The organism is Nostoc sp. 106C, from assembly GCF_002154725.1.
GTDB lineage: Bacteria > Cyanobacteriota > Cyanobacteriia > Cyanobacteriales > Nostocaceae > Aulosira.
This window is the reverse complement of the sequence record NZ_MTAW01000202.1, coordinates 1-57671: the sequence shown is the minus strand read 5'-3', so window position 1 is coordinate 57671 and position 57671 is coordinate 1. Positions and strand designations below refer to the sequence as shown.

Below are 57671 nucleotides of genomic sequence, written 5' to 3'. Positions count from 1 at the left end.
GCGGAGTCTCTCCTCATATATCCTGTGGCGTTCTTGATAAATTAGATCAGCACCTAGCTTGGAAGCAACAATGACTATGTATTGAGATATAGTTGACTGATAGCTAATTTATCGCTGACTTTGAGTTGCTCTCAAAAGAGTTAAAATATAAACAAGTTTTCATTAGGAGTAATGGCGCGATCGCTTCGAGTAGCCCCAGAGTATATTGAAAAAGTGAAGCTAGCACTTCAGCGTAATGGCTATCCTAGCCAGAAATCGTTAGCTAATGAAGTAGGAATTTCTTTATCGACCGTTAAAAACTTTCTTAGTGGAAAACCTGTTGATTACCTCAATTTTGTAGAACTTAGCGGCAAATTGGGATTAGACTGGCAAGCAATTTCATCCAAAGAAGCGGAAACTCAACCGCCTCAACCCCAGCCACACAACGGCGAAGCCTCACCCTTCATCACTGGTCCACCCATTACACAACCGCGTTACTTTTTTGGACGAGAGAAAGAACTAAAACGCCTCTTCAATCTACTCAAACGCCATCCCCTGCAAAACGCCGCTATCATCGGTAAAAAGCGCAGCGGTAAAACATCTCTGCTATACTACCTGAAAAACATTACCACCACCCCAACAGAACAGCTGCGTCCCAATCAAAAATCTGATTGGCTACCACAGCCAGAAAATTACCAGTGGATTTTCATAGACTTGCAAGACGCACGAATGCAGAATCGAGAGGGGTTGCTAAAGTGCATCCTAGAAGCCTTGAAAATGCAAGTACCGACACCTTGTGATTTAGATTATTTCATGGATGTAGTCAGCGACAACTTGCATACACCCACAGTCATCTTATTAGATGAAATTGGCGTGGGATTACAACGCTGCCCAGAATTAGATGATGGATTTTGGGAAAGTTTGCGTTCCTTGGCGACTAATTCTACAGGTGGAAATCTGGCGTTTATTTTAGCTACCCCCGAATCACCAATTGAACTAGCGCACAATACAGGACATAGTTCGCCTTTCTTCAATATTTTCGGCTACACCGCATATTTAGAAGCGTTGACAGAAAAAGAAGCGCGGGAATTAATAGCCAGCTCCCCAATTTCTTTTGATGATGACGATGTAGAGTGGATTTTAACTCAAAGTCAGTGTTTGCCAATTTTGTTGCAAATTCTATGTCGGGAAAGATTATTTACTCTAGAAGAAGGAGAAGATGATGAGAATTGGCGCGAAGAAGCTATAAGACAGATAAAGCCGTTTTCTTATTGATTTGGATAGAGAAAGCGAGGGCTGAAAATGTCTTTTAGCAATTAGTGTTAGAATTTGAGCTTTAAAGGCGGCTAAAAATCCTCGACAATTAATTCTTCTGCAACCTCTTTTCTCTGTGTCTATATATTTAAATCAATTACTTTTAAACTTGTACAATATAAAATTCTGCAAAGCCCTGGTCTTGGATGTTATCATCTACAGTCCACCACCCATCTTTTGAGAAAACTACTATTTCACAATAGTAAGTTTCTCCAGGAGACAGTTGATTGAGAGTAACTGTGTGATTATTTGTCAGTATGGTTATATTCTGCTGCCCAAGATGCTTGCCAAGAGTTAGCTTGCCTGGTTCAGTATGAAAGCGTATAATTGCTGTGGTCAGCATGTCAGTTTGCCAAGAAAGTGTTGCTCCGCTGATTTGTACATTGCTAATTTTCGGAAACATAAAATTACTGGCACATTCACGAGCACATTCAACTGCCGCTTTTACATTCAATTTACCGCTGCCCCAAGTATGATTAGGTAAAGTTGAAGTCCACTCATCTAATCGTGCGGTTTGCATTAATATTTGCTTCACCTGCTCGCAATTTAAACCTGGACACACACTTAAAATTAAAGCTGCTGTTCCCGTCACATGAGGTGCTGCCATACTTGTACCACAGTTTCCTGTGTGCAAATTATTGGAGATGGAATGTTTATTACAATGAACGGAACGGGTAGAAATAATCCATTCACCAGGAGCAGTAATTTCTGGTTTTTGCGAGCCATAGCGTGTTGGACCGCAACTACTGAAAGAAGATATACCTGAAGAAGATATTTCTTCAACTGGTGGGCTTGTGTAGCCATTTATGGGACGAGTTATATAGGAACCAACAGTAATGATTCGCTTGGCATTGCCAGGAGTTGTAATTGTGTATGTGTCTAGAGCACAGGCTGGGGAAAACTTAATCTGTTGTTGACGATGATTCCGCTCAATCCATACATCATAACGTCCTTGTTGCACCTGCTCTCCACGCAGCAGCAAATTCCACTTTCCTTGTTGAATACAGCTTGCATTCCCTTTTGAGAAGATAATAGTTATTACTGTATCGCCTGTTTCATCAGCATTGCGCTCTGAGTATATTGTGATTTTGTTGCCTTTTGATGTTACAAAACTATGTTGTTCCTCGTCAGGCTCTACAAAAGGCATTAGATCGCTATCGGGTGGTTGTAAAGCTACGCTTATTTGTTGCTCTTCTGAATTTTCGTACCACAGTTCGAGGATATTATCGACAGAAACGAAAGAACTAACCTCTAATTCTAATGACACTAGTTCTTCTTGAGCAATTTGTCCACCTGCATGTATGCACTTATCTTGCTCATTGCCCGCTGATTTGACTATCACAACATTGGATTGCCGTGCCAAATTATCTATAGCAGTCTCCAGTACAGTTTCACCGGAATGTCCACCGCCGTTCATTCCTTGACTAATATTAATCGCAACAGGGCGACTATTTGCACGCTGAACAATATAGTTTAGTGCATCCACAGCTCGTGCTGACCGTCCAAGAGTATTACTTCTCTCTTCCTTTTTATAAACAACCACAATCAAATCTGCTTCTGGTGCTATTCCTGTGAACTCACCATTACTAGCAAAACCATTTCCAGCAGCAATTCCAGCGACATGAGTTCCATGCCCATTATTATCTGTGTGAGAAATTAGCTCAAAATTATTTTTACCCTGTTGCAAACAAGTCAATGCTTTATCTAAATCAGCTTTGGTATATTCTTGCCCATACCTTACCTTTGCATCCGATGTAAATAGTTCTTCTTCCTCTAAATTTTGCTGTTGTTGAACTTCTGACTTTGCACCTTGATCCCACAAATACAGAATACGTGACAAACCTTTTTGATCTAGAAAACAAGGATGAGTATAGTCAATGCCCCCGTCCACAACAGCAACAATTGCCCCAGCACCTTTAATTGGAATGTCGTAATTGTGTACGTCCTTTCCACCTGTCTCTACACCAGAGATGTTGAGTTCTTCTAACATTGGACGCGAAGCTTCCACCTGCACTACAAATTCTAATTCATTCAGCTTTGGCAAAGCATCTTCAGGGACTTCGCCACTGACAACTGTGTAAAAGCCTTTAATAACGCTATACACATTCATACCAGCTTGTAGCAAGCTTTGCAGATGAAAACTACGGTTGCAACGAACTAAAACAGCCACCATCTCTGGTAGCTGACAGGTTTCAGAATATTCTAGTATTTCAGGTTGCTGACTTATCATGTACCGCAATCGCGGGTCAATTTTTTTCATAAAAACCTTCCTTACTCAGTTTTTATGACTCTTGAAACATCGGGGTGGAAAGTTCAATTTTACGAACGAAAGGTAACTTAGCTAGATTTTCTAGATGGCAAACGTCAATTACTACACCACTTAATACATTACCTACGCGAGTTCTCTGCCTATAGCCTGCCTCACGCATTTGCTTCTGTTGGTCATGGTTTGGTGGTCTTTGAGTGCGAATCAAAACTTCTACATCACCCGACAAGTTACCCCTTTCTAACTGGTACTTGCTCCTCGCATTTAATTTGTGTTTGAGATCCGTAATCATGATATTTTTTCCTCATTTTCATCTCTAAATTAGAAATGACGCTTTAAACTATGCTTTAAGAGAAAATATAGATATGATTTTTCTTTATAGTTCAACACCTCTATTAAACCGATGTAAGGGATGAATACAGTTTTGATATATGGGTGACTAATAGCAGACTTGTGGCTTAGAAAAGTTGACTTGGATAAAAATTGAGGTTGATTTAAATATGATGCTTTAAAGAAACGGCATTGCGATTTGCTCTCACCTTTAGACTTTACTAGATTGTGACACTCAATGTGCTTGGTTAAGCATTTTATCTTTTTATACTTACTACACAGCTTTTTAAAACATCAGTTAATTGCTGTTAAGCAACTCCAGTGATACGTAGGCATAATCATCAAATTTATAAAAAGATAGAAGCTTAATGAACGATAAACTGTAAAGCTTTTATCTCCTCATAAAGATGACAAAATAACTTGGACTTGTTAGAAGCAAGGTAGTAGTTCACTAAGGAGCCATTCTCTGATAAAGCTAGGGAACAGAAAAATCGACATGCCAACATCAGGTTTTTTACGCAATGTCTACACTCATAAACCTGAGCAGAACTCTAACTTGATCTTGGGTAGCCTGCAACTGCTTTTCTGGCTTTTGTTTCGTCCTTCAGCATGGCGTAACCATCTCAAAACGATTGACCTTGCTTTATATACTGACTCATCTTTAATTACATTATTAAAACACCGACGATGGCGGAACGTTGAACTATGGCGGCTGTTAATTCAAGGCTACTTTATCTTGCCTATTCTGGTTAATTTACTATCAGGTCTGGTGCTATGTATATTGGGTAAACCAATCGCAACTATAGTTATGAGCATGGTGGTGAGCATGGGGGCTGGTACGGCGTTTGGTATGGCGGTTGGTGTGACTAAAGGTATAGCAGTTAGTGTGGTGATTGGTGCGACATTTGGCGTTAGTAAAGGTGTAGCAATTAGTCTAGCATTTTGTATTGTGGCAGGCATGGGGGTAACTATTAACTCATGGAGATCTTTCTTCTTCTTTCCATTTCTCACAGTATGGAATTATCTGCTCTATATATTAGATAAAAGACGTAATGCTAAAAGTCCTTGTTTATTTCGCTATCACTCTGCTTTCTGGGATGAGTATCAGCGTTTACATCTGTTTGGTTTAGATGAGTATTTGCTTTTCATCATCGAATATAACCAAGTTGAAGGAAAAGCAGCCTTAAAATACTTGAGTACTAGTCCCCAACGCTGGGCAGTTCAAGCAGCCCAAATTGGACTGGATGCACATAGTTTAGAACGCTGTACGGATGTAGAAGCTATCCGTCAAGCTCATCGCAGTCTGGCAAATGGGGAACTTGAAAGCCCAGTTCGTACTCTACTAAATATTTTCAGTCGCATTAGCAATGATTTGGATGCTGCACTCAATCAAGTAAGTACTTACAATCAGCGTCTAGCACTCAGGGCTGTAACCGACAGTTTAGAGGGATACTTGCAGGAATTGACTCGTAATAGTGACAAATACACAATTCGTTTCCGTCTTATTGCCAAAAGTTGGCGTGAAATCATAGCCAACTATAGAGAGGAACTGGAAAAAGCTACTGAACTCCGCCAAGAAATTGACTCTCCTTACATCATTGGTATACCCCTAACACAAGAACAAGAAATTTTCACAGCTCGTAATGATATTGGTACACGCATTGAGCAATTACTCCTAGACCGCCGTCGCCCACCTTTGCTACTGTACGGTCAGCGACGCATGGGCAAAACTTCTTTACTTAATAACCTGGGAAAGCTACTGCCCAATACCATCATCCCCATGTTTGTTGACTTGCAAGGCGCACCCTCATCAGCTAGCGACCATGCAGGTTTTCTCTACAACCTTGCAAGAGAAATGGTGAAATCAGCAAAAAAGCAAAGTGTTACCCTACCACCCCTAACCCGCGAAGCACTAACCCCTGACCCCTTTACCAGCTTTGACGAATGGCTAGATACAGTAGAACAGAAACTCGAACAAAATACCGCCTTGCTGATGTTAGATGAGTTCGAGGTACTCGACAGCGCTATTAGCAAGGGACGCTTTGATGAGCAAGATATTCTAGGAATGCTGCGTCACCTGATCCAGCATCGTCCCCGCTTCAAGGTGATGCTAGCTGGTTCCCATACGATCGCAGAATATCAACGCTGGGCTAGTTATCTCATAAATGTGCAGGTAGTACATATCTCGTACCTGAAAGAAGCGGAAGCGCGACAACTAATTGAGCGCCCTGTGAAAGATTTTACCCTGCGCTATGAACCTGACGCAGTTGAGCGAGTGTTGAAACTCACCCGTTGTCACCCGTTTTTGGTACAACTACTCTGTGCGGAAATTATCGCCCTCAAGAATGAGCAAGACCCCTCTGTTCGCAGGTTGGCGACTTTAGCTGATGTGGAAGCAGCAATTCCCGAAGCTTTTAAGAGTGGTAGCTTATTCTTCGCTGATATCCAAAATAACCAAGTCGATGAACATGGTAGGGCGATTCTACGCTTTATCGCCGCTCAAGGGGAAGGCGCGATCGCTCCTCATCAAACTCTATCGCAACAGTTTCCCCATGCTGACATCACCCGCAAGTTGCTATTGCAACGGGAATTAATTGAAGAAGTTGGTGAAGGCGATCGCTTTCAGGTAGAGTTGATTCGCCGTTGGTTTACTCTGGAACAGTAAATTCTTCATGTACTGACTCGACCAATTCCACGCCAAAGACTTCGGCAAAAGACTGTGCCACATGAAAGCGTACCTCTTGGCAGGTAATCCCTGGAATCCATTCGGCTAAATTCGCTACAGGCTTATCAGCAATACCACAGGGAACAATCTTCGTAAAACCTTCCATTTCAGGACAGACATTTAAGGCAAAGCCGTGCATCGTAATCCAACGGCTGACTTTAATCCCAATAGCTGCAACTTTACGTCCTTCTACCCAAACACCTGTAAATGAAGGGATGCGTTCACCTTGCAATCCGTAAACTGCCAATACTCGAATTAAAACTTCTTCTAGTTGCCGCAAGTACCAATGTAAATCTTTTTGATAGCGTTGCAGATTTAGAATTGGATAGCCCACTAGTTGACCGGGACAATGGTAAGTAACTTCGCCGCCGCGTTCAACTCTATGAACATCAAACTTAGTTTTGTCAAGGTCAAATTTGAGAAATTCTGCATTAGCTCCTTGTCCCAAGGTGTAGACGGGGGGATGTTCTAGCAGAATTAACACGTCATCCAGATTGGGGTTGTGAATGCGATCGCTCATCAGCGATCTTTGCCATGCCAGCGCTTCTAAGTAAGGTAATAGCCCTTGGTTATATAACAAACAACGATATAAATGCATTTGCTTACTACGGATTCCTCTAAAAATCAACTGTTGTAGGGATAAACTATATTTCGAGTCACCAGGTATGAGTCAAAAAATGTCAAGCTTTGCAAAGGATTTTAAAGGAACATCAAGGGAACCCGCTTTAGAAAATACAAAGTGCTAGTTTGAATATATAACCTGAATGGTTTTAGGAGGAATTCTCTGCAATAAGCATCACGCCAAAACAACAGGAAGAAATGTAACGGCTGATGACGTCTAAAGTAAATTGTTTGCATCGAAAACACTACTCTTCTCTATGCGAATCGAACAACCCCTGGAAAAAGAAAGAACTATTCATAGTTATGTAAACATTGCACCGATAGCAAGGGCAAGTCAGGGGACTACTGCTCAGGCTGACTTAATTAGGTATCTCTCATAGGTAGCCAAATGTCTGGCAACCAGTTGGCTACCAGCGCAGACATAGAGAAATTTATTAAGGGAACGCGCGATTAAAAGGTCAAGATACAACAATTATGGTAGGCGTATCGGTAGTACATAAAATTGCTTCAGATATAGTTTTGGCGGCAGTGATAGACCTTACCGCAATTTCGTTTCATACAAAACTAATTCACATCAAATAAATATTGAGCGGGAGAGTTTACATGAAGCTTGTCATCCACGGCAAAAATATTGAAATCACCGATGCGATTCGGGATTACGTGCATCAAAAAATAGAAAAGGCAGTTAGTCACTTTCAGAACATCACAAATGAAGTGGATGTGCACCTTAGCGTAGCTCGCAATCCCCGAATTAATCCTAGACAGGCGGCTGAAGTCACTATCTATGCCAATGGTAGCGTTATCCGTGCCGAGGAAAGCAGTGAAAACCTATATGCCAGCATTGACTTAGTAGCAGATAAAATTGCTCGTCAATTGCGCAAATATAAAGAAAAACGTCAAGATAAGAAAACTCAAGCTCAACCAACTAACGAGGTAGTAATACCGGAACCAGTAGCTACAGATTTAATTGGCGATCGCACTCCTGAACTCCCCAGCGAAGTCGTTCGCACGAAATATTTCTCTATGCCACCGATGACTCTTGCAGAAGCTTTAGAACAGCTGCAACTGGTAGGACATGACTTTTATATGTTCCTAAATTCTGAAACAAATGAAATTAACGTAATTTATGAACGCAACCACGGCGGTTATGGTGTGATTCAACCCCGCCATAACAATGGCCATACAAACGGTCATGCCAACAGCAAGAATGGTAAAACAGCCAATGCTAATTTTGCCATCTCGGAAAAACCGTATTTAAGTAAATGAAGCCATTGAGCACTAGTAACTAGTAGGGTGGGCATTGCCCACCATCATATCGAGGTTATGGTGGGCAATGCTTGTAGTTCAAAAATCAGATATGAATCCTATAGAGATTAGTAACTCACAAAGAAGGCAAGAGTACGGAAGATAAGAGGACAAGTTAGACAAGGGATAATTTTACCTTGTCTCCCCATTACTTCTATACTCCTGCTATCTGTTTCTTCTGTAATCCCCAAACCCTCACTTAGCTGCAAGCTGTTGCAGCTTTTTTAGCGCTTCTTCAACATGAGCTTCAAATTTAAACATTGAATCAAAGATATATTGCACAACTCCCTGTTGGTCAATTACATAAGTTACGCGTCCAGGTAATAAACCAAAAGCAGCTTTTGCACCGTATAGCTTACGGACTTCGTCGCCTTTGTCACTCAAGAGAGTAAACGGTAAATTATACTTGGCAGCAAATTTCTGATGTGACTCGTTGGAGTCACCACTCACGCCAATTACTTCAGCGCCAACGGTTTTAAACACTTCATACTGATCGCGAAAGGCGCAGGATTCAGCAGTACATCCCGGTGTGTCGTCCTTGGGGTAAAAGTAAAGGACTACAGCTTTTTTACCACGAAAATCTTTCAGACTCACCGTTGAGCCGTTTTGAGCAGGTAGACTGAAATCAGGAGCAGTATCTCCGAGTTTAACAGGCATAGTTAAATGAAATAAAAACTAGGTTTCTTAGATAATGTTTAACAAAACATTGCATAATATTAACGCAGACTGCTCTTCAAAACTCTAGCTTCAATCTGGGATAGGAGTTTGAATTACTTGAATAGATAGCACTGAAGAACTAAAAACGGATGCGATCGCCGCAATTAAGTATCAAAGACTCATTTACGAGTAAGTAGTTAAACATAATTAATTACACAATGTCATTGCGAATGTAGCGTTCGCGTTGGTGTAGCCTCTTGTAGAGAAGCGTCCCGAAGGGAAGCGAAATAAAGCAATCGCAAAGGCGGGGATTGCTACCCTTCGGGAACGCTTTCAGCGAACGCTTCGCTCGCAATGACTGTAATTAATTTTGCGTCGTTATACCATTTTGAAAAAAGAATGCGACAGATGAGTAGGGGCACGGCACCCACAATCTTTTGGTATATCAAATTATCTTACTGACGCCGTGCCCCTACAAAGAATTTATCTGTCACAAACATTATTTGAATTGGTATTACTTATCAAAGACTCATTCACGAGTATTAAAGCCTGATTCACGAGTATCAAAGACTCGTTCACGAGTATCAAAGGCTCATTAATGGAGTTCAAAGCCTGATTCACGAGTATTAAAGACTCGCCTACGAGTATCAAAGACTCGCTCACGAGTATCAAAGACTCATTCACGAGTATCAAAGACTCATTCACGAGTATCAAAGACTCGCTCACGAGTGTCAAAGACTCGTTCATGAGTATTAAAGACTCATCCACGAGTATCAAAGACTCGTTCACGAGTGTCAAAGACTCATTCACGAACAACAAAGATAATTTCTTTTGCTTTACTTCTCCACCGCCCCCAATGCTTTCAGCGTAGCTATCTGGGCTTCGGTTAAGCCTGTAACCCCGGTAATATTCATGCCTTCATAAGGTCTCTCAACTTGCAGGGTTTTGAGACACTCACCAGTGTTAACATTCCATAATTTAATCGTCCCATCGCCGCTACCACTAGCTAAAGTTTGTCCATCGGGATGAAATGCGACTGACCAAACTCTATTAATATGTGCCTGTAAAGTATGAATGCATTTACCGTCATTCACTGACCATAGTCGCAGTGTTTGGTCATCACTGCCACTGGCTAAGGTTTTACCATCGGGACTAAAAGCAACTGACCAAATCCAATTAGTGTGTCCTGGGAAAACTTTCAGACATTTACCATCTTTGAGCGACCATAGTCTTACTGTTTGGTCATTACCGCCACTAGCGAAAAGTTGCCCATCTGAACTGAATGCTATTGGCCCAACTTGGCCAGTGTGTCCCTGTAAAACTTTGAAGCATTCACCGTCATTGGCTGACCATAGCCTTACGGTTGGGTCATAACCAGCACTGGCTAAAGTTTGCCCATCAGGGCTGAATGCTATTGCCCATACTTCCTTAGTATTTTCCTGTAAAACTTTGAGGCATTTACCATCACTAACTGACCATAGCCTGATTGTACTGTCATTAGAAGCACTAGCTACAATGTCACCATTGGGGCTAAATGCTATCGACAGAACTTTATGAGTATGTCCTACTAAAACTTGCAAGCATTGACCAGAACTCAAAGACCATAGCCGAACTGTTCGGTCATTGCTGCTACTAGCTACAATCTCTCCATTAGGGCTGAAAGCAACTGACCGTACTTGCTGAGTATGTCCGTTTAAAGTTTTGCGGCATTGATTATTATCGAGTGTCCAAAGCCTCACTTTTTGGTCGAAACCACCACTAGCTAAGGTTTGACCGTCGGGGCTGAAGGCGACTGACTCCACACCATTAATGTAACCTTGAAAAACTTTGAGGCATTGACCATCGCTGACTGACCACAGCCTTACTGTTTGGTCATAACCACCACTGGCTAAGATTTTACCATCGGGACTAAATGCAACTGACCAGACGCGATCGCTATGTCCTTGCAGAATTTGGTAACATTGACCGTCGCTGACTGACCATAGTCTCACTGTTTGGTCGTAACTACCACTAGCTATAGTTTGACTATCAGGGCTAAAGTTAATTGACAATACCCGATTACTATGACCATGCAGTACTTGCAAGCATTGTCCAGTACTCAGCGACCATAGCCTAATTGTGGCATCATAACTGCTACTAGCCAAAATTTGACCATCGGGGCTGAATGCTACTGACCGCAGTTTATCTGTATGTCCCTGGAAAACTTGCAAGCATTGACCGTCGCTGACTGACCACAGCCTCGCTGTTTGGTCGTAACTAGCACTAGCTACAGCTTTACAATTCGGACTGAAGGCTACTGACCAAATTTCATTAGTATGTCCCTGGAGAACTTTTAAGCATTGTCCAGTATTAACCGACCATAGTCTCAAAGTTTGGTCACGACTGCCACTAACTAAAAGTTGACCATCTGGACTATATGCTATCGACTCTACGCGATCGCTATGTCCCTGTAAAGTTTGGATGCATTTCCCATCTTTAACCGACCAGAGTTTTACTGTTTGGTCAACACTACCACTCGCTAAAGTTTGACCATCAGGGCTAAACGCTACTGACCGCACAAAACCTGTATGACCTTTACAAATTAAAATTTGTTGACCATCTTCAATCTGCCATAGGCGAATTTCGCCATTAGCATCACCTGTCGCGATAATCTTGCCATTGGGACTGAATGCTACTGAGAAAATAGTCGCCAAAATATCTGTAAAAACTGATCTATCTAAAGCAGCATTAGCTAAATTTAGCTGCTGCAAATTTTCACCCTTCAGGTATGCCTGCCAAAGTGTCAGATTAGAGAAGTCATAATTGCTTAAATCTGTTTGCAGGTAGCAAAGCAAATTTAAAATATTACCGCCTATATATCCCGGTTGATGGTTAAATTTATCTTGTAAAGTTGAGAGAATTTCAGTTAGCTTATTTTCAATTTTTTTATTGCTTCCTAGTAAATTAAATAACCTTTCGGCAAGGGGTTTAATGATCAGGCGAATTTGGGCTTCTCGAATGTAATCTTTGGCAGTCGCTTTCATCAAAGCATAGCGATTGAAAAGTGCAATTTCCCCACCAATGATATTTTCTGCTACTTCTGCAATTAAGCGATCGCTCAAATATTCCATAACCACAGGTTGCAGCGTAAACAGTGCATTACTTTTTTCGATCAGCGACCTTCTCACTAATGACTGCAACGCCTCCATCAAATTTGACTGGGATGGTAAGGCAACAATATCCTCGCGTAATTCCGCAATTCCTACAGCTTCCCGATTAATTGCTAGCCAATACATCACCTCTGTTTCTAAATCTGATAAGCGATGAAATTGCTGGTCTAAAAGTTGGCGTATACCCCCAAAAACTACAGTATCCTGTGATAAAAATGCCGAAATACTACTATCAAATAATTCTTTAATTGTGGTAGAAATTATTTTTAATGCTAACGGATGACCTTTATAAAATTCGATAAGTTTAACTTGTTCTACTTTTGTACCTGACAGTCCTTGAGTATGAAAAATTTCTTCTCCATCCACCGCTTTTAACCCAGTCAGTTGCAAAACCCGCACTGGCAAAGTTTCTCCTTCCGATGCAGCAACTTCTTGGGGTTTCTCTCTACTTGTTAAGATTAAGCAACTTTTATGAGTTGTACCACCAATGCGTCTGAGTAACTCGCCATAAGCTTCATAGCCTTCTCGATATGCTAAAGCACCTGACTGAAAAATTGACTCAGCATTATCTAGTATCAGCAGACAGCGTGATGAGCGCAGATACTCAATGAGTAAAGAAATTCTCTCTCCCACATCCTGGGGTAAATCAGTTTGTTGTTGATAAGAGATAAACTTAATCAAGTCTGCCAGAATATCTTGGATAGGTGGCGCATTCCTGAGACTGCGCCAGATAACATAGTCAAACTCCCCTTGAATCTTTTGTGCCAGCTTAATAGATAAAGAAGTTTTGCCAATTCCCCCCATCCCCAAAACTGCGACTACACGACAGCGTTCTTGCACAACCCACTTTTCCAATTTGGCAAGTTCTTCAGCGCGACCATAAAAAACTGAGACATCAACTGCTTCGCCCCAATCAACGCGATGTGAGATTTGAGGTTTTAACTGTGGAGTCGGTTTTGTCTTTTCTGACTGTTCTACTGCTAGCTGCTTCTCACGCCGTTTGTCTATATAGTCCAGAACTTGCACAGTGCTAGCAATAAAGCCAATTAAGCCCACAATAAAGCCGATAGTAGCGGAGATAGGGTCCATGTTATCAATGCCCTACTGAGGATATTGCTCTGATAAATTTAACATTTTCGTAAATTAGCGGCAGTCTACTTTGAAGATAGATTTAATAAAATAGCGATCGCAAATACGAATAAATGCACAGGAAGTATTTATCATAGATTACAATGGCTGATAGATACTTAACTATGAGCTACTGCCTCAATCCCAGTTGCAATCAACCCATCAATCCACACGACACTAATTTTTGCCAGAGTTGTGGGATAAAACTTATACTCCTGCTGCGGAATCGCTATCGAATTATTCAACCACTGGGAGGCGGCGGATTTGGCAGAACTTTCTTAGCAGAAGACGAAGATAAGCTCAAAGAGCATTGCGTTGTTAAGCAGCTAGCGCCTCAAGTTCAAGGAACTAACGCCCTACATAAAGCAACTGAACTGTTTCACGAAGAAGCACGGCGTTTGCAACAATTGGGAGAACATCCTCAAATTCCCACTTTGTATGCTTACTTTGCTGAAGATCGCTATCTGTATCTGGTACAGCAGTTTATCCAAGGACAAAGTTTACGACAAGAGTTGCAACAGCAGGGAACTTTTAGTGAAGCAAAAATTTGGGAACTTTTAGCCGAATTATTACCTGTTTTAAATTTTGTTCATGAAAATCAAGTAATTCACCGCGATATTAAACCAGATAATATTATGCGTCGCATCCCTCACTCCAAAGGAACAGGGGGAAATTTAGTATTGATTGATTTTGGTGTCGCCAAGCTATTAACAGTAAACTCTTTGGAACATACAGGTACCAGCATTGGTTCCTATGGCTACGCACCACTAGAACAAATGAAGTATGGTTGTGCTTACCCAGCTAGCGACTTATTCAGTTTGGGTGTAACTTGCTTTACGCTGTTAACAGGAACTCATCCATCGCATCTTTATATGGAAGCAGGCTATGGCTGGGTAGCAAACTGGCGAGAACATTTAAAGTATCCAATATCTGCACAATTAGACCGAGTTTTAGACAAGCTATTACAAAAAGATATTGAGCATCGCTATCAGACAGCAAACGCAGTTCTGGAAGATTTACCACACCAACCACTACCAGCAACTGTGCCACAGGATCGTGTAGTCAAATCAAAGGTTTCAGGGATTAATCTGACAGCTTCAACTACTATTAGCAACATAATTAAGCCCAAAAACTTGTTGCCATATCAACTACTAATGGCTGGTGCAATTCTACTTGTAGGATTAGGAGGATATCTAAATTGGCAAAGTTTGCCCTTGACTGGACATGAGGGCGAAGTCAATTCCCTCGCCTTTAGCCCGATTCCCTCATCTCGTACTTCCCAAGATAAACAAACAAATGTGGCAACTTTGCCATTACCTCAAGTTTCTATCGGACAAGAAGGAATATTAGCTAGTGGTAGCGATGACAACACCGTTAAAATCTGGAATCTCAAACAAAAACAGGTAATCCGCACCCTCAAAGCTGATTCTGGCTGGGTTTATACTGTGGCAATTAGCCCAGATGCTCAAACTGCGATCGCAGGTTACCAAAATAAAACTATCAAACTCTGGAATCTCAACACCGGAGACGAGATCCGCACCATCAAAGGGCATCAAGGCTTAGTAAATTCTGTTGCCATTAGCTCAGATGGTCAAACTATAGTCAGTGGCAGCTACGATAAAACTATTAAAATCTGGGATTTCCACACAGGAAAAGAAATTCGTACCTTGAAGGGGCATACAGGAGAAGTTTTGTCTGTTGCCATCAGCCCCAACGGTGAGAAAATTGCCAGTGCTAGTGCCGATAGAACTATCAAGATTTGGCAGCTAAAAACTGGCAAGGAAATATATACTATTCGCGGTCATTCCCAAGATGTCAATGCTTTAGCTATCAGCCCAAATGGCCAGATATTAGTCAGCGCCAGCGATGATAAAACCATCAAACTGTGGAACCTAAATACAGGGAAATACATCCGCACCTTTGTGGGACATACAGCCGATGTGAATGCGATCGCCTTTAGCCCCAATGGCGAATATATTGCCAGTGGCAGTGATGACAAGACGGTGAAAGTCTGGCAACTGAATACAGGCGAGGCAATACACACTTTTAAAGGACATTCAGCAGAGATTTACGCTGTCGCTTTTAGTCCTGATGGCAAAACCTTAGTTAGCGGTAGCAAAGATAAAACTATTAAGATTTGGCAATTGCCGTAGATTGTTTGGATATTGAACCACAGATGAACACAGATGAACACAGATAAATATCGGTGTTCATCTGTAGTTTTTTATTCTTATTCGGATTTGTGCAAAATAAGCACTCACTGCTGATTTCCCTATAATTTCATTTCTGGCTGTCAAACTATGTACTTGAGTGAAAAAACCACGTTATCAGCAATTATCTCAGGAAAAATTATCAGAGGGCTTGACTCTCCACCCAACTAGAGATTGCTTAATGAAATCAGGAAACTATTGAGACCGTTCTTATGCAACTCCCGACTTTGAAAAACAATTTTTTGGCATTAAGCTTGATAGCGATCGCCTCTTTTTCTGGCAGCGTGTTAACAGCTTGTTCCACAACTGAGTCTCAGAACCGAAGTCAAGCACCAAACGCTACTACCACCGCTACTGATACTAGCGACAAGCAACCGATGAACCACGACAGTGGAATGCATCACAGTAATGGCATGAATCACAGCATGGCTATGGATTTAGGCCCAGCCGATGTTAACTATGATTTACGCTTCATTGATGCGATGATTCCGCACCATCAGGGAGCAACTCTCATGGCCAAGGAAGCACAGCAAAAATCAAAACGCCCAGAAATTAAAAAGCTAGCAGGCGACATTATCAAAGCACAAAACCAAGAAATTAGCCAGATGAAAAACTGGCGCACAGCCTGGTATCCCAAAGCTGGAGATAAACCAATGGCTTATGATGCTCAACAGAGTCAGACTGTGGAGATGTCATCCGAGCAAATGCAATCCATGATGATGAACATGGACTTAGGCGCAGCTGATGCAGAATTTGACCTACGTTTTATCAACGCGATGATTCCGCACCATGAAGCAGCTGTGACTATGGCCAAAGATGCTTTGCAAAAATCGCAGCGTTCTGAAATTAGAAACTTAGCTCAAGCAATTATCAAAGCACAAGATACAGAAATTAACCAAATGAAACAGTGGCGAACAGCTTGGTACAAAAAGTAAGTCTAAGTTCCCTTAGCGTACTTGGCATACTTGGCGGTTCGTTTTTAATTTCTTATTGCAAGCCGATGCATTGTTAATGTATTAGTGATAAGACGAATTGTAGGGGCACGGCGTCCACAATATTTCGGCTCCTCAAATAATTTTACTGGTGCCGTGCCCCTACCAGACATTGCATCTTCTTATAGTTTGCCATTTCTAAATTTCATCCCAATTTCATTTTTAAGAGTATTTTATGAAGCACCTAAACCAAATTGTCACCACAGAACAAATTCGCAATCAGCTTTGGGAAGTCAGTGCAGAACCAGTGAGTAATGTGGTAGCTGCTCAAATGCGGTTGCTGCGGCGCAAACTAACCAATAGTGGTTGCGAAAATATAATTGAAACTTTGCATAGAGTTGGTTATCCTCTGAATCTTACAGCATCATCCTAAGTTTTTTTTCCACAACAATACCAAAACCTCTAAACATTTTGGGTAAGCGAGCGTCAAGATTTTCTATTTGTGATCAAACACCTACAAATTCCTTGAGTTCATTAAGAAAAGTTGATGCTTGTTCCATCCTCGTTATAGGCAAAAAACGCCAATCAGGAAGACTAGTCCATTGACAAAGAGGAGAGTTTAAAATACCTGTTTGTTTCCCCAGAAAGACCCAACAATCTTGCTTGGTTCTTCTACTGAGACGGGCAAGGCTTTTAGGTGATAGAGAAACATAAATATAATTACTGTCTATCTCCAGATTTTCATTATGAGATTCACATCCCATATAGAAGGCTGCTACATAAATCGGCTGACCATTTTTACCTAACTGGGTTAAATCTTTGTCCCAAAAGCTGACGCTTAAATTCTTGTGTACTCTTGGAGATGAGTAAAACTTCGATGCTTCGTGCCAAATATATTCAATCATGTCTAGCACCTCGAACTCTCTCGCTCTATCAAACACCTGATTTAATATATTTACTTGTTCTGTAGTCAATTTTTTGGCGTTGCTATTTCTGGTGTAATCCATATCAAAATCTCCATCAGGCTATTACCTATAAGATTTCCCAAAATCTACAGGATTGATATAACACTCTACTTGTCTTCTCAAATTTAAAACTATCTTCCATAGCTTCAAACTGCATGGCTGCAATAATATCTTCTTATGAATCAAAATCAACTATTCCAGCAAACTCGCTTGCGTTTCGCATTGTGGTACGCGCTGGTTATGGCTGTAATTTTAAGCATTTGCAGCTTTGGCGATCGCATCTAATATTACACTCACATCTTCGATTCGGGTTTCCAATCCACTGAATGTTACTGGCAATCAAGATCAGCTTTACCGTCTATTTTCTAACTTAATTGTCAATGCCATTCAATACACCCCATCAGGAAGAAAGGTAACAGTTTGCTTAGGCCGCAGTGATCATTATGCCGTGATTCAGGTGCAAGATACAGGAATTGGTATACCCCAACCAGAGTTGACGCAGATTTTTGATCGCTTCTACCGAGTGAATAGTGATCGCTCTCGCAGCACTGGCGGTTCTGGGTTAGGATTAGCGATCGCTCAAGCAATTGTTCAAGCACACTACGGTAGCTTAGATGTGCAAAGCGAATTAGGTAAAGGTAGCACTTTTACAGTTAAGTTACCCTTCGATATCCGCCCGAATTGGGGAATGGCAAAGGAAGACAAGGGAAATAAGGGATACAAATGACAAAGGACAACTTCGTGACGGTAGAATATACCTAATTTTCGTAGCTTCAAACAACGAAGTATGACAATGCATTTATCTCTTCAACGTGCTTTTGCCAACCGCTGTGTTCTGAAAGCGATCAGCGGTTTAAATAACTTTGATAGCGATCGCGTCGCCGCTACTATCAAAGCCGCCGATCTGGGCGGTGCTACTTTTGTTGATATCGCTGCTGATGCTGCTTTAGTAAAATTAGCGAAAAAGTTGACCAATTTACCAATCTGCGTATCAGCAGTAGAGCCAGAAAAATTTGTGCAAGCTGTGGCAGCTGGTGCAGATTTGATTGAAATTGGGAATTTTGATTCTTTCTACGCTCAAGGACGGAGATTTGAAGCTGAGGAAGTTTTAGCGCTAACTCACCAAACTCGTGCCTTGCTACCAGAAATTACTCTATCTGTGACTGTTCCCCACATCCTGGAACTAGATCAACAAGTACAACTGGCTGAGGAATTAGTGAAAGCTGGCGCTGATATTATCCAAACCGAAGGCGGCACCAGCAGCAATCCAGCACATCCTGGAACCTTGGGCTTAATTGAAAAAGCTGCGCCCACCTTGGCGGCAGCTTTTGAGATTTCCCGGGCAGTTTCAGTACCAGTATTGTGTGCTTCCGGCATTTCTAGCGTTACAGCACCACTAGCGATCGCCGCCGGTGCAGCTGGTGTTGGTGTTGGTTCTGCGATTAACCAACTCAACAGCGAAGTAGCCATGATTGCCGCTGTTCGTAGCATTGTAGAAGCCTTGGCAACAACAAAAGTGCTGAGTGCTGAGTTCTAAGTTCTGAGTAGTCTGGGGATTGAGGATTAAGGATTGGAAGCAAGAATAATTCTGTTCCATCTCTTCCTTGTCCTCCTTCTCCGCTAGCTTCCCCAGCTTCCCCTGCTCCCCCCGCTTTTCTTACCCCAAACAATCCTTCAGGGCATAAATCACCTGGTCTTGCTGTTCTTGTGTCAGTTCTGGGAACATAGGTAAAGATATCACCTCATGACAGATTTGCTCTGCTACTGGTAATTGCCCTGGTTGATAGCCCAAATTTTGATAAATTGGTTGCAAATGTAAAGGCAAGGGGTAGTAAACCATTGAACTCACGCCCCGTTCCTGCAATTGCTGACGCACTGAATCGCGATATTTGGCGGTAGCACCGTTTCGCCCTTCGCCAGAAATGCGAATCGTGTATTGATTCCATACTCCAACGCCCCCAGCTAATTCTTCAGGAGCGATGATACCGGGAACTTGGCTGAGGAACTGGTGATAATAAGCTGCGATCGCCCGTCGCCGTTCATTCCAATTATCCAGATGACGTAGTTTAATCTCCAAAATCGCGGCTTGTATTGCATCTAAGCGGCTATTGACACCAATTTCCTCGTGAATGTAGCGAACTTTGCTGCCATGATCCCTTAGTACTCGCAGTTGGCTAGCAATCTCTGGATCATTAGTGGTAATTGCACCGCCATCGCCACAACCACCAAGGTTTTTAGTGGGGTAAAAACTAAAGCATCCAATGTGCCCAATGCTGCCAACTTTTTGATTCCCCCAACTTGCTCCTGTAGACTGAGCGCAATCTTCAATTACTGCCAAATTGTGAGATTGAGCGATCGCCATCAGCGCCGTCATATCTACAGGTTGTCCAAATAAGTGAACTGGGATAATGGCTTTAGTTTTGGGTGTAATTGCCGCTTTTACCTGCTGTAAATTGAGATTAAACGTATGATCAATATCGACAAAAACTGGCTTGGCACCTACAGCACTAATGACTTCAGCTGTAGCGATAAAGGTGAAAGTTGTCGTAATTACTTCATCACCTGCACCAATATTCAAAGCGCGTAGCGAGAGAAAAAGTGCATCAGTACCGGAATTACAAGCTACACATTCAGTTACACCATGATAAGCGGCAAACTGTTTTTCAAAGCCTTCTACTACAGGCCCACCAATATAACGACCAGAAGCCAGAATCTCTAATACAACCGCACTCACCTCTGCTTCTAGAGTAGAGTATTGCTGTTTAATATCAAAGGCAGGGACGGAATTTACACTTTGGATCATGAGTTTTTATTGATCTGGAAATACAAAAGATGCACTTCGACGGTCAATTGTTGCTGATTGAATTTTTAATCAAAAAGTCAGGTAAGACTGTCGCTGAAAATACGCATCGCTGAGGGTTTATACCGGAATTATTTTATAAGGCAGGCTAACATGATTTCTGCAAAAAAGGTATTGTATATCAACCAAGAGCTAACACCTAGAAGCTAAGTTCCAAATGTGTAGACTGTTCTGAAAATAGAATCTCAGGAGGTAGATAACCAATGCAAGAGCTAATCAAACTAGATTTGGCTGATTTGGCGGTCGCTGTCGGCTTAATGGCGATCGCAGTTGGTTTGTCCGCTTGGGAAAAATTAGGATTAGAGTTAAACTTCCTCTTCGCTACTGGGAGAACTATTCTCCAGCTACTTGTCTTGGGATACGTTTTAGACTTCATCTTTGCTGTAGACAATGTTTGGGCAGTTTTGGCGATTCTAGCAATCATGCTGACGATTACGGCGATTGTCGCACGAAACCGCATCAGTCAAAAACTTCCCCGTGTATTGCTTTGGGTATGGGGGTCAATTTTTATCAGTACAGCCTTAACTGTGCTTTACAGCATATTTTTGATTGTGCAACCAGAAAGATGGTACGAACCCAGGTATATGATTCCTTTAGCTGGGGTAGTTTTAGGTAATGCGATGAATGCAGCTGCGATCGCCGGAGAACGTCTGGTAAATACTATCAATACATCGCATTTAGAAATTGAAACCCACTTAAGTTTAGGCGCAACTCCTCAGCAAGCCATTAGCCAGTATCGCACAGAAGCCATTCGCGCCGGATTGATTCCTACTTTAAATCAAATGATGCTCATTGGTATGGTTGCACTCCCAGGTATCACCACTGGACAGTTATTAGCTGGAGCTAAACCTCCCGATGCTGTATCCTACGAAATTTTGCTGTTATTCATGGTTGCTTTTGCTAACTTGCTCACAACACTATTAGTCACGCGAGGATTATGCCGTCAATTTTTTAGCTCCGCAGCACAGTTGATCGGGTGATGAGAATTCGACTTTCCGATGTATTTCAGTATGAATCAACAAGAATAAATATGACAGATGAACAGCAAGACTTATTAAAAATCACGAAAAATTATCTTAAAGCCATAGAAGAAGGTAAAACAGCGGAGGAACTTGCTATCTTTTATTCTCAATCAGTAGAGCAGATAGAATATCCTAATCGTCTAATACCTAATGGAGCTAAGAGAAATCTCAATGATTTAAAGGCAGCCTCATTAAGAGGGAAAGAAGTAATAATCAGCCAAAATTTTGATATTCAAAAATCTTATGTTATAGGTAACACAGTAATTTTAGAAACAATCTGGACAGCCAAAATTGCGGTTCCAATTGGGCAAATTCCATCTGGAGGACAGATGAAAGCTTATTTCGCTCAATTTATTGAATTTGAAGATGGCAAAATAGTTCGCCAGAGGACATATGACTGTTTTGAACCGTTCTAAGATAAAAATACAAAATTATGTCCTCAACTAAGTCTAGTGATGCCGCTAAGTTGAGGAACATGACTAGACAGCCGAGGTTTTCAAATTGCAACTCAAAATTCAGTCGTACACATTGCTTAAATAAACTACACAATTAGTATTTATTCACTCAAATTAAATCAAACTGACTACTAGTCAAAATAATTGACCAATATAATATATAGTTTCAGGCTGAGTTGTAGTTTTGGTACCATCTTGCTTCTATAGTGGAACTAATTACTACCTCTAAAGTCGTATTTACTTATAAAAAACTTCATGGATCAGCCAATAAAAATATGAAACTTAAATCTATTAATACAGCAGTAGCTTTCGCCTTGATTAGTGTAGGTTTGTCACAAACTGCCTATACTAAAACTCCCAGCACAAACAATGTGCAACTAATACAAGAAGTTGCGGTACTGCGATCGCAAGGGCCACGTGGTTTAGAAAAATTTCTTAATACTCACGCACAAGAACTTAAAAACCCTTCACCGCAGATGCGTGAGGCTTTAGATCAGCTTTGCCAGCAAAGGGATTGCTACGCTTCTAAGCTTTATTGGTATACCGATTTAGAACAAGCTAAAGTCGCCGCTAAAGCTAGTAATAAACCTATCCTCTCACTGCGTTTGTTAGGAAATCTTGACCAAGATTTAAGTTGTGCTAACAGCCGCTTTTTCCGTGTTTCTTTATATCCGAATGGAGAAATTTCCCAATTCTTGCGCGATCGCTATATTCTCCATTGGCAATCTGTTCGTCCTGTACCCAAAGTTACGGTAGATTTTGGTGATGGTCGTAAGCTAGAACGTACCCTTACAGGTAATAGCATTCACTACATCTTAGACAGTTCGGGCGAGCCAGTCGATGCCATTCCTGGTTTGTACGGGCCGCAAGCGTTCTTACGTCAGTTAGTTGCTGGTGAAAAAGCAGTTAAAGAATATACCAATTCCCAAGGTGTAGCCCGCGTCAGCTTTTTACGTGACTATCATCGCAAACAATTAGCATCTACTCAACGTCAATGGGGAGCAGATTTAGCAAAACTAGGTATTAAAAATCTCCCTCGCCTTGTGGAAATGTCTGATGATAATCAAACACCCAACGCGGCCGTTGCTGGTACGCTAGCTGTTACCAAGATGCGAGTCGAATCTCCTCTACTACGAAATATCGCTTCTGCTACTAATAATCAAGCAGCACTCCAAGACATTACTGACTCGGCCACATGGCAACGAATTGCTCAACTCTACACAAAAGATGCAAAGTTAGATAATAACAGTGTGACTTTAATAGGTAGCAAACGTTTTCAAGCAAACAATCCTAATAATTTACAGCGTGTTGTTAGCAATTTTGAAGCAGCAATGGCATTAGATACTGTGAGAAATGAATATACGCTGCACAGTAAAATTCATCAGTGGTTTATGCAAGGTAATAAAACAAATGATGTGAGTGCATTGAATGAAAAAGTTTACAGCGAATTGTTTTTAACACCGAGTTCCGATCCTTGGTTGGGATTGATGAGCAGTGAAAGTTACAGTGCCATTGATAATGATGGGATTCGCAAGTAATTAAAAACAAACCGTACATATTTCTTAGGAGCACAACAATGTTGTGCTCTTGCTTACATACCTCATTCAAACGAATACTAAAATTTTTCTAGTTTTTAAATAAATATATAAATTTATAAAAGTTATGAAATTTAGTTATTTATCCGTGATTGTTGGCGCTGTTACAGCCAGCCTAATTTAAAGCGTCTAATATACATCAAGACTTTAACAAAACAAAAGTAGTTTACCTAGAAATAAGTCTTTCATCCTTTAGAGAGGCTTGTTTTTGTTTTATCTTGAGACCTCATCATGTTATGTATTTCACTGGTCAAAAATTCCAAATTTATATGGAGTCGAAATATATAAAAATTAAACAACATTAGCTGACTAATTAAATAGAAGCTAAAGGCTAGGTAACAAAAATAGCCGATTCCTTGTGCAGAATTCAGGGCGTCAAAAAATTAGTTGCTTGCAAAACTCAGATTTTCTGCGCCACCAGTAAGAGGTAATCTATGGTGCAAAATTCAAAGTTAGGGTACAGATTGTCCCCTAAGTCTATTCTGCGTCCATCCGTTTTGATCAGTATAATTGCATCTTTATTGGTTGGCGGAATCAGCTTTTATACAATGAAACGTTTGCAATACTCTGGCAATTCAAACGCAGAAGTAGCAGCCAAAAAAATACCAGAAATTAAAACGGTAACAGCCTTGGGTAGACTACAGCCAAAGGGAGAGGTAATTAAACTGTCTGCTACTGTCTCTACACAAGGGAGCCGGGTAGAGCAGTTGTTGGTGAAGGAAGGAGATAAAGTTAAAAAAAATCAGGTAATTGCCATCTTAGACAGTCGCGATCACCTGCAAGCAGCCTTAAAAGAAGTCCAAGAACAAGTAAAAGTAGCTCAAGCGAATCTAGCTAAGATACAAGCAGGAGTCAAACGTAGTGAAATTGTAGCTCAACAAGCTGCGATCGCTCGCATAACAGCAGAACGCAAAGGCAATATCGCATCACAAATCGCCACAGTCGCCAGCTTGCAGGCTCAAGTGAAAAACGCCGCAACCGAAGACAACCGCTATCAGCAGTTGTATCAACAAGGAGCAGTTTCCGCCTCGCAAAAAGATAGCAAACGCCTGGTTCTAGAAAGTGCTCGTAAAAGTCTGCAAGAAGCTCAAGCACAGTTGGAGCAAATTCAATCAGCTAGTCAACAACAAATTAAAGAAGCCACAGCCAATTTAGAGCAAATTAGTGAAGTTCGCAGTGTAGACGTTGCAGCAGCTAAAGCAGAAGTAAATCGGGCCGAAGCCGCCATGAATTTAGCAAAAGCAAATTTACAACAAGCTTACGTGCGATCGTCCCAAGATGGACAAGTATTCGAGATTCACAGCCGTCCAGGAGAAATAGTCTCAGATGATGGTATCGCCAATATTGGACAAACCAACCAGATGTATGCTGTAGCCGAGGTTTACGAAAGCGATATCAGCAAAGTACATCCAGGACAGCAAGTACGAGTAGTTAATGAATTTCTCCCTCATGAATTGCAGGGAAAAGTAGATTGGGTAGGCTTACAGGTGCGACGGCAAAATGTTATCAATACTGACCCTTCTAGCAACATTGATGGCCGAGTCATTGAAGTTCATGTGCGGCTAGATTCAAATTCCAGCCAGAAAGCTGCCAAGTTTACCAATATGCAAGTCAAAGTTGTCATTGAACTATGACATTTACTCAGAACTCAGCTCTCGTTACTCAGCACTTTCAATAATGGGACTCATCCAACAACTGCGACGACGAACACCTCTAGGATGGCTACAACTAAGTCATGAAAAAAGTCGGCTGCTAGTAGCATTGTCAGGTATTGCTTTTGCTGATGTTCTGATGTTCATGCAGTTTGGTTTTCAAAGTGCTTTGTATGACAGTAACACCAGACTACATCACAGTTTGCTCTCAGATATCGTTGTTATCGGCTCCCAAACCCGTAATCTGCAAAGAATATCTACTTTTTCTCGACGGCGACTTTACCAAGCTATGGATATACCTGGGGTGAAGTCAGCAGAGGCAATTTATATTGGCACGATGATTTGGAAAAATCCCCAAACACGACGTGACACAGAGATTCTTGTGATTGGGTTCAATCCAGACAAGCCAACTTTTGATTTACCAGAAGTTAATCAACAATTACAGACAATTAAACAACCATATACCGTCTTGTTCGATCGTGGCGCTAGAGGAGAATACCAAAAAACAATTGCCCAACTGGAACAGGGTAAGCCTGTAAAGACTGAAATTGAACGCCGGACGGTAACAATTAGTGGTTTATTTAAAGTCGGGGCTTCCTTTGGGGCTGATGGCACTTTGATGACTAGCGATGAGAACTTTCTGCGGCTATTTCCCCGACAACTAGCCGGCAATGTCAGTGTCGGTTTAATTCAGTTGCAACCCAGTATTGATCCCCGGCAGGTAGTAGCAGCGTTAAAATCTCATCTGGGAAATGAGGTCAAAGTGCTGACTCATGAAGAATTCATTGAATTTGAGAATGACTTTTGGCGAAGAAACTCTCCCATTGGATTTATTTTTAACTTGGGTGTTTCGATGGGTTTTTCCGTAGGAGTGATTCTTGTTTATCAAGTTCTCTCTACGGATGTGAATGCCCATGTGAGAGAATATGCCACTTTCAAAGCAATGGGTTATCGCAATTTATACCTGCTAACTGTGGTGTTTGAAGAGGCAGTTATTTTGGCTATTTTAGGCTTTATCCCCGGAACAGCAGTATCTTTGGTACTTTATTATCTAACTTGCAATGCCACCAACTTACCAATGTACATGACTGCGGCCAGGGCTTTATATGTACTATTTCTGACTATTATTATGTGTGCCATTTCTGGGGCGATCGCTACTCGTAAGTTACAGTCTGCTGACCCCGCTGATATGTTTTAAATGCAATTTGTCATTGATCATTTGCCCCCTCATCCCCTGCGATCCTTAGTTCCTACTTATGGCTAGCAAACCAGCGATCTCGATCCGCAATCTCGACCACTACTTTGGTCACGGTCAACTCCGCAAGCAAGTTTTGTTCAATATCAACTTAGAGATTAACAGTGGTGAAATTATCATCATGACAGGACCATCTGGATCTGGTAAGACGACACTTCTGACCTTGGTGGGTGGGTTGCGTTCTCCCCAGTCTGGTAGTTTGCAGGTCTTAGGGCGAGAACTTTGCGGTGCTAGTGCTCAGGAATTAGTAGAAGCTAGACGCCGTAACGGTTATATTTTTCAAGCTCACAATTTGCATGGTAGCTTGACAGCAATCCAAAACGTCAAAATGGGCTTGGAACTGCACCAGTATGTTGAATTATCTGAAATGCGCATTCGTGCAGCCCAAATACTAGAGCACGTAGGATTAGGACATCGGCTGCATTACTACCCCGATCAGCTATCGGGAGGACAAAAACAACGAGTAGCGATCGCTCGTGCTCTAGTCAGTTATCCGCAAATTGTCTTAGCTGATGAACCTACCGCTGCTCTTGATAGTCAGTCGGGTCGAGATGTGGTCAATTTGATGCAGAAGTTGGCTCAAGAACAAGGCTGTACTATCCTCATGGTTACGCATGACAACCGGATTTTAGATATTGCCGATCGCATTGTGCATCTAGAGGACGGAAACTTAAAGTCAAAAGTTAAAATTGCCAATTAAAAATATAAAATCAATAATAATTTTTTATTTTAATTACCAATTGTGGCAAGAAGGTTTTAATAGCCACAGCACAGGCGCTGGATATTTCTAGACCCTACCAAGATCCTCAAATGTTTCCTAACTAACAGTCAAACTTTCTTTGATAGAGTACTAAGGAGCCTCAACAATTTGGCATTAGAAAAAGAACCTATGCGGTTCTGTTGGCAACAGCAATCCTTCTGACACCGAAATAAAGGTGCCAAATGTACGATGATTGAAAACCTGTTCCATGCTTATACTCCTTTGTTCACCTGGATTGGCTTAGGACTGTTACTGTCTCGGTTTATCCCCGATAGTTTTCTCAAATTACTAGGGTACGGGCTTTACTGGGTAGGAGTTCCTCTACAACTTTTCGTGCTAGCACGTCACACTGATTTATCTCATGGTGGACTAATACCTGCGATCGCAGTGGCCATATTACTGCTGAGTCTTTTCCTAGCATTGCTAATTTGGTGGGGATTGCAATCTGTAGCAAGTCGAAAAGTGCAACCAGAACAGGTCAGTTTAGATTTGCCTGTCGAAACTTCCTTATCCAGCGTAAACTCCTTAGCACGGGCAAGTTTAGGTAGTTTTATTTTGGCTACCATTTTAGGCAATACAGGCTTCGTCGGATTGACACTGGCTCAGGTGCTGACTGGCCCAGCAAATATGGACTGGGCAGTATTATTCAGCGTCACCAACAACGTTGTGGGCACTTACGGTATTGCTGTTTTAATCGCTAGCTATTTTGGCAACAAACAAACCAAAAACCATTGGTGGATTCAGTTGCGGGATTTGTTAACCGTCCCTAGTTTGTGGTCATTTTTTATTGGCTTAAATACCCAATTTATCAAATTGCCTGAAGTGGTTGAGTCAGGGCTAGAACAAGCTATTTGGGTAGTAATCGCCTTTGCTTTATTGCTGGTTGGTCTGCGGATGAAAGCAATGAAGGGCTGGAAAAGCCTAAAAATGGCTTTAGTTGCCAGTATGTTGAAAGTTGTCATTATACCTATACTAGTAGGATTAAGTGCTACCTATTTAGGTGTGATTGGCGAAGCACGTTTGGTACTAGTGCTGATGTCCGGTACACCCACAGGGCTTTCTGTATTAATTTTGGCAGAAGTTTATGACCTAGATCGGAATTTATTGGCGAGCAGTATTGCCTTAACTTTTGTGGGATTACTGCTAGCACTTCCTTTGTGGCTTGCCTGGTTTGGCTAAAATTTGTAACAGTATAAAAATAATTCCTAGGAGTGATAAATTAAACTTAAAAAACAGTTAAACTAAGCTTTGTTCCCTGCATAGATTTGCCTTAGGCTACACATTAGTACTCTCAGCTAGCTAATACAGTTAGATTAATTATCGTTCCCGATTCTTGACAATACGGCAATTAGGGTTTAGTCTCTGGACAATTTACTGAGATTTATCTTTTTACAAAACATTTACTTCAATTGGGAAACACGAGTAGTAGTAAGCTAGTCTGTTGTCCACAGAAGTAAAGTTTTTTGTGGCTCTATGAATATCGAGGATCGCACTAATAATTTTCAAAAAAAATTGATTGGTTTTAATATCAAAGGTTTTACAGCCAATTGCCGTGCAGCAAATTTGTTGATGGGTATGTTTGCGGCTTTGCCAGTCTCTTTAGCATTGCCTGTAGATGCATTGCAGGTACAAGTAAATCCTAATAATCCTCAGTTGGGGGATACAGTCTCGGTGATGATTAATTTAGATAATCCTGAGAATGCTAACAATCCAACAGTAATTAGCGGCGATAAGACTTACCCTGCATTTAAAATTGCACCCAATCAATATCGGGCTTTGATCCCCACAACTCCCTTGGAAAAAGCTGGAACCAGAACACTCCGGATTTCAGGGGATGGACAGGTGCAAAACTTATCAGTACAAGTAGGAAAACGTACATTTCCCGTACAACGCATTAATTTACCACCAGGAAAAGCCGGAGTAGATGCTACAGAGTTTGAACTCAAACGTGTAGCAGCTTTCAAAGCTCTACAAACTCCTCAAAAGTATTGGAGTGGCACTTTTTTGAAACCAAATGGTGGACGGATTAGTACAATTTATGGTGTACGCCGCTACTATAATGGTAAATTTGCAGATGATTATTATCATCGTGGCGTTGACTACGCTGGTGCAGCGGGTTCACCCGTAGTTGCCCCAGCCGCGGGAAAAGTTGCTTTGGTAGGCAAAGTATCCCAAGGGTTCCGGGTTCACGGTAATGTAGTTGGTATTGATCACGGTCAAGGAGTGACAAGTATTTTCATGCACCTAAGTCGCATTAATGTCAAAGAAGGCGATTTTGTTAAAGCGGGTCAGTTAATTGGCGCAGTAGGTTCAACAGGTGCTGCTACTGGTCCACATTTACACTGGGGTCTGTATGTCAATGGGTTATCTGTTGATCCAACACCTTGGCGCACTAAGGTTGTTGAATAGCAGAGACAAGATTGATTGCGACTGTACATAAATTGTATATTTTTTTGCCTATAATTAGGCAAAATAAACTAGATTGGTACCGTCCCTACCTTGCTGCGGTGGCTTAAAGATGATTAGCGTTATGAGTATTGAAAAAATTGTAGAACAAGCTCTCCAGGATGGTTATCTGACACCAGCAATGGAAGCAGAAGTCGGGCGTATCTGTGATAACGCCTCAGAACTGTCAATAGAAGAGTATATGGCGCTGGATCGGCTAATGGGAGCGCTACTGACTGGCGAAGTTGTGGCGGTACCTCGCAAACAATTCATTAACGTCATGGAAGAGTTGGTACTAACAGAAGCGATCGCCCGCGTAGCAGAAATTGAAGCTACTAGTGAAAGCTCATTGGACGTTGGGGATATTGCTGCTTACGCTCTTAATCGTCTTCCCCCGCTATACGCCACTACCGAAGAAGGTGCTAACTACCAGCGCCAAAGGGCTAAGGCAGAACTTCAAGAATTAATTTCTCACCAAATAGGTGAGGCGATTGGTCGTAACCTTGACCAACCCAATGACAACAGAACGCCAGTATTGGGCAAAAGCACTGGAAACGAAGTTTTACGCCAAGTTAGTAACTTGCTCCAAGTCTACGCACCTACTTTTGAGCAAAAATCATCATCTTAATCATCAAGAGTCCATAGTCCACAGTCAAGGGTCAAGGCTCTATTGATCATTGACTGTGGACTATTGGCCAAATTATTCACGCACTATCACTGCTGTCCCCACGCTGACTTGCTTGTATAGCAATCGCACATCAGGATTGCGCATTCTTAAACAGCCGTGAGAAATAGCACTTCCCATAACGTTGGTGTCTGGGGTACCGTGAAACCCAATTTCATTATGTCCATCTGACCAAAAACCAATCCATCGGTCTCCCAGAGGACTATCGGTACCAGGTGCAAATACTTTATTAGTAATTGGATGACGCCATATAGGGTCATGTTGTTTGTGCATGACTTGAAAAGTACCTGTAGGCGTTTCCCAACCTTTCTTACCCACAGCAACAGGGTAGCTGGCTATGACGACATCTGAGCGGTAAACATAGGCGCGGCGATCGCTTAAATCAACTACCACTTGCCTCTTACCGGATGTCAGCCCACCAGTATTCAATAGTTTTTGTTGAGCCAAAGCTTGAGGTAACAGCGACTGCGGCAGAAAAGACATAATTGGGTTCTGTTTTTGTTCTGGCAAGACTAGGCTAGTCTTTTGCGATTCTTCGGTTCCTAGAGCTACATTTGTGCTGGCTGTTCCCGGCTTACTATTATGAAGCTTTGTTGATGAGGACTTGGGTGTAGCTCTTCTTTGTGTGCGTTCGCTAGGAAGTATAGATGCTCCCAACGCGCTTGCTGCCTTTAGGCTTGCTTTAGATGACTTCTCATGGCTTTTGTTCGTGGAGGCTAGCTGCTCAAACTGCTGTTCTGTTGTCATAACGCGCCAATGGACAAGCAAAGATAAAATTGCTGTCCCAAAACAGAGCCACATTATTATCCGCGTTACAGATTCATTTCTTACCATTGCCACCACCTTTTTTTGATCCCTGACATATCCGGTTGGCTAATTCGATTTCTTCACTGTTAACTCATCAAAAATTTATCAATACTTATTAGTTTCCTTATCAATCTACCAATACCTGTGGGCACACTAAGGCTATGCAGAAGTCCCAGTAAGAATAACTCTAAATAAGAGACTTCATTCCTTGGAACTCTTGAGGTGCAGCAATCAATCATTAATGGTGTGGGTGGGAGTGAGACCATGTTTGAAAAACTATTGCTAGCAGTCACGATTACATTTTCCCTTAATTTCTTTTTGCAAGTTCGTGTACCCAATCAAGATCAGACTGGTGCTAATTATCAGCAGCACACAGAAACATCAGCAACAATTTTAGTCACAATACCAGATAAATAAAAGTCCTAGCAGTTACAGCAACCTCAATTACACAAATTCTTGCCTTGTGACTAGATAAATGTTGCGTATCTGAAACTTTGTATATTTTTCTGTCTTGAAAAAAACCGTCATACTCTTTTTCATCCTAAGTTTGGATTTTCCTGTTTTTCTTGGCACACTTTTTACCTTAGATGTCAAGCGTATAGTGCCAGATGTCAGTAGCAGCACAAATGTAAGTAAGATTGCTGTGCTGATAATATCTACTAAATTATGGCTAAAAACCATGCTGTGTCATAGGTAGAGCCAAAAAATGATTAGTTAGATTGTTATAAAGTGACCCAAACTTATATACCGCATTGTTCCAGTCATAAATCCGTCCCTGATTGTGGAACTTCTTACCAATTAGCAGGTCTAATAGTAAGGGATGATTTAAAGCCAGTACGATCTATGAGTCAATCGATTACTGTATCCTGGTCAACGGTTGATGCGAGGTGCCCAGAAGCATCAGTGCAAGTTGACAAACTCTCTAATCACGATTTAATTTTGCGCTGTCAAGCTGAACTGCGTCCCGATCGTGCTGCGTTTGCAGAATTATTGCACCGTTATCAAAGTCAGGTCGATAGAGTGCTATACCACTTAGCACCAGATTGGGCTGACCGAGCTGATTTAGCTCAAGAAGTTTGGATTCGAGTGTATCGGAATATTAACCGATTACAAGAGCCAGCTAAATTTCGGGGCTGGTTAAGCCGCATTGCTACCAACTTGTTTTACGACGAGTTGCGCAAACGCAAGCGGGTTGTTAGTCCCCTGTCGCTAGATGCTCCCCGCTCGGTAGATGATGGTGAGATGGATTGGGAAATTGCTGGAGATACTCCCGGACCAGAGGAAGAACTGACAACTAGAGAATTTTACGAGCAGTTGCGAGAAGCGATCGCCGATTTACCAGAGGTGTTCCGTACTACTATTGTTCTTAGAGAAATCGAAGGTATGGCATATGAAGAAATTGCCGAAATCACTGGAGTTTCTTTGGGAACTGTGAAGTCGAGAATCGCTAGAGCTAGATCCAGATTGCAAGCCCATCTGCAAAATTATCTAGATTCATGAGTTACAGTATTTTTCCTCTGCCAAAGGGCAGAATTTAAGCATTAATTAATAATGTTTAATCATTGTGCAGAAGGCTTAAAGATAGTCTGCTATTAGGAAAAAAATTGATGAATTTCTCAAAAATATTCACTGTCTTTACCCGTGTATGAATTGGTAATAATGTTAAGATGACTACTGATTCTCAGTTTTACGACCGTTCTCGCTTGCAAATTCCTCAAGATTTAGCAGATGGAATGGCTAAGCATACCAATGAATCAACGGGTGCTATGGATGATATGGTGAAGCGCGATCGCTTCGAGTTATTGAGTGCTTACCTCGATGGTGAGGTAACAGCTGCCGAACGTAGACAAGTAGAAGAATGGCTGGCAAACGATGCCTCCGTTAAATGCTTGTATGCCCGATTGTTAAAGCTACGGCAAGGCTTGCGAACTATGCCCGTGCCCGCCGCTGAACAGCCCATAGAAAAAACAGTCCAGCAAGTTATGGCTCGTTTGCGTCGCCGTTCACAGTTAGCTTGGGCATTTGGAGGTGCTGCCATTGCTGCTTGTGTAATTGGCTCAGTATCCGGCATCATCCCTAGTGGCGATACCAGGACGCTGCAACTGGCTCAACAAAGAATAGAACCCACACAAAAAATGCCAGAACCTGCTGCTGTTCCTGCATCACCGCTGATGGTGGCCTTAAATAACCCAGTAATCGAAATTCCTAAAGCAGCAGTAGCCTCTCCAACAAAACCAGTGCATCACCAACAGCCTAAACAGGGAGATGTTGAACAGAATTTTAACTAATCGTCAAGTTATATCAAGTCCAGTTAATTACTTAATTATCTGTCATTGCGCTAAGCGAAGCCATGCTATGCTGGCACTCCGCTCGCAATGACAATTATTCTACAGGACATGATATTAAGAGTTAATTTCTAAAATTTTATCTAAACTTAGCTTTGCTTTAAACCGCAGCCACTCCACCAGTCATCAGCTTGAGGGATACCTTTTAGCTGGGTGATTCTTTCCGGCGACATGAAGTAAACCCAAGCAAAACCCAAGGATAGCCCTTGCAAATCGTATATCTCAATTTGCTGCCGATTATAGAGATTTTCTGATAAGTTTCTATGAGATTGGTAATCTTCCAGTTCATCTAGCTGATCTAAAATTTCTAAGTCGGCAAATGAGAGTAAATATCCTTGGACTTGGCTATTCTCTAGTGTCATGGCTGGATAACCCATCGGCAGCGCAAACAGTTTACCCTGAGTTATAGCTCTTTTGGTATCTATGACCTTAGCAGCACAGTATCTTTTATAATTAACTTCACCTGGTTTAAGAGTGCCGTAAACAAAAATACGCACTGTATCAGAAAATTTTATTTTTAATTCAGTCATAGCTTATTTTAACCAACTGAATTTGTTTGCCTAGCATCTACAATATGGAGGCAGACATAGACAAGATTCCAGTAGGAGCATTTTTGGTGGATTCCCGATATAACCCAGCAGCAATTGAGGAAAAATGGCAAAAAGCATGGGCAGAACTTGGCTTAGATAAAACACCTAAAGATAGAGACAAGCCAAAATTCTACGCTTTGTCCATGTTCCCTTACCCATCGGGCAGCCTACACATGGGTCACGTTCGTAATTATACAATTACTGATGTGATAGCTCGCCTCAAGCGAATGCAAGGTTACCGGGTATTGCACCCAATGGGTTGGGATGCTTTTGGTTTGCCCGCAGAAAACGCTGCCATTGATCGTGGTGTGCCGCCAGCCACATGGACTTATCAAAATATCGCCCAGATGCGGCAGCAATTGCAGCGTCTGGGATTGTCTATTGACTGGGACAGTGAATTGGCTACCTGTTCACCAGACTATTACAAGTGGACACAATGGATTTTCTTGCAATTTTTACAAGCAGGGTTAGCTTACCAAAAAGAAGCAGCAGTTAACTGGGACCCCATTGATCAAACTGTATTAGCAAACGAGCAAGTCGATAACGAAGGACGTTCTTGGCGCAGTGGTGCAAAAGTTGAGCGTAAACTCTTACGGCAGTGGTTTTTCAAGATTACTGACTACGCCGAAGAATTACTCAATGACCTAGATAAATTGACAGGTTGGCCAGAACGCGTCAAATTGATGCAGGCAAACTGGATTGGCAAATCAACAGGTGCATACCTGGAATTTCCCATCGTTGGGTTGGATGAAAAAATTAGCGTCTACACTACACGCCCAGATACAGTTTATGGTGTTAGCTACTTGGTATTAGCACCAGAACATCCCCTAACAAAGCGTGTTACCAAAAAAGAACAGCAAGCAGCCGTAGAAACCTTTATTCAAGAAGTTGCCAATCAAAGTGAGTTGGAACGTACTGCTGAAGACAAACCTAAGCGAGGCATTCCTACAGGTGGTAAGGCAATTAACCCATTTACTGGAGAAGAACTGCCTATCTGGATTGCTGACTATGTACTGTATGAGTATGGTACTGGAGCAGTGATGGGTGTGCCTGCTCATGATGCGCGAGATTTCAAGTTTGCTAATAAATATAATCTACCGATTGAGTTTGTGATTGTCGAACCCGAAGCAGTTGCAGATAAAGATTTAAGTGCAACAATACCCGATGAAAATGGTGAAGTCTCAAACATCATCCAAATTGAATATAACCAGGCATATACAGACCCAGGAATTTTAATTAATTCGGGTTCCTTTAGTGGCTTAGCTTCCACAGATGCCAAGCAAGCAATAGTTGAATACGCCGAACAACAAGGTTTTGGCAAAGCGCGGGTGCAATACCGCTTACGAGATTGGCTGATTTCGCGGCAGCGGTATTGGGGAGCACCAATACCAGTCATTCACTGCCCTAACTGTGGTATAGTACCAGTCCCTGACAAGGATTTACCCGTCGAGTTGCCACAAGAAGTGGAATTTACCGGACGCGGTGGTTCACCTTTGACACAGTTAGAAAGCTGGGTGGATGTGCCATGTCCAACTTGCGGTACTCCAGCCAAACGAGAAACTGACACGATGGATACCTTTATTGATTCATCGTGGTATTTCTTGCGGTTTCCTGATGCTAAGAACGCACAGCAAGTTTTTGATTCCAGTAAAACTAATGACTGGATGCCAGTGGATCAGTATGTGGGTGGGATTGAACACGCAATTTTACACTTGTTGTATTCACGTTTCTTTACTAAGGTACTGCGGGATAGAGGCTTGTTGAACTTTGACGAACCGTTCCAACGCCTGTTGACTCAAGGCATGGTGCAGGGTTTAACTTACATGAATCCCAATAAGGGCGGTAAAGATAAATGGATTCCTTCCCATTTAGTAGACCCAAGCAACCCGCGAGATCCTCAAACAGGGGAACCATTGCAACGCTTGTATGCCACCATGTCCAAATCCAAAGGCAATGGTGTTGCACCAGAAGATGTAATTAGCAAATACGGTATAGACACAGCCCGGATGTTCATCTTGTTTAAAGCACCACCAGAGAAAGATCTGGAATGGGATGAAGCTGATGTAGAAGGACAATTTCGCTTTTTGAACCGGGTTTGGCGCTTAGTAACAGATTACATTGCCGCTAGGGTATCGGAAAAGAAAGCCGATATCTCAAATTTGACGAAACCGGAAAAAGAATTGCGGCGGGCAATTCACATAGCTATCCAAGCGGTTACAGAAGATGTAGAAGACGAATATCAATTCAACACAGCTATTTCTGAGTTAATGAAGTTGAGTAATGCCCTTACTGATGCCAGCTGTAAAGATTCACCAATCTATGCGGAAGGAATTCAGAGTTTGGTGGTGTTATTAGCTCCTTTTGCACCACACATGGCTGATGAATTATGGCATTTATTAGGGAAAACTGATTCTGTCCACACTCAAGCTTGGCCATCTTTTAACCCTGCTGCTTTGGTAGCGGATGAAATTACTTTAGTAATTCAAATTATGGGCAAAACTCGTGGTGCAATTCAAGTGCCATCGCAAGCAGATAAAGCCGCCTTGGAAAAATATGCCCGTGAATCAGAAGTTGCCCAACGTTACATTGAGGGTAAAGAGATTAAAAAAGTAATTGTGGTGCCTGGGAAGTTAGTGAATTTTGTAGTCAGCTAAAGACACAGGAAGAGAAATAAGGGCAATAGCTAATAGTTGGTCATCTTTAACTACAACCATCACGCCCTTTTTCTGATTTTTTAGGTCATTAAATAAATCCTGAAAATTCCTAAGATGAGCGATCGCCTACTATCAAAAAGCCTTGGAACTCCAGCCCAACTGCGCTGAAGCCCATGTCAATTTAGGTAATGTCCTCCACGCCCAAGAAAAACTCTCTGTTGAACAACTAGCGTATTATGCAGCACTCAAACTCAAACTCGGCATGGCGCGGAAAAAAGCAGGTGATGGCAAAACTGCTATTGCTTATTATCGCCAGGCGATCGCCCTACAGCCTGACTTAGGAGAAGCTTATTACAACTTGGGTGTTGTGCTGCAAACACAAGGCGAATTAGCAGAAGCGATCGCTTCCTATGAAAAAGTTTTAGAATTGCACCCTGACAACGATGAAGTTTGCTTCAACTTAGCGAAGATTTACCAACAACAGAAGAACTTTCCCAAAGTGATCGCTGCTTACCGCCTTGGGCTTAAAATCATCAATCCCCAGTACGCAGTACACCCATGTCTGCTGATATTCCCCAAGTGATTCAAGATTTAACAGTGAAATTCCGTTACAACAATATTGAAAGTGTTAAGGCAATTTTTGCTCAACATCCTGGCAAGATTGCTTGTGTGATTTTAGAACCTGCAACAGTGGTAGCAGATAGATTTCATGTGATGATGCAAATAAATAAAGAAATAGACATCCAAAGAAAAATCGAGAAGAGAAATGTAGAAGAGCTAATTAAGAAAACAAATTTAGCCGATAAAAAAGCTGAATATGAAATTATTTTAGAGGATTTCTCTGCGGTGATACCTGTTGTACAGTCTTTGCTTACCATGCATTGAATGAGCGCATACCTTGATTTGTCATTGAAATTTTATTTTGGCAAAAATGCTTACAATCAGGTTTTATAAATAACTTTTTGACAAAATTGTCAAAAAATCTCTGTACTTTAGAGAACTACATAACTGTGTAAGATTTGCAAAGAGAAATGTGATATTTTAGTATTTTATAAATAAAATATTTGCAAAAATAGAGTATTAAATTACATGATTTTTTTAAATTAAGGACAATAATTTTAAAGGTTAAGTACTCACACAGCCAAAGTACATTTAAAAAACAAAGATTTTTTGCATAGTGAAATTTTACTCTAAGGTATCCTGAGAGCTACTACTTCAATAGCTTTTGAAATACTGTTTTATACCAATAGTTCGGACATTTTTTTACGTCTGTGCATAAATTACAGAAGCTGATATGTCATTATGGTATTTTTTTCACAGTTAATGCTAAAATTAAACCTGAGTAAAATACCTAAAAACAAGCATTTTGGTCCGGCATATTGTTATATTTACTTCTTGTAAAAAGCATAAAACACTTCTGAGTAACTTCCCGCCAAAATGGCTAAAATTATTGCAAGATTTTAATAAACAAATAAAAAATTGCGTTTAAAATAACCAAAAATCTATATAGGATAAGCATTTGAGTAATTTACACAATCTACAAAGATTACTTATTCATAAGATTTAATAACAGAGATAGCTTAGGTAAGCAGCGAAGTGTAGAGATACTGCACCCAGTTGGGCATTTTTTCAAAGGAGTACTTACTGAACGCACAAAGAAGCGATCGCTCAGAATGCATGAAGCTTGAAAACACTGGCGATACGATCCATTTAAATCTCCCCAGGCTTATAAAAAACTTTCCAATACTCGTCTTTTCTATACATAACCCTGCGTGGAGCTTAACCAAACAAGGTCGTAATTTCTGTTACATTTCTAGTGGATTGCCTAAAATAGCGTGTGCTTTTAAGAACTTTTATAATTTATTTTCAGAGAGTAATTTTTTTCATTTATACACGAAAAAGCGCTTGAGATTTTTGCTGACCCAAGCGCCTTCCCGTATAACTTTATACCAATTCACTTGTTTGATGCAACATCTGAAATCCGCAATCACCCCTGAAGAAGAGCACTGCGAGGATAACTTGTAACAAACATGCGGTGAAGTGGTATCACTCCTTGCACTAACTAAGAATATCTCTTCTATAATCATACTGGGAATCTAGTGAGTGACAGTTTATCAACTGACACTAGTTAAAATAGGCTCACGATGGATGGTGTCTATCAAGACCAAGCAAGAGCGTAAGCATTTTACGTATTTAGTATAAATAAGGACTATAAGTAGGCGATCGTTCACAAGGCATCAGCAACAGCCTAGTTGAGCAAAATACTGAGGTTGGTAGTTGTCAATTCCTTACCCATTAACCAGGAATCGATATCGGCTACGCTAGGCAATGCTTCGACATCTGAAATCGGTGATATTAGATTTTGCCCAAAAATCCTAAACAATTTTGCTTCTATAACGCCTTGGTTGGATTGGAAAGCTGATGAGGTAGTAGGTTATTCTCGCCACAATCCCGATCTCAACGTAGACTACAGGCTGCTTGTTGCTAAGCTAATCATTATTTAAACAGCATTCCCAGGTCTTCGCGATGCTACGGATTATGCAATTTAAAGGCACATTAGCTGATTAATCAGGGGCTTGACACTAAGATGTCTAGTATTGTACGTACCCTGGAATGAAAAGAGCCGTAAAAATGTAAAAAATGAAGCCAAAATGGCTCCAATTATTTAAGAAAATTAGTTAGAAACTGCGCAGGTTTGATTAAGGGATAATAAAAAAATTAGGAGTCAAAATTAACAAGTCAAAGTTTCTTCAGCTTTTTCAAAAAAGCATAATTTTTTTCATCGCAATAAAAAGTTGCATATTCGACATTCTGTGTCAAGTACAGTAATGGTTACAGCAATATTTTGATATAGTTAATTACCTTTTTTCATCTTTAAATTTAATTTTTTAGCATAACAGGTACTGAAGATCCATTTTTAATTATGAATATAAAAATTTGATAAATTTATTTGCACAAGGACAAAGAACGACCCTGACAAGTCAATATACAGTTTAAATGGGTCACAGCTTATCAGTTCATGAATTAAGAAGTAGCGATGGTATGTAGTTGAGAAAAACTACAGTTAACCTCTAAATATAGATAAAAATCGGCCAAAATGAATAATTCAACATCAACTCACAGATGGTTCTAACATCTGTATTGTTCCAACATTCGCATTGATTTCCACTTGCACACCTATTGGCAAGGTAAATTTATCTTTAATATGACCGATCGCGGAACCATACCAAGCAGGAATGCCTAAAGGTAGTATGTGGTCTTGCAATACTTGCATTAATGTAAAATTTGGTTCATCTCCCAAACTACAATTGGTGCATTGCCCAAAAATCAAGCCAGCAATGCGATTGAGTATCCCAGCATTCTTTAACTGGGTCAGCATCCGGTCTACACGATACACATCTTCACCTATCTCTTCCACAAACAGGATGCTTTGGTTCCATGAAGGTAGATAAGGTGAACCTATCATCGCTGATAGTACAGATAAGTTACCACCCACAAGTTTACCTTTAGCTTTGCCTGGTGCGATGGTCGAGAATTGCACTTCCTTAATGGTGGGATTTTGCAATCTCACCGCTTCTCCAGTAAACAGGATGCGCTTAACGTAATCCACTGTAAACTGATTCCAAGTAGAAGTGGCAACTGGCCCATGAAAGGTAATTACTCGACTACGGGCGTTGATGGCTAACAATAGAGAAGTAATATCGCTGAACCCCATCAAGATTTTGGGATGAGAGCGAATATTAGTGTAGTTCAGTAAGGGTAAAATGCGATTACAGCCCCAGCCACCACGCATGGCGATTATCGCTTTCACCGATTGATCGATAAACATAGCGTTTAAATCTGCTGCGCGATCGCTATCTTTCCCTGCTAAATATCCATAACGATCTAAAATATGTTTCCCTAACTTGACTTTTAAACCTAAATCTGTAAGGCTACGTTGTGCTGTTTCTATATCTTGGGCGTCAACGATACCCGCAGGAGCAACTAATCCTACGATGTCGCCTATATGCAGACGAGGTGGTTTGAGGGTAGTCTGGGGAGATAGTTGACCTTGGACAGTCAATGGTTGTAACTGAGTGGCTAAGGTAGCTAGTCCAAAGTTAGTAAGAAATCTTCGGCGATTGATGGTCATGAAGGCAGTTTAACCCTCTTGTGTCACGCTCCCAAGAATAAATCCTGAAAAATCAGGATTGTCAATTATTCTCCAACTAAAGTGACAAAAACGGGTTAAGCGACTTAACCCGCAAGGACGTAGACATCGCATCGACCTGTAATGCGATTACATCAACCTATAATTTGATTGCATCGACCTGCAATTCGATTGCATCGACCTGCAATTTGATTGCATCAACTTGCAATTCAATTACATCGACCTGCAATTTGATTGCATTGACCTGCAATTCAATTGCATTGACTTGTAAAAACTAAGCCACCTTTTATTTAACCTTGCTATATCTAAGGTTTAAAAGCTTACATTACAGCGAGACTACACCGTAGTAAGCAAGAATAACAAAAATTGCTCCTACCCCTAAAAGGATAAATCCCGCGTACAAAGTAGCTAGTGAAATTACTTGGTAAGCTTTGAGATATGGTGGTTTTTGCCACTCCCAGCGATATGCTAGAGGAGCTTTGGCTTGGAAATATCCTAGTTGCGCAAGTTGTTGACGATGGTAGCTGTCGTAGCGGGGAAAGCGAGCAAAAGGTAGCTCTCCTAAGTGATGCTGAGAAATGATCCGGCGACGTTGATAGGGAACAGTATTCTCGCCAAAATTCGTTTGGTATTCTTCACTATTTAGCAATGCATTAATGAACCCATGCAACCCTTTGGTAGCTAGGATAATAGACCAGGAAATTGTTTCCTGCTGACTGTAAACGTTTCGTCCTAAAAGACGTTGTACGCACATTTCCACAAAGCGGTAGTTGTTGTTTGTGTCGTAGTTGCGTAAGCGAAAGGTTTCAGAGATAGTCAATCCCCTAATAAAATCCCTTACGGTAATGCTTCTGTTTTTCAACTGCGATTCTAAAGCCAGTTGACGGTTACTAACGAGAATTTGTTGTTCGTTAAAAATCTGACGATAAGCAGCCCAAATCAACTCATTTATTTCTGCGGTTGCAGCAGTGGCATCAGTGGTGTAGATTTTGGGATGTTCGTCTCCAGGCAATTCAAATCCTGCTACCCTTTGGTTTTGGCTAGAGGGAGCGTAAGCTAGTAAAGGAATACTCATGGTTATGCTGACAAAAGTGTAGAGATGAGGATTCACTAATTCCTGCATCACGACTTGGTAAAAGCAGTGCTGGCTTCGACTGTGGCGTAGGCGTAGCCTTTTTTAGACATCGCTCGAAAACTATAGCTCTACGATTTTGAGCATAATTAACTAGCAAATCTAGAGCGCGATCGCCACCAATGCAGGTAAGGATGCGGACAATATACGCTTTTACCTTCAAAAGCAGTAATAATCACGAAATACCGTCATCAGAGATTCCATACTTTCTGGAGCAAGTGGCGCTAGCTCCTTTACAATCACTGTAACAATTACTGGATAAAGATGGTTTGGAAGTTCAATTAAAGTAATGATTACAAGCTCTTCGGACGCTGGGGAGAGAGACAAAGGAACAAAGGACAAACGTAGAAAATTTTGGGAGGTAGCTATGGCGCTAAAACGTTTAATTATCGAGATGGGGATGGGAATCGATCAGCACGGACAGGAACCGACAGTAGCAGCAGCAAGAGCAGTACGTAATGCGATCGCTCATAATGCTTTACCTGGTGTTTGGGAAGTAGCTGGTTTAAGTGACCCCAATGAAATGATTGTGGAAGTCCAGGTAGCAGTACCATACCCCGAACAAGTACGACAAGAAGAAGTATTAGCGGTACTGCCTTTTGGGCGTAAAAGCCTTAAGGTCGAGTCTGGGGGGATGATAGTTCAAGGACGAGCAATTCCCTCTCTCAATGATAAAAATGACGAAATGTTGATAGCTGTTGCTGCTGTTACTGTTTTAATTGAATCTGAATAACTTTGGCAGTAATGGGAAGATTTAGTAGAAACAACATATTTATAGGTAATCTGCAAATATCATGATTATGCTTTTGCAAGGTTTACCTTAGCAGTATTCCAATTTGCAGACTGAATTTCTAACAAAAGCTACAAAAATAAGAAATTAACCACAGATAAACGCCGATAATCTTAATTTTGGCTAACTACTTGTAAAAAAATTCGAGCCGTTGGCATTGGCATACTCTGCGGTAAACCTTTCTGCGTCTACATTCTTTCAGCTAACTTTGTACTTTTAGACAAGTATAAACACTTATCTATGCCATGCATAAATGTTTTTTAATTTACGTCAGCTTTTTAACATGATAGTTATCGAGGTACAATTTTTTTAAAACGCGATCGCGTTTATCTTTTTAATAAGTTATGAATGATCGCTCCTGCTTTACCATCCTCTTGATTGATGATTGCGCTGTAGACCGGATGGCATGTCGCCGCTTTTTAAAGCAGGACAGCCTGCATACTTATCGCATTTTGGAGTTTGAGAGGGCAACAGAGGCGATGCAATGGTGTCAGCAGGAAACGCCAGATATCATCTTACTAAATTTTTTGTTACTCGCTGGAGATGGGCTAGAGCTTATTCAGCAGTTTAGGGAAAGCCTGAGCAATACTCAAACCGCTATTATTATGTTGGCGGGACACGCAGATGAAATCATCGCTGTTGATGCGATGAAAAGCGGTGCCCAAGATTATTTGGTCAAAGATCAGCTCACCTTAGAAATTTTTCAACGTGCTATTCATAATGCAGTTGAAAGGATGCATTTAACTCGGCAGCTAGAACAAAGTCGAGAACAGCAACAATTAATTAACGCGATCGCTGTGCGAATTTGTGAATCTCTGAAGTTAGAAGAGGTTCTGCGGATAACAACAAAACAAGTGCGGCAGTTTCTCAAGGCAGATCGGGTATTAGTCTATCAATTTCAGCCAGATATGAGCGGTAATGTTGTTGCCGAGTCGGTACTTCCAGGTTGGACAGTTACTCTGGGTAGGCAGTTTCAAGATGTTTACTTTCAAGAGGTTACAGCAGCCGATGATCGCCAGAGAAAAAAACAAGCGATCGCTGATATCTATCAAGCAGGTTTAGCAGACTATCATCTGCATCTGCTAGAACAATTAGAAGTAAAAGCCAATTTGGTAGTCCCCATTTTGGTTACAGATCAATTATGGGGATTGTTAATAGCTCATCAGTGTTCTGCATCGCGTCATTGGCAAGCGGCAGAATTGGACTGTTTGGAGCAAGTCGCTGTGCAAATAGCGATCGCAATTCAGCAGGCGAGTGTTTATGAGCAGGTACAAGCAGAACTGCTAGAACGCAAACGAATAGAAGCAGCGCTGCGAGTCAGTGAAGAAAAACTTCAGATCACTCTAAATTTTACTCACATCGGCTATTGGGAATGGAACCCAAGCACTGATGAATTATTTCTCAATCAAAATACAATTCGCTGTTTTGGCTATGAAATGAGTGACTCGAAGCTCACCTCTAAGCAAAGGTTGAGCCTGATACATCCAGAGGATCGGCAACGGGTAGAAAGGGAATTTAATCAAGCGATCGCTACACAAACTGATTATGCTGTGGAATACCGACTATTGTGGCAGGATAGCAGCATTCATTGGGTATCTGAGAAAGGAAAGGGAGTCTACGCCGAAACTGGGCAACTATTGCGAATGTTGGGCGTTTTGAAGGACATTAGTGATATCTACAACGAGCTTCGCTTACGCAAACAAGCAGAAAATTCTCTGCGGGAGAGCGAAGAACGGTTCCGCTGTACATTCGAGCAGGCTGCTGTAGGCATGAGTCACCTATCGCTTCAGGGGCAGTTTCTTCGCCTCAACCAGCGCTTCTGTGAAATTGCTGGTTATCCTCAAGCTGAACTCCAGACCTTAACCTTTCAAGAGATTACCCATCCAGAAGATTTGGCAGCCGATTTGCAGCAGGCAGAAAAACTCTTAGCTGGTGAAATTTCCACCTACTCAATGGAGAAACGCTATATCCGCAAGAATGGTTCCATTGTCTGGATTAACTTAACAGCTTCGCTGGTGCGCAATCGTTTTGGTGAACCAAACTACTTTATTTCTGTGATTGAAGATATCTCAAGTCGCAAACAAGCTGAAGCCTTCCTACGAGAAAGCATTATTGAGCGCATCTATGCAGAACAAGCATTGCAACAATTGAATCAGGAACTTGAAGCTAGAGTAGAACAACGCACAGCGGCTTTAAAGGAGAGTGAAGAACGTTGGCAGTTAGCACTGCGAGGTAGCAATGACGGGATTTGGGACTGGAATATTAAAACCAATGAAGTTTTCTTTTCCAGCCGTTGGGAAGAAATGCGCGGCTTTGCAGAAGATGAAATTAACTACAACATTGAGGAATGGGCAACCCAAATTCATCCAGACGATCGCGATCGCGTTTTAACAGCAGTTGCAGATCATCTGACGGGCAAGTCGCCTTTGTTTCGCGAAGAATACCGAGTCAGGTGTAAAGATGGGTCTTATACCTGGGTACTGGATCGAGGGCAAGCATTGTGGGATGAAGCAGGCGACGCGATTCGTATGGCAGGTTCAGGAACGGATATCACCGAACGCAAACAAGCAGAAGCGCAGTTATTAACTCTTTCCAGAATGCAACAAGCGATTTTGGATGCGACTGATTATTCCATTGTTTCCACCGATTCCCAAGGCATTATTCAAACCTTCAATGCTGGTGCTCAAAAAATGTTTGGCTATACAGCAGATGAAGTGGTGGGTTTGATGACGCCAAGCTGTATACTGCATGACCAAGCAGAAATCGAGCAAAAAGCAGCAGCACTCTCATTGAAACTAGGCAAGGAAATTGCACCAGGTTTAGAATTTTTTACCATTATTACCCAACAAGAAAAAATCTATGAAGATGAATGGACTTATATTCGCAAAGACGGCTCTCGCTTTCCTGTAATTCTGACAGTTACAGCTCTGCATAATAACGAAGGAGAAACTATTGGATTTTTGGGTATTGCCAAAGATATTACCCAGCAAAAACAGATGGAAGCGCAACTCCGTAAAAGCGCAGCTCACCTGGCTACCGCCCAGCGAATTGCTAATTTGGGTAGTTGGGAATTTGATTTACAAACGCAAACAGCAATCTGGTCAGATGAGGTCTTTCGCATTTTGGGACGCGATCCTCGGTCTGCTATACCTAGCTACGACAAAATGCTCCAGTATATTCATCCCGACGATCGCGATCGTTGCAATTTTATGGTGCAGCAAGCGATCGCCCTTGGGCAATCCTATGAAATAGAGTATCGCTATTATCGCCTAGATGGAAGTTTGCGCAATTTACTGTCTCGGGGCGAAGTCATATTAGATGCAGATAGCAAACCCAAACAGTTGATCGGTACTATCTTAGACATTACCGAACGCAAACAAATAGAACAAGCCCTGCGGCAGAGCGAACGCCGTTATGCAACTTTAGCAGAAGCCTCACCAGTTGCGATTTTCCGCCTTGACACTACTGGGAATTGTGTTTATGCGAACAATTGCTGGTACGAAATGACAGCTAGACCAACACAAGCAGCATTCGGGATGGGATGGATAGCAACCATACACCCGGAAGACCGCGATCATATCTTTACAGAATGGTCTCAAGCATTTGAGCAACAACGACCATACCAGAATGAAGCCAGATTTCTGCGTCCAGATGGTAGCACTATTTGGTTTTATGTCCAGGCGTTACCTGAAACCGACTCTGAAGACAGCATTATTGGTTACATCGCTACACTCACGGATATCACAGCTCGCAAACTTGCCGAAGAGGAACTTGTCCGCAACAAGAGATTGCGGGAAGTAATTTTCAACGAATCTACCGATGCTCTGTTTCTAGTTGATCCGCAAACGCTGCTTACCTTGGATTGTAATCGGCGAGCAATAGAACTCTTTGAGGTTGCTGATAAAGCTGAACTAATCGGCATTGAAGGGCATACACTCCAACGCCATCAATTCTCTGCGGACGAAATGGCTGCTATTTTGGCACAAATGCAGTCAAAAGGTTTTTGGAGTCGAGAAATTGAATATGTTACTCATCAAGGTAACTCTTTCTGGGGCAACATCGCAGCCAAACCCATTACCGTAGCCGAACGTAACCTTAACTTAGTGCGAGTTACAGATATTAGCGAACGTAAACAAGCTGAACAAAAACTGGAAGAATCACGCACAATGCTGCGATTGGTACTTGATACAATTCCCCAACGTGTATTCTGGAAAGATCGCCAGTCGCGGTTTTTAGGCTGCAACCCTGGATTTGCTAGCGATTTTCAACTCGCTCCCGATGAAATTCTCGGCAAGACCGACTTGGATTTACCCTGGGCAAAGTGGGCACACCTCTACCGTGCAGATGATGTCTATGTGATGAACACTAGAACTCCCAAACTGGGTTACGAAGAGCCAATAAATAATCTCAATGGTGAGCAAATATGGATACGAACTAGCAAAGTTCCCTTGACCGATAGCGCGGGCGAGGTATTTGGCGTCTTGGGTTCCTATGAAGATATCACCCAACGCAAACAAGCTGAAGAACAATTGCGGCAGACAAATGAGCAGCTGGCCCGCGCCACTCGCCTTAAAGACGAATTTCTCGCCAATATGAGCCATGAACTGCGAACGCCTCTGAATGCAATTTTAGGGATGTCGGAAGGCTTTCACGAAGGCGTGTTTGGTTCTATAAATGAACGCCAAGCAAAAGCGATCGCCACCATCGAGCGCAGCGGCAGACATCTGCTAGAACTGATCAATGACATCTTGGATTTATCTAAAATTGAATCTGGCAAATTCGAGTTGCAGTTGAGTGATGTTGCGCTTAAAAGCCTCTGTGATTCCAGCCTCGCCTTGATCAAACAAATGGCGTTGAAGAAAAATATTCACCTCAATACTAATATTGCCAACAATCTTGGTAACATTCAAGTAGACGAACGCCGCTTACGTCAGGTGCTCATCAACTTGTTGAGCAATGCGGTCAAGTTCACCCCAGAAGGGGGATTTGTAACGTTAGAAGTTTGGCTAGAAGATAGGGAGATGCATAGAAGTACAGCAGAGCAGGAACCAATTGCTTCATCTTCCCAGTCTTGCGAATTAACATCTCACCACGTTTTCTGGAAATCTTCAGTCCCCCAACCACAGTTCACTAATAGTCCTTACCTTTGCTTCTGTGTGATTGATACTGGCATCGGCATCAGTCCTGAAGATCTAAGCAAGTTGTTTCAGCCCTTCATCCAGCTTGATAGCAGTCTCAATCGTCACTATAACGGCACAGGTTTAGGATTGGCATTAGTGCAGCGAATTGCTACCTTGCATGGAGGAACAGTATCAGTTAGTAGTGAAGTTGGACAAGGCAGCTGTTTCACCGTCCGCATTCCCTACAAAGCCAGTGTTCATTTATCTACAAACCAGGTAACGGTTTCATTGCCTAGCCGTCGTTTACCTACTGCTAATTCTCCAGTTTTAATTATCGAAGATTCGGTTTCTGCGGCTGAACAAATTACTCGTTACCTCAATGAAATGGAAATGCAACCCATCGTCTATCCTCAAGGCGAAGGCGCTGTTGATGAAGTGTTGCGAGTTCAACCTGCTATGATCTTTTTAGATATTCAACTGCCAAACCTGTCGGGTTGGGACGTACTTCATCAACTCAAAGCCCACCCAGAAACTAAAGAAATTCCAGTCATTATCATTTCCGTAGTGGATGAGCACACTAAAGCAATGGTTCATGGTGCTTCAGAATATTTAGTAAAACCTATTACTCGTGCTCAGTTTCAGGCAACTTTAGAAAAACTACAACATCCTGCCCATCTTGGCTTATTTGCATCGATGGTAGTACCGAAACCAGATGTAGAAGCTCCTTTGATTTTGCTGGCAGAAGATAACCAAGCAAATATTGATACAATGTCCAGCTATCTTGAAAGTCGAGGATTCCATCTGGTGTTGGCAAAAGATGGACAACAAGCTATTGATCTTGCCCTAGCTAGACGACCTGACTTAATTGTGATGGACATACAGATGCCGAACGTGGATGGACTAGAAGCGATGCGTCGCATTCGTGAAGAGCGGCAATTTATTCATGTTCCAATTATTGCGCTAACGGCACTAGCCATGCCAGGCGATCGCGAAATTTGTTTAGCAGCTGGAGCTAACGAATATTTGGCCAAACCCGTAAAACTCAAACAGCTTGTAATCACAATTCAACAACTTTTAGCCAAATAGCGATAATTCTGCATGTACACTCAACCCTCTATTTTGGTAATTGATGATGAACCAGATAACTTTGATGTTGTTGAAACCTTACTAGATGGAGAAAACTATCAGCTCTACTACGCTCCTAGCGGTCAACAAGCTCTCGATCGCCTGGATAGTTTTCAACCCGATGTAATTTTGCTGGATGTAATGATGCCTGATCTGGATGGGCTAGAAGTATGCCGACGTATCAAAGCTGACCCGCAATGGCAGATGGTGCCAATCATTGTAGTAACGGCATTGACTACTAAAGAAGATTTGGCTCAATGTCTGGCGACAGGTGCAGATGACTTTATTAGCAAGCCCGTCAACAGTGTAGAGTTACGAGCTAGAGTTAATTCGATGTTGCGGATTAAGCAGCAGTACGACAACCAGCAAGCTTTGCTGAAGCTGCGAGAGGACATGGTTAACATGATTGTGCATGACTTACGAAATCCCCTTGCTAGTATTGTCCTATCGGTTGATATTCTCCGGCTTCCTGGACTAACACCTGAAAAACAGCAACGAAAACTAGCTCAAATTGATATTGCTGTACAACAACTCCAATCTTTGATTGATAACTTGTTGCTGATGGCAAAGTTAAAATCTGACAAAATGCTTCTCAATTATACAGAAGTAAACATTAATGAAATTTGTATTTCAGCCGTAGCAGATGTTGAGGCGATCGCTAGTCAAAAGCAGCTGACTTTAGTGAGTGAATTACCGAAACTGAGCAAGATTATTAAAATAGATGCAACCATATTCCGGCGAGTGCTGGATAATTTACTTTCTAATGCAATTAAATTCTCGCCGTCGAACTCTCAAGTCATCCTACGAGCAGAGTATTTAGAATCAGGAATAGTGAAAGTGCAAGTTGCTGATTCTGGACCAGGAGTTCCTGCTGGCCTCCGCCAAAGAATTTTCGATAAGTATGAAATTGGAAATTTAATGCAAGAAGTTACGCAAATTGGTTTAGGATTAGCTTTTTGTAAAATGGCGATAGAGGCGCATCACGGCAACATCACTGTTGAAGATAATCATCCACAAGGTAGTATTTTTACAGTATTCTTAAAAGATAGTTCCTAAAAGGAAAAGGGTAAGGCAAATTTGGTTTTTGCTCTTGTCCCTTTCCTTGTTAACCTAACTGTAATTATTTACAGGTGAGCTAGTAAAATCTAGTAATGAGTACCTGTTTTCCGATGGTTAATAGCAGTCACTGCATCAGGTTTGAGTAATTTACCGTTATCAACAGTTGCGTAAACAACCCAATGATCGCCACATTCTAGACGTTGACTCACAGAGCATTCAAGATAGGCGATCGCATCAGTGAGGACAGGACAACCGTTATCAGCAACTGCTGTACTAAAGCTGGCAAATCGGTCTTCTCCTGGGGCAAAAGATTTCCGAAAATGCTTCATGTAGTCTACATGATTGCCTTCTTCTAAAATATTTAAGGTAAATTTACCACCTGGATACATCAACGATTCAATTGCTCGTTCTTTAGCGATCGCAACAGTAATTCCTGGTGGATTAAAGGTTGCTTGAGATACCCAAGCGCCTAACATCCCAGTCGAAACTTCTCCTTGTTTAGCTGCGACTACGCAAACTGAACCAACAATCCGACCAACAGCTTGTTCTAAAGGAGTAGCGGATTGTTGTGGAACGCGGATTTTTTTCGCTTTCTTGATAGCTTGGGCAAAGTCTGTGCCTACTTCTTCACAGTATTTAAGAGTCACATCATCAGGTTTAAACTTGACCTTGAGGGTTTCAAAACCAAATTTATAGCCAGCATCCCGGAGTTTACCTTCAATTAAGTCAAAGGCTTCACCACTCCAGCCATAGGAACCAAACACCCCAGCCAGTTTATTGTTATCACCATCGCTGAGGACAATTCCTAAAGCGGTATGAATGGGGGTAGGTGCATGACCACCAATAGTAGGAGAACCAATGATAAATGCATCACACTCTTGCAAGGTAGTGCGGATTTCATCAGGGGGCGCAAATTCGCAGTTGATTGATTTGACTGCTACTCCACCTTTAGTTAATCCGAGAGCGATCGCCTGTGCTAAAGTTGCTGTATTTCCATAAGCTGAAGCATACAGCAATGCTACAGATATTTCCCTGGTTCTTTGAGCATGGCTCCAATCTCCATAAGATTTGGTGAGTTCGATTAAGCTGGTGCGTACCAAAGGCCCGTGACCAACACCATACATTCTCACCTGTAAATCGGAGATTTTCTCCAAAGCTGCTTCCACATGCAGTGCATTGGGAGCCATCAAACAGTTGTAATAGTAGCGCTGGTCTTCCTTGAATGTTTCCCAGTTGTCATCAAATACCTCATCACCACAGATATGAGAGCCGAAAAGCTTATCTGTGTAAAGAATTTGGGTTTGTTGATCGTAGGTACAAAGCGCTTCTGGCCAACGAGGACTGGGAGTAGGAAGGAATTTTAAAACATGGCCCTTACCTAAATCTAGAGTTTCTTTTCCCCGCATCACCAAAATATTCAAACTCTCATCAGGGAAAGCATTCCGTAAATTTGCAGCACCAGGAAGCGAACAGACAAATGTAATCTGCGGTGCTAGTTCAAGCAGAGCTTTGTAAGTTGCAACGCGGTTAGGATTAAAGTGACCCAAAATTACATAATCCAAACGTTTCAAGTTAAGGGTCTGCTGTAATGCTTCGAGATAAATTTCGGTAAAAGTTTCCGCAGGCGGGTCAATAATTGCAGTTTTATCACCTTCAATTAAATAGCAATTGGAGGTTGTACCCCTTTCAAGTGCATATTCAATTTCAAACCGCAGACGTGACCAACTACGTGCTCTCAGAACTTTAGTATTTGTCGCAATGGGCAAAACTTGTACGTCACGGGGTTTGGAATTGCTCATAGATTTCGGGTAAGATTTACGAAAAACTTGGAAAAACCGGGTAGGATTTACCCAGTTTTTAGCGAATTTAAAGACGCGGGTGAGGGGATTTGGAAATCTCATGTTAGTGCTGAGTATGAAGTGCTGAGTAATATTCCATAGCCAAATGGGGAAATAGAAAGCTGAGTGCAATTTGTACCTTAACCACTCAGCACTCGTTACTCAGCACTCAGAACTTTTGTGCTTAGTAGTAGTTACCTACTTTGCGATGGCGAACGGCTGTCAGTCCTTCTGATTTGGATACACGACCTTCTTGGACTGTGCAATATAAAATCCAGTGGTCGCTGCATTCAATGTTGCTTTGCACTTCACATTCCATATATGCCAAGGCATCTGTCAGAATTGGAGAACCATTCTTCGCTGTTTGAGTTTTTACCCCAGCAAATCGGTCGCCACCAGGAGGTAAGCGCTTGAGGAAGTGCTTCTTCAGTTCCTGATAATTGCCTTCTTCTAGGACATTCAGAACAAAGCGATCGCCTATTTGCATTAACGAATCAATGGCGCGGTCTTTAGCTACAGCTATTGTTAATCCCAAGGGTTGTAAACTTGCTTGGCTTACCCAGGATGCAAGCATTGCACTGCTGACATCAGCTTTTTTGGTGGTAACAATATATAATCCACTGCTAATCCGACCCAACGCTTTTTCCATATTTACGTCGAGGGACTTGATCTGCTTAATGTTGCGTTCGCGCATCAGCACTTGTCCCAAATCCGTACCCGCTTCTGTACAAAGCTGGTATGTCGAAGCGCTGGGAGCTTCTTTAATCCGAATTGCTGAAAAGGCTTCCTTCACACCCAAGTCGATAAATTTTCTGCGGAGTGTATCAATGGGTTCATCATCGCCACCGTAACATTCAAACAATCCTACCAGCTGCTTGCTTTTGACCACAGATAGCAGGGAACTGATACCAGCTTGAGCAGCAGCAGCAGTAGTAGGCGGCATACCGATAATAATGCCAGCTGCTCGACCTGCTAGTTCTTGAATTTCTTGGAGTTCAGCGGAACTGAGATCGATCATTTCGATCCCAACTCCAGTTTTCTGGATTCCTTCACCAATAGCCTGAATCAACTGATCGCCAAAGCCGTATTCTGAGACATAAAACAAGCCGACGGTGGTTTCTGCTTTTGCTTGTCTTTGGCTCCAACTTTGGTAACATTCGGTCAGCACGTCTAGGTTGTGGTGCAGTAAAGGCCCGTGACCGTTGGCAATAATGTTTATTTTCCCCAGATCGCTCATCCGCTTCATCGCATTCAGCAAGGAGCGCGCATTGGGACCCATCAAGCAATCGTAATAAAATCTAAAGTCAGCTTCAATCGCCTCTAAGTCTTCGTCAAAGGTGCGATCGTCACAGAAGTGCATTCCAAAAGCATCACAGGTATAGATAACTTCAGTTTTGCGGTCATAGCTGAAGATTGTATCTGGCCAGTGCAGGTTAGGCGCACTCACGAATTCGATTTCGTGTCCTTTTCCAATATCTATGCGATCGCCACTTTTGACAATCCGCTTGGAAAATGGCTCGTGTACCAAACCTTCTAAAAATTGCAATGCAATTTTGGAAGCTAAAACAGTCGCTCTAGGAGCTAACTGGAGAACATCTTCTACCAAGCCGCTATGGTCTGGTTCTGTATGGCTGACAATAATGTAATCAATAGTCTTGGGGTTCACAAGACTTTTTAGTGTCTCTAAATACAGTTTCCGAAACTTCTGGTGAGAAGTATCAATTAAAACTGTTTGCTCACCCCTAATTAGATATGAATTGTAAGTCGTACCATTTTGCAGTCCGAATTCGATATCGAAGCGATCGCGGTCCCAATCAAGAGAGCGAATCGCCGTTGTGTTAGGGGCAATTTCTACAGTTTGTATAGTTAGCCGATGCTGAACGTTCTCTGCGATCGCTACCATTATTCGTCTCCGAGCGCAAAACAACAGTATTTTTGTCTGCACTCATTGTCCCTATAATTTTTTCTTTAAGCTGTCATCTAAGCTAGTTTTTGTAGAAATAAACTTGTAGCAATTGTTGCTCTTTTTCAGCATATTTTTTAACTCAAAAAATATACTAAAAATCAAATTTTTTCCAAGTATTGCGTATTAAATATTGATATTTATTGGCATAATTTAAAATCCCAAACTTATCATACATATCATTTCGATCTTGGCAATAATTTTGTAACAAAAAGCATAAAATTACCACCGATGTATCTAGGATTTAGCTTTTATATATCATTGCTTAGTATTCATACACAATTACACTTGAAAAGAGTAGCTATTATTACTTAGCGTAAAATTATTGCTTTTTAGTAAGTCGCACCAGCTTGTAGCAAAATCTTCTTAATCACTGGATGTTTCTGCCCTGCATATTCAGCAAGATATAAGGCTGTTTCACCATTTTCAGTTCTACTGTTGACATTGGCACCAGAGCGAATCAAAGTTCGCATCGCCCAAGGTTTAGAGCGTAGAACAGCTTTCATTAATGGAGTCAAACCATCTGAAGCAAACTGGTTAACGTCTATCCCAGAAGATACTAAAAGATTAATTAACCTGACATTACCAATCTCGGCTGCCAGATGAATTTCTGTTCCTTTCCAACAACCATATTGAGCGCCAGCTTTCAAGAGTATTTTTGTAAAAACTGGTGGAATATCTGGATCTAAAACTACATAATTTAAAACTGTATATCCTTCCTGGTCTTTATAGTTGATGTCAGCACCAGCACGAATCAATGCCCGCAATGCCCTAGCTTGAAAAGCGTAGATGCCAATTGCTGACATCAAGGGTGTTTTTCCCTCTTCATTGAGGCGATTTAAATCAGCTCCTAATTCTGCCAGCAACTCTATCATCTTTACATTGCCACCAGCAACAGCACAATGAACAGCAGTACTACCATCTTCATTTAAAGAATTTATATCTAAACCTTGTGCGACTAACTGACACACTGTGGTTGTATCACTGTCTATAACAGCATCGAAGAATTTTTGTAAGGATTTATTTTCTCGTCGCTGTTTGCGAATTACTGCTTTTGGTAATTCTCGTTCGGCATATTCAATATCTTCTCGATTTCTAATTAAAGGAAGCAGATAATCACAAACTTCCTGATGTCCTTCATAGACTGCTTCTGAAAGTGGACTCATGTATCCATCATAGTCAATCCACAGATTTGGATCTGCACCTGCTTCTACCAAGTAACGGACAATCCTCACTTCTCCAGTTCTAGCAGCAGCAATCAAAGGTGTCCCCCAATCTGTGCGGAGATTTAAGTAAGCACCAGCCGCAATCAAAACTTCTACAATTTTGATATCTTTACTCCAAACTCCATGAGCAAGAGCATTAGATAGAGAATGTCCATCAAACTTTTGGATTGCTAATATTTGTTGTACGATATTCAGCCTTCCCAAGCAGGCAGCCATTTCTAAAGCTTCTTTAAAATAGCGAATTTTATATTTATCAGATTTACTGGTAATAGCTCGAACTAGAATTTGTTTTATTTCTGTATCAGTTTCTTCTAATAACCACAGTGGTTGCCATTGATGAGGTTGCATTTGCCCATATTCCATTTGCAGCGTTACACCGTGGTAAGAATAAAGCCCATTACCATCAATAAATTTAACCGCCGCTTCTCCTTCTGCATGAAGGAGATTTTCTGAATTAAATAAGAACTGAGACGGGCGATCGCAAACTAAACAAATTTTCTCAAAAGGAATAATCCAACCACAAGATTTAACCAGTTTTTGAAATACTTCCCAGGCATCCTCATCATAAGGCTGAAATAGCCTATGACTTACCACAGAAAAATGAAAATCGAAGAATCCACCTTTACAAGCATACCAGTGGAGTGGAACAAACCAATAAAAGTTATAGCCAGATGAAAATGATTGCGATTTACCTTCTAAAAGGTAATCTTTTAAACTTTCTGATAACTGACTGTCTAATTCCGAAGTTCCATCCACACGCAATTGAGAATTAATAAATTCATCCCAATGACCAATAGCATTTTCGTTATTGATATACAATTTCTCATGCAGCTTGCCTATTAATTCTGTTGCGTATGCTGAACCATCTTCAGTGAAGTAAGGACGTTCATATAGTGTTTTCGCTGCTATCGCTGCTGCATATAAACTATCAAATAATTCAATCTCTGGGGTTGGCAATTTTAGCAATTCATAGACAGATTGAACTGCTTCAATAGCCTGCTGGGAGTTAATTCTATTTGTCGAAAATGCTATGTCATACCACTTGTCGCGGTAACTTGGCATTAAAGATTGTTGTTCAGGTGTGATTTCATCCACAAACGCCATAATCTTACCAAATGCGACTATTGTTGTTTATTTAAGTGGAATTTTCATACTTAAATCCAACCACTTAGACTGTGTAATTGGTGCGCTACTAGAAATATAATCCACACCCGTTTGCGCCACAGCCCGAATCGTTTCCAAAGTCACATTACCCGAAGCCTCAATTTTGATATGGCTATACTGTTCGCGAATCATCTGCACCGCCTGAGACATCATATCTAGAGGCATATTGTCCAACATAATAATGTCAGCTTTATTCTCTAGCGCTTCTTTGACTTGCTCTAGAGTTTCTGTCTCTACTTCTATTGTTAGGGGATAAGGGATCTGAGAACGGATACGGGTAATTGCTTCGCCAATCCCTCCAGCCGCAGCAATATGGTTATCCTTGATCATGACCGCATCATCCAGTCCCATGCGATGATTAATTGCCCCACCCACAGTCGTTGCGTATTTTTCTAACAATCTCAGCCCTGGTGTAGTTTTGCGTGTATCTACCAACTGAGCAGGTAAATCGGCAATTTGCTCTACATATATATTAGTGAGAGTCGCAATCCCACTCAACCGCATAGCTAAGTTAAGCGCCACCCGTTCTCCCATCAACAGCGCGTCCAATGAACCATGAATTTCCGCTACTACCTGTCCTGGTTCACACGATGCCCCTTCATTTGTCATTGGCACAAAACTGACTTTTTCATTCAAAAGCTGAAATACCCTAGCTGCAACTGGTAAGCCAGCAATGATTCCTGGGGCTTTCGCTATCCATTTGGCTGTTCCTGGTGTGACATCTTTGACTAGTAGACTATTTGTTGTGCGATCGCCCCGACCAATATCTTCCAACAACCAGCCACGCAACAGTGGATCTAATACTAGCCAAGGTGACAAAACACCAAACTTGCTCACAACTTTATTGCTTCCTTGTCAACTTCCAGGAACACTATAACCTAAAATCCTTACTGCACATAGCTTTTACTTCCAAATTTAAATAACTCAATTTTTTTGGAAAAAAGAGTTGACAAAGCTAATTAGGCTCGATATATTAGATAAGTGCCTGAGAGCGGAGCGAGAAAAAGCGACGCGGTCAGGAGACCGAACCTTGAAAATATTATAGTTTGAAAGCCAGTATACAACAATCTACTGCGTCAGTAAAGAAAATAACCTGACTGAGGTTAAAATCAGTCGAAAGAGCTAAAACAAACAATTTCATTCACAAAATGGAGAGTTTGATCCTGGCTCAGGATGAACGCTGGCGGTATGCTTAACACATGCAAGTCGAACGGTGTTTTCGGACACAGTGGCGGACGGGTGAGTAACGCGTGAGAATCTAGCTTCAGGTCGGGGACAACCACTGGAAACGGTGGCTAATACCGGATGTGCCGAGAGGTAAAAGGCTTGCTGCCTGAAGATGAGCTCGCGTCTGATTAGCTAGTAGGTGTGGTAAGAGCGCACCTAGGCGACGATCAG

At 41.7% G+C, this 57671-nt stretch carries 42 protein-coding genes, 1 rRNA gene and 2 pseudogenes (1 of these 45 running past the window's edge); 28 read left to right on the top strand and 17 right to left on the bottom strand.

What is annotated here, in order from left to right:
- Positions 1–21, bottom strand: partial view of a hypothetical protein gene (locus BV375_RS30660; RefSeq protein WP_339376851.1) — the beginning only. Its footprint begins 225 nt before the window's first position; the window shows 21 of its 246 coding nt (coding positions 1–21); the start codon lies at positions 19–21; its stop codon lies off the left edge, out of view.
- Positions 22–171: 150 nt separating this feature from the next.
- Between BV375_RS30660 and BV375_RS30655 the strand changes: the two genes are divergently transcribed.
- Entirely contained in the window at positions 172–1254 is a 1083-nt protein-coding gene (locus BV375_RS30655; protein WP_086767556.1) for a helix-turn-helix domain-containing protein, read from the top strand.
- A 142-nt stretch (positions 1255–1396) separates the two neighbouring features.
- Here BV375_RS30655 and BV375_RS30650 read toward each other — a convergent pair whose 3' ends face one another.
- Positions 1397–3553: a S8 family serine peptidase gene (locus BV375_RS30650; RefSeq protein WP_086767554.1), complete on the bottom strand. Its 2157-nt coding sequence runs from the start codon at positions 3551–3553 to the stop codon at positions 1397–1399.
- Positions 3554–3575: 22 nt separating this feature from the next.
- The gene (locus BV375_RS30645; protein WP_086767552.1) at positions 3576–3851 is read right to left on the bottom strand and encodes a hypothetical protein; all 276 of its coding nucleotides are present in this window, start codon (positions 3849–3851) and stop codon (positions 3576–3578) included.
- A gap of 534 nt (positions 3852–4385) precedes the next feature.
- Here BV375_RS30645 and BV375_RS30640 point away from each other — a divergent pair.
- Positions 4386–6554 carry an AAA family ATPase gene (locus BV375_RS30640; protein ID WP_086767550.1) on the top strand — a complete coding sequence of 723 codons (2169 nt, stop codon included), beginning with the start codon at positions 4386–4388 and terminating at the stop codon, positions 6552–6554.
- On the opposite strand, the gene lipB is transcribed toward BV375_RS30640, so the two are convergent.
- Complete coding sequence (gene lipB / locus BV375_RS30635; protein ID WP_086767548.1) at positions 6538–7212, bottom strand: lipoyl(octanoyl) transferase LipB; 675 nt, start codon at positions 7210–7212, stop codon at positions 6538–6540. The genes BV375_RS30640 and lipB overlap by 17 nt on opposite strands.
- A 626-nt stretch (positions 7213–7838) precedes the next feature.
- On the opposite strand from lipB, the gene raiA reads away from it, so the two are divergent.
- A complete protein-coding gene (raiA, locus tag BV375_RS30630; protein WP_086767546.1) occupies positions 7839–8501 on the top strand; it encodes a ribosome-associated translation inhibitor RaiA in 663 nt (220 codons plus the stop codon).
- Positions 8502–8735: 234 nt separating this feature from the next.
- Here raiA and BV375_RS30625 read toward each other — a convergent pair whose 3' ends face one another.
- Both BV375_RS30625 and BV375_RS30615 read right to left on the bottom strand, forming a co-directional pair.
- Entirely contained in the window at positions 8736–9197 is a 462-nt protein-coding gene (locus tag BV375_RS30625) for a peroxiredoxin (RefSeq protein ID WP_086767544.1), read from the bottom strand.
- Between the two features lie 836 nt (positions 9198–10033).
- Complete coding sequence (locus tag BV375_RS30615; RefSeq protein WP_086767542.1) at positions 10034–13435, bottom strand: NB-ARC domain-containing protein; 3402 nt, start codon at positions 13433–13435, stop codon at positions 10034–10036.
- A 164-nt stretch (positions 13436–13599) separates the two neighbouring features.
- On the opposite strand from BV375_RS30615, the gene BV375_RS30610 reads away from it, so the two are divergent.
- From BV375_RS30610 to BV375_RS30600, 3 genes and pseudogenes are all read left to right on the top strand, one after another.
- Positions 13600–15627, top strand: a complete 2028-nt coding sequence (locus BV375_RS30610; RefSeq protein ID WP_086767573.1) for a serine/threonine-protein kinase — start codon at positions 13600–13602, stop codon at positions 15625–15627.
- Between the two features lie 269 nt (positions 15628–15896).
- Positions 15897–16619 (top strand): DUF305 domain-containing protein, encoded by a 723-nt coding sequence (locus tag BV375_RS30605; RefSeq protein WP_086767540.1) that lies wholly within the window; start codon positions 15897–15899, stop codon positions 16617–16619.
- A gap of 223 nt (positions 16620–16842) precedes the next feature.
- A pseudogene (locus BV375_RS30600) lies at positions 16843–17049 on the top strand (winged helix-turn-helix domain-containing protein); the annotation flags it as partial.
- A 73-nt stretch (positions 17050–17122) separates the two neighbouring features.
- On the opposite strand, the gene BV375_RS30595 reads toward BV375_RS30600, so the two are convergent.
- A complete protein-coding gene (locus tag BV375_RS30595) occupies positions 17123–17623 on the bottom strand; it encodes a hypothetical protein (protein WP_086767538.1) in 501 nt (166 codons plus the stop codon).
- Between the two features lie 217 nt (positions 17624–17840).
- Here BV375_RS30595 and BV375_RS30590 point away from each other — a divergent pair.
- Together BV375_RS30590 and BV375_RS30585 are read left to right on the top strand one after the other, a co-directional pair.
- Positions 17841–18308 (top strand): annotated as a pseudogene (locus BV375_RS30590) (ATP-binding protein); the annotation flags it as partial.
- 60 nt (positions 18309–18368) lie between these two features.
- The gene (locus BV375_RS30585; RefSeq protein ID WP_086767536.1) at positions 18369–19118 is read left to right on the top strand and encodes a DUF561 domain-containing protein; all 750 of its coding nucleotides are present in this window, start codon (positions 18369–18371) and stop codon (positions 19116–19118) included.
- Positions 19119–19238: 120 nt separating this feature from the next.
- Here BV375_RS30585 and BV375_RS30580 read toward each other — a convergent pair whose 3' ends face one another.
- Complete coding sequence (locus tag BV375_RS30580; RefSeq protein WP_086767534.1) at positions 19239–20384, bottom strand: DegT/DnrJ/EryC1/StrS family aminotransferase; 1146 nt, start codon at positions 20382–20384, stop codon at positions 19239–19241.
- A 260-nt stretch (positions 20385–20644) separates the two neighbouring features.
- Here BV375_RS30580 and fetB point away from each other — a divergent pair, with 260 nt between their 5' ends.
- The 9 genes from fetB to BV375_RS30535 all read left to right on the top strand — a co-directional run bounded on the left by fetB (position 20645) and on the right by BV375_RS30535 (position 30253).
- Complete coding sequence (fetB, locus tag BV375_RS30575) at positions 20645–21421, top strand: iron export ABC transporter permease subunit FetB (protein ID WP_086767532.1); 777 nt, start codon at positions 20645–20647, stop codon at positions 21419–21421.
- Positions 21422–21471: 50 nt separating this feature from the next.
- Positions 21472–21879 (top strand): nuclear transport factor 2 family protein, encoded by a 408-nt coding sequence (locus tag BV375_RS30570; protein WP_086767530.1) that lies wholly within the window; start codon positions 21472–21474, stop codon positions 21877–21879.
- A 314-nt stretch (positions 21880–22193) separates the two neighbouring features.
- Complete coding sequence (locus BV375_RS30565; RefSeq protein WP_086767527.1) at positions 22194–23456, top strand: hypothetical protein; 1263 nt, start codon at positions 22194–22196, stop codon at positions 23454–23456.
- Between the two features lie 494 nt (positions 23457–23950).
- Positions 23951–25147, top strand: a complete 1197-nt coding sequence (locus tag BV375_RS30560) for an ABC exporter membrane fusion protein (RefSeq protein WP_086767571.1) — start codon at positions 23951–23953, stop codon at positions 25145–25147.
- A gap of 43 nt (positions 25148–25190) precedes the next feature.
- The gene (gene devC, locus BV375_RS30555; RefSeq protein ID WP_086767525.1) at positions 25191–26363 is read left to right on the top strand and encodes an ABC transporter permease DevC; all 1173 of its coding nucleotides are present in this window, start codon (positions 25191–25193) and stop codon (positions 26361–26363) included.
- A gap of 58 nt (positions 26364–26421) precedes the next feature.
- Positions 26422–27120, top strand: a complete 699-nt coding sequence (locus tag BV375_RS30550; RefSeq protein WP_086767522.1) for a DevA family ABC transporter ATP-binding protein — start codon at positions 26422–26424, stop codon at positions 27118–27120.
- 249 nt (positions 27121–27369) lie between these two features.
- Positions 27370–28359 carry an AEC family transporter gene (locus tag BV375_RS30545; RefSeq protein ID WP_086767519.1) on the top strand — a complete coding sequence of 330 codons (990 nt, stop codon included), beginning with the start codon at positions 27370–27372 and terminating at the stop codon, positions 28357–28359.
- Positions 28360–28653: 294 nt separating this feature from the next.
- On the top strand, positions 28654–29589 hold the full coding sequence (locus tag BV375_RS30540) for a M23 family metallopeptidase (protein WP_086767516.1): 936 nt from the start codon (positions 28654–28656) through the stop codon (positions 29587–29589).
- Positions 29590–29710: 121 nt separating this feature from the next.
- Positions 29711–30253 (top strand): late competence development ComFB family protein, encoded by a 543-nt coding sequence (locus BV375_RS30535; RefSeq protein WP_086767514.1) that lies wholly within the window; start codon positions 29711–29713, stop codon positions 30251–30253.
- Between the two features lie 72 nt (positions 30254–30325).
- Here BV375_RS30535 and BV375_RS30530 read toward each other — a convergent pair whose 3' ends face one another.
- The gene (locus BV375_RS30530) at positions 30326–31144 is read right to left on the bottom strand and encodes a L,D-transpeptidase (RefSeq protein WP_208096216.1); all 819 of its coding nucleotides are present in this window, start codon (positions 31142–31144) and stop codon (positions 30326–30328) included.
- Between the two features lie 237 nt (positions 31145–31381).
- Between BV375_RS30530 and BV375_RS37335 the strand changes: the two genes are divergently transcribed.
- The 3 genes from BV375_RS37335 to BV375_RS30520 all read left to right on the top strand — a co-directional run bounded on the left by BV375_RS37335 (position 31382) and on the right by BV375_RS30520 (position 33405).
- Complete coding sequence (locus BV375_RS37335) at positions 31382–31534, top strand: hypothetical protein (RefSeq protein ID WP_166507569.1); 153 nt, start codon at positions 31382–31384, stop codon at positions 31532–31534.
- 426 nt (positions 31535–31960) lie between these two features.
- Positions 31961–32617, top strand: a complete 657-nt coding sequence (locus tag BV375_RS30525) for a sigma-70 family RNA polymerase sigma factor (RefSeq protein ID WP_086767510.1) — start codon at positions 31961–31963, stop codon at positions 32615–32617.
- 167 nt (positions 32618–32784) lie between these two features.
- A complete protein-coding gene (locus BV375_RS30520; RefSeq protein ID WP_086767508.1) occupies positions 32785–33405 on the top strand; it encodes a zf-HC2 domain-containing protein in 621 nt (206 codons plus the stop codon).
- A gap of 146 nt (positions 33406–33551) precedes the next feature.
- On the opposite strand, the gene BV375_RS30515 is transcribed toward BV375_RS30520, so the two are convergent.
- Positions 33552–33992, bottom strand: a complete 441-nt coding sequence (locus tag BV375_RS30515) for a gamma-glutamylcyclotransferase (RefSeq protein WP_086767506.1) — start codon at positions 33990–33992, stop codon at positions 33552–33554.
- 86 nt (positions 33993–34078) lie between these two features.
- On the opposite strand from BV375_RS30515, the gene leuS reads away from it, so the two are divergent.
- From leuS to BV375_RS30495, 4 genes are all read left to right on the top strand, one after another.
- A complete protein-coding gene (gene leuS, locus BV375_RS30510) occupies positions 34079–36706 on the top strand; it encodes a leucine--tRNA ligase (protein WP_086767569.1) in 2628 nt (875 codons plus the stop codon).
- A 121-nt stretch (positions 36707–36827) separates the two neighbouring features.
- Entirely contained in the window at positions 36828–37289 is a 462-nt protein-coding gene (locus BV375_RS30505) for a tetratricopeptide repeat protein (RefSeq protein WP_143842260.1), read from the top strand.
- Positions 37265–37591: a transposase gene (locus BV375_RS39050; protein ID WP_086767502.1), complete on the top strand. Its 327-nt coding sequence runs from the start codon at positions 37265–37267 to the stop codon at positions 37589–37591. The genes BV375_RS30505 and BV375_RS39050 overlap by 25 nt, the downstream gene beginning before the upstream one ends.
- A gap of 1367 nt (positions 37592–38958) precedes the next feature.
- Positions 38959–39210, top strand: coding sequence for a hypothetical protein (locus BV375_RS30495; RefSeq protein WP_143842259.1), 252 nt, complete (start codon positions 38959–38961; stop codon positions 39208–39210).
- Between the two features lie 608 nt (positions 39211–39818).
- Here the strand turns inward: BV375_RS30495 and BV375_RS30490 are convergent.
- The 3 genes from BV375_RS30490 to BV375_RS36330 all read right to left on the bottom strand — a co-directional run bounded on the left by BV375_RS30490 (position 39819) and on the right by BV375_RS36330 (position 42151).
- Positions 39819–40838: an LD-carboxypeptidase gene (locus BV375_RS30490; RefSeq protein ID WP_086767498.1), complete on the bottom strand. Its 1020-nt coding sequence runs from the start codon at positions 40836–40838 to the stop codon at positions 39819–39821.
- Between the two features lie 343 nt (positions 40839–41181).
- Positions 41182–41931: a phycobilisome rod-core linker polypeptide gene (locus BV375_RS30485; RefSeq protein WP_086767496.1), complete on the bottom strand. Its 750-nt coding sequence runs from the start codon at positions 41929–41931 to the stop codon at positions 41182–41184.
- Entirely contained in the window at positions 41897–42151 is a 255-nt protein-coding gene (locus tag BV375_RS36330; protein ID WP_143842257.1) for a hypothetical protein, read from the bottom strand. Before BV375_RS36330 ends, BV375_RS30485 begins: the two co-directional genes overlap by 35 nt.
- 204 nt (positions 42152–42355) lie before the next feature.
- Between BV375_RS36330 and BV375_RS30480 the strand changes: the two genes are divergently transcribed.
- The 3 genes from BV375_RS30480 (at position 42356) to BV375_RS30470 (ending at position 50079) form a co-directional block, all read left to right on the top strand.
- A complete protein-coding gene (locus BV375_RS30480; RefSeq protein WP_086767567.1) occupies positions 42356–42721 on the top strand; it encodes a Lin0512 family protein in 366 nt (121 codons plus the stop codon).
- Positions 42722–43122: 401 nt separating this feature from the next.
- On the top strand, positions 43123–48984 hold the full coding sequence (locus tag BV375_RS30475; protein ID WP_086767494.1) for a PAS domain S-box protein: 5862 nt from the start codon (positions 43123–43125) through the stop codon (positions 48982–48984).
- Positions 48985–48996: 12 nt separating this feature from the next.
- The gene (locus BV375_RS30470) at positions 48997–50079 is read left to right on the top strand and encodes a response regulator (RefSeq protein ID WP_086767491.1); all 1083 of its coding nucleotides are present in this window, start codon (positions 48997–48999) and stop codon (positions 50077–50079) included.
- 89 nt (positions 50080–50168) lie between these two features.
- Here BV375_RS30470 and BV375_RS30465 read toward each other — a convergent pair whose 3' ends face one another.
- The 4 genes from BV375_RS30465 to nadC form a co-directional block, all read right to left on the bottom strand.
- Entirely contained in the window at positions 50169–51881 is a 1713-nt protein-coding gene (locus BV375_RS30465; RefSeq protein WP_086767565.1) for a diflavin flavoprotein, read from the bottom strand.
- Between the two features lie 223 nt (positions 51882–52104).
- The gene (locus BV375_RS30460) at positions 52105–53823 is read right to left on the bottom strand and encodes a diflavin flavoprotein (RefSeq protein WP_086767488.1); all 1719 of its coding nucleotides are present in this window, start codon (positions 53821–53823) and stop codon (positions 52105–52107) included.
- Between the two features lie 392 nt (positions 53824–54215).
- Positions 54216–56213 carry an ankyrin repeat domain-containing protein gene (locus BV375_RS30455; RefSeq protein ID WP_086767485.1) on the bottom strand — a complete coding sequence of 666 codons (1998 nt, stop codon included), beginning with the start codon at positions 56211–56213 and terminating at the stop codon, positions 54216–54218.
- 27 nt (positions 56214–56240) lie between these two features.
- Positions 56241–57110 carry a carboxylating nicotinate-nucleotide diphosphorylase gene (gene nadC / locus BV375_RS30450; RefSeq protein WP_086767482.1) on the bottom strand — a complete coding sequence of 290 codons (870 nt, stop codon included), beginning with the start codon at positions 57108–57110 and terminating at the stop codon, positions 56241–56243.
- 308 nt (positions 57111–57418) lie between these two features.
- Here nadC and BV375_RS30445 point away from each other — a divergent pair.
- Positions 57419–57671: ribosomal RNA gene (locus BV375_RS30445) — 16S ribosomal RNA — on the top strand; the annotation flags it as partial.

What these genes read in the sequence shown, in the direction of transcription:
- BV375_RS30655 (WP_086767556.1), top strand. Translation starts at nt 172, where the DNA reads ATGGCGCGATCGCTTCGAGTAGCCCCAGAGTATATTGAAAAAGTGAAG.
- BV375_RS30650 (WP_086767554.1), bottom strand. Translation starts at nt 3,553, where the DNA reads ATGAAAAAAATTGACCCGCGATTGCGGTACATGATAAGTCAGCAACCT.
- BV375_RS30645 (WP_086767552.1), bottom strand. Translation starts at nt 3,851, where the DNA reads ATGATTACGGATCTCAAACACAAATTAAATGCGAGGAGCAAGTACCAG.
- BV375_RS30640 (WP_086767550.1), top strand. Translation starts at nt 4,386, where the DNA reads ATGCCAACATCAGGTTTTTTACGCAATGTCTACACTCATAAACCTGAG.
- lipB (WP_086767548.1), bottom strand. Translation starts at nt 7,212, where the DNA reads ATGCATTTATATCGTTGTTTGTTATATAACCAAGGGCTATTACCTTAC.
- raiA (WP_086767546.1), top strand. Translation starts at nt 7,839, where the DNA reads ATGAAGCTTGTCATCCACGGCAAAAATATTGAAATCACCGATGCGATT.
- BV375_RS30625 (WP_086767544.1), bottom strand. Translation starts at nt 9,197, where the DNA reads ATGCCTGTTAAACTCGGAGATACTGCTCCTGATTTCAGTCTACCTGCT.
- BV375_RS30615 (WP_086767542.1), bottom strand. Translation starts at nt 13,435, where the DNA reads ATGGACCCTATCTCCGCTACTATCGGCTTTATTGTGGGCTTAATTGGC.
- BV375_RS30610 (WP_086767573.1), top strand. Translation starts at nt 13,600, where the DNA reads ATGAGCTACTGCCTCAATCCCAGTTGCAATCAACCCATCAATCCACAC.
- BV375_RS30605 (WP_086767540.1), top strand. Translation starts at nt 15,897, where the DNA reads ATGCAACTCCCGACTTTGAAAAACAATTTTTTGGCATTAAGCTTGATA.
- BV375_RS30595 (WP_086767538.1), bottom strand. Translation starts at nt 17,623, where the DNA reads ATGGATTACACCAGAAATAGCAACGCCAAAAAATTGACTACAGAACAA.
- BV375_RS30585 (WP_086767536.1), top strand. Translation starts at nt 18,369, where the DNA reads ATGACAATGCATTTATCTCTTCAACGTGCTTTTGCCAACCGCTGTGTT.
- BV375_RS30580 (WP_086767534.1), bottom strand. Translation starts at nt 20,384, where the DNA reads ATGATCCAAAGTGTAAATTCCGTCCCTGCCTTTGATATTAAACAGCAA.
- fetB (WP_086767532.1), top strand. Translation starts at nt 20,645, where the DNA reads ATGCAAGAGCTAATCAAACTAGATTTGGCTGATTTGGCGGTCGCTGTC.
- BV375_RS30570 (WP_086767530.1), top strand. Translation starts at nt 21,472, where the DNA reads ATGACAGATGAACAGCAAGACTTATTAAAAATCACGAAAAATTATCTT.
- BV375_RS30565 (WP_086767527.1), top strand. Translation starts at nt 22,194, where the DNA reads ATGAAACTTAAATCTATTAATACAGCAGTAGCTTTCGCCTTGATTAGT.
- devC (WP_086767525.1), top strand. Translation starts at nt 25,191, where the DNA reads ATGGGACTCATCCAACAACTGCGACGACGAACACCTCTAGGATGGCTA.
- BV375_RS30550 (WP_086767522.1), top strand. Translation starts at nt 26,422, where the DNA reads ATGGCTAGCAAACCAGCGATCTCGATCCGCAATCTCGACCACTACTTT.
- BV375_RS30545 (WP_086767519.1), top strand. Translation starts at nt 27,370, where the DNA reads ATGATTGAAAACCTGTTCCATGCTTATACTCCTTTGTTCACCTGGATT.
- BV375_RS30540 (WP_086767516.1), top strand. Translation starts at nt 28,654, where the DNA reads ATGAATATCGAGGATCGCACTAATAATTTTCAAAAAAAATTGATTGGT.
- BV375_RS30535 (WP_086767514.1), top strand. Translation starts at nt 29,711, where the DNA reads ATGAGTATTGAAAAAATTGTAGAACAAGCTCTCCAGGATGGTTATCTG.
- BV375_RS30530 (WP_208096216.1), bottom strand. Translation starts at nt 31,144, where the DNA reads ATGGTAAGAAATGAATCTGTAACGCGGATAATAATGTGGCTCTGTTTT.
- BV375_RS37335 (WP_166507569.1), top strand. Translation starts at nt 31,382, where the DNA reads ATGTTTGAAAAACTATTGCTAGCAGTCACGATTACATTTTCCCTTAAT.
- BV375_RS30525 (WP_086767510.1), top strand. Translation starts at nt 31,961, where the DNA reads ATGAGTCAATCGATTACTGTATCCTGGTCAACGGTTGATGCGAGGTGC.
- BV375_RS30520 (WP_086767508.1), top strand. Translation starts at nt 32,785, where the DNA reads ATGACTACTGATTCTCAGTTTTACGACCGTTCTCGCTTGCAAATTCCT.
- BV375_RS30515 (WP_086767506.1), bottom strand. Translation starts at nt 33,992, where the DNA reads ATGACTGAATTAAAAATAAAATTTTCTGATACAGTGCGTATTTTTGTT.
- BV375_RS39050 (WP_086767502.1), top strand. Translation starts at nt 37,265, where the DNA reads ATGTCTGCTGATATTCCCCAAGTGATTCAAGATTTAACAGTGAAATTC.
- BV375_RS30490 (WP_086767498.1), bottom strand. Translation starts at nt 40,838, where the DNA reads ATGACCATCAATCGCCGAAGATTTCTTACTAACTTTGGACTAGCTACC.
- BV375_RS30485 (WP_086767496.1), bottom strand. Translation starts at nt 41,931, where the DNA reads ATGAGTATTCCTTTACTAGCTTACGCTCCCTCTAGCCAAAACCAAAGG.
- BV375_RS30480 (WP_086767567.1), top strand. Translation starts at nt 42,356, where the DNA reads ATGGCGCTAAAACGTTTAATTATCGAGATGGGGATGGGAATCGATCAG.
- BV375_RS30475 (WP_086767494.1), top strand. Translation starts at nt 43,123, where the DNA reads ATGAATGATCGCTCCTGCTTTACCATCCTCTTGATTGATGATTGCGCT.
- BV375_RS30470 (WP_086767491.1), top strand. Translation starts at nt 48,997, where the DNA reads ATGTACACTCAACCCTCTATTTTGGTAATTGATGATGAACCAGATAAC.
- BV375_RS30465 (WP_086767565.1), bottom strand. Translation starts at nt 51,881, where the DNA reads ATGAGCAATTCCAAACCCCGTGACGTACAAGTTTTGCCCATTGCGACA.
- BV375_RS30460 (WP_086767488.1), bottom strand. Translation starts at nt 53,823, where the DNA reads ATGGTAGCGATCGCAGAGAACGTTCAGCATCGGCTAACTATACAAACT.
- BV375_RS30455 (WP_086767485.1), bottom strand. Translation starts at nt 56,213, where the DNA reads ATGGCGTTTGTGGATGAAATCACACCTGAACAACAATCTTTAATGCCA.